This window comes from Rhizobium sp. BG4 (assembly GCF_016864575.1).
Lineage (GTDB): Bacteria > Pseudomonadota > Alphaproteobacteria > Rhizobiales > Rhizobiaceae > Rhizobium.
Map to the genome: position 1 here is coordinate 3,893,387 of NZ_CP044125.1, position 54,436 is coordinate 3,947,822.

Annotated in this window: 56 protein-coding genes, 1 tRNA gene and 3 pseudogenes (2 of these 60 cut by a window edge); 32 read left to right on the forward strand and 28 right to left on the reverse strand. The window is 62.4% G+C overall.

Translation table 11 applies throughout. From position 1 onward, the window contains the following. The 4 genes from F2982_RS19520 to lipB form a co-directional block, all read right to left on the reverse strand. Positions 1–1,493 carry the 5' portion of an acetyl/propionyl/methylcrotonyl-CoA carboxylase subunit alpha gene (locus F2982_RS19520; RefSeq protein ID WP_203428841.1) on the reverse strand. 517 nt of this gene lie to the left of the window's left edge, so the window shows 1,493 of its 2,010 coding nt (coding positions 1–1,493); it begins with the start codon at positions 1,491–1,493; its stop codon lies beyond the left edge, outside the window. Between the two features lie 102 nt (positions 1,494–1,595). Beyond that, positions 1,596–2,288: a hypothetical protein gene (locus F2982_RS19525; RefSeq protein WP_203428842.1), complete on the reverse strand. Its 693-nt coding sequence runs from the start codon at positions 2,286–2,288 to the stop codon at positions 1,596–1,598. Between the two features lie 98 nt (positions 2,289–2,386). Then, entirely contained in the window at positions 2,387–3,313 is a 927-nt protein-coding gene (locus F2982_RS19530; RefSeq protein ID WP_112716341.1) for a DMT family transporter, read from the reverse strand. Between the two features lie 59 nt (positions 3,314–3,372). After that, positions 3,373–4,086: a lipoyl(octanoyl) transferase LipB gene (gene lipB, locus F2982_RS19535; RefSeq protein ID WP_130278271.1), complete on the reverse strand. Its 714-nt coding sequence runs from the start codon at positions 4,084–4,086 to the stop codon at positions 3,373–3,375. A 170-nt stretch (positions 4,087–4,256) separates the two neighbouring features. Here lipB and F2982_RS19540 point away from each other — a divergent pair. Next, positions 4,257–4,341: transfer RNA gene (locus F2982_RS19540), tRNA-Leu, on the forward strand. 146 nt (positions 4,342–4,487) lie between these two features. Beyond that, complete coding sequence (locus F2982_RS19545) at positions 4,488–5,132, forward strand: metallophosphoesterase family protein (protein ID WP_203428843.1); 645 nt, start codon at positions 4,488–4,490, stop codon at positions 5,130–5,132. 53 nt (positions 5,133–5,185) lie between these two features. Here the strand turns inward: F2982_RS19545 and F2982_RS19550 are convergent, their stop codons facing one another. From F2982_RS19550 to F2982_RS19560, 3 genes are all read right to left on the reverse strand, one after another. After that, a complete protein-coding gene (locus F2982_RS19550) occupies positions 5,186–5,551 on the reverse strand; it encodes a hypothetical protein (protein ID WP_112716335.1) in 366 nt (121 codons plus the stop codon). 276 nt (positions 5,552–5,827) lie between these two features. Then, on the reverse strand, positions 5,828–6,325 hold the full coding sequence (locus F2982_RS19555) for a BON domain-containing protein (RefSeq protein WP_203428844.1): 498 nt from the start codon (positions 6,323–6,325) through the stop codon (positions 5,828–5,830). Between the two features lie 72 nt (positions 6,326–6,397). Then, positions 6,398–6,892 carry a peptide deformylase gene (locus F2982_RS19560; protein ID WP_203428845.1) on the reverse strand — a complete coding sequence of 165 codons (495 nt, stop codon included), beginning with the start codon at positions 6,890–6,892 and terminating at the stop codon, positions 6,398–6,400. A gap of 242 nt (positions 6,893–7,134) precedes the next feature. Between F2982_RS19560 and mgtE the strand changes: the two are divergent. Continuing rightward, a pseudogene (gene mgtE / locus F2982_RS19565) lies at positions 7,135–8,549 on the forward strand (magnesium transporter). Between the two features lie 70 nt (positions 8,550–8,619). Further along, entirely contained in the window at positions 8,620–9,012 is a 393-nt protein-coding gene (locus tag F2982_RS19570; RefSeq protein ID WP_162708679.1) for a MerR family DNA-binding transcriptional regulator, read from the forward strand. A 4-nt stretch (positions 9,013–9,016) separates the two neighbouring features. Here F2982_RS19570 and F2982_RS19575 read toward each other — a convergent pair whose 3' ends face one another. Together F2982_RS19575 and F2982_RS19580 are read right to left on the reverse strand one after the other, a co-directional pair. Then, complete coding sequence (locus tag F2982_RS19575; protein WP_203428846.1) at positions 9,017–10,018, reverse strand: heparan-alpha-glucosaminide N-acetyltransferase; 1,002 nt, start codon at positions 10,016–10,018, stop codon at positions 9,017–9,019. Then, the gene (locus F2982_RS19580; protein ID WP_112716327.1) at positions 10,019–10,786 is read right to left on the reverse strand and encodes a DUF599 domain-containing protein; all 768 of its coding nucleotides are present in this window, start codon (positions 10,784–10,786) and stop codon (positions 10,019–10,021) included. It abuts the gene before it with no gap. Positions 10,787–11,022: 236 nt separating this feature from the next. On the opposite strand from F2982_RS19580, the gene F2982_RS19585 reads away from it, so the two are divergent. Beyond that, on the forward strand, positions 11,023–12,429 hold the full coding sequence (locus F2982_RS19585) for an L-serine ammonia-lyase (RefSeq protein WP_130278277.1): 1,407 nt from the start codon (positions 11,023–11,025) through the stop codon (positions 12,427–12,429). A gap of 61 nt (positions 12,430–12,490) precedes the next feature. After that, on the forward strand, positions 12,491–12,928 hold the full coding sequence (locus F2982_RS19590) for a DUF1489 family protein (RefSeq protein WP_112716862.1): 438 nt from the start codon (positions 12,491–12,493) through the stop codon (positions 12,926–12,928). A gap of 4 nt (positions 12,929–12,932) precedes the next feature. On the opposite strand, the gene F2982_RS19595 is transcribed toward F2982_RS19590, so the two are convergent. From F2982_RS19595 to F2982_RS19625, 7 genes and pseudogenes are all read right to left on the reverse strand, one after another. After that, a complete protein-coding gene (locus tag F2982_RS19595; RefSeq protein ID WP_112716323.1) occupies positions 12,933–13,211 on the reverse strand; it encodes a hypothetical protein in 279 nt (92 codons plus the stop codon). Positions 13,212–13,323: 112 nt separating this feature from the next. Further along, complete coding sequence (locus F2982_RS19600; protein ID WP_203428847.1) at positions 13,324–14,835, reverse strand: D-alanyl-D-alanine carboxypeptidase; 1,512 nt, start codon at positions 14,833–14,835, stop codon at positions 13,324–13,326. Between the two features lie 121 nt (positions 14,836–14,956). Further along, a pseudogene (locus F2982_RS19605) lies at positions 14,957–15,735 on the reverse strand (hypothetical protein). Positions 15,736–15,957: 222 nt separating this feature from the next. Next, on the reverse strand, positions 15,958–16,557 hold the full coding sequence (locus F2982_RS19610) for a transglutaminase-like cysteine peptidase (RefSeq protein WP_112716317.1): 600 nt from the start codon (positions 16,555–16,557) through the stop codon (positions 15,958–15,960). Between the two features lie 381 nt (positions 16,558–16,938). Next, positions 16,939–17,898, reverse strand: coding sequence for a prolyl aminopeptidase (gene pip, locus F2982_RS19615; protein ID WP_203428849.1), 960 nt, complete (start codon positions 17,896–17,898; stop codon positions 16,939–16,941). A gap of 63 nt (positions 17,899–17,961) precedes the next feature. Then, entirely contained in the window at positions 17,962–18,570 is a 609-nt protein-coding gene (locus tag F2982_RS19620; protein ID WP_112716313.1) for a PilZ domain-containing protein, read from the reverse strand. Between the two features lie 123 nt (positions 18,571–18,693). Further along, complete coding sequence (locus F2982_RS19625; RefSeq protein WP_246777483.1) at positions 18,694–19,302, reverse strand: PAS domain-containing protein; 609 nt, start codon at positions 19,300–19,302, stop codon at positions 18,694–18,696. Positions 19,303–19,599: 297 nt separating this feature from the next. Between F2982_RS19625 and F2982_RS19630 the strand changes: the two genes are divergently transcribed. Next, a complete protein-coding gene (locus tag F2982_RS19630) occupies positions 19,600–20,367 on the forward strand; it encodes a rhomboid family intramembrane serine protease (RefSeq protein ID WP_203428851.1) in 768 nt (255 codons plus the stop codon). Positions 20,368–20,470: 103 nt separating this feature from the next. Continuing rightward, entirely contained in the window at positions 20,471–20,905 is a 435-nt protein-coding gene (locus F2982_RS19635; RefSeq protein ID WP_112716307.1) for a CBS domain-containing protein, read from the forward strand. 18 nt (positions 20,906–20,923) lie between these two features. Here the strand turns inward: F2982_RS19635 and F2982_RS19640 are convergent, their stop codons facing one another. The 3 genes from F2982_RS19640 to folE all read right to left on the reverse strand — a co-directional run bounded on the left by F2982_RS19640 (position 20,924) and on the right by folE (position 23,109). After that, a complete protein-coding gene (locus tag F2982_RS19640) occupies positions 20,924–21,898 on the reverse strand; it encodes a patatin-like phospholipase family protein (protein WP_112716305.1) in 975 nt (324 codons plus the stop codon). A gap of 117 nt (positions 21,899–22,015) precedes the next feature. Then, positions 22,016–22,468 carry a phosphoribosyl-AMP cyclohydrolase gene (gene hisI, locus F2982_RS19645; RefSeq protein ID WP_203428852.1) on the reverse strand — a complete coding sequence of 151 codons (453 nt, stop codon included), beginning with the start codon at positions 22,466–22,468 and terminating at the stop codon, positions 22,016–22,018. Between the two features lie 26 nt (positions 22,469–22,494). After that, entirely contained in the window at positions 22,495–23,109 is a 615-nt protein-coding gene (gene folE / locus F2982_RS19650; protein ID WP_203428853.1) for a GTP cyclohydrolase I FolE, read from the reverse strand. A 301-nt stretch (positions 23,110–23,410) separates the two neighbouring features. Between folE and F2982_RS19655 the strand changes: the two genes are divergently transcribed. From F2982_RS19655 to thrS, 4 genes are all read left to right on the forward strand, one after another. Further along, a complete protein-coding gene (locus F2982_RS19655) occupies positions 23,411–23,857 on the forward strand; it encodes an iron-sulfur cluster assembly scaffold protein (RefSeq protein ID WP_112716299.1) in 447 nt (148 codons plus the stop codon). A 4-nt stretch (positions 23,858–23,861) separates the two neighbouring features. Beyond that, positions 23,862–24,257 carry a membrane protein insertion efficiency factor YidD gene (yidD, locus tag F2982_RS19660; protein ID WP_203428854.1) on the forward strand — a complete coding sequence of 132 codons (396 nt, stop codon included), beginning with the start codon at positions 23,862–23,864 and terminating at the stop codon, positions 24,255–24,257. Beyond that, positions 24,254–24,778, forward strand: a complete 525-nt coding sequence (locus tag F2982_RS19665) for a DUF1697 domain-containing protein (protein ID WP_203428855.1) — start codon at positions 24,254–24,256, stop codon at positions 24,776–24,778. The genes yidD and F2982_RS19665 overlap by 4 nt, the downstream gene beginning before the upstream one ends. Before the next feature lie 128 nt (positions 24,779–24,906). Next, on the forward strand, positions 24,907–26,913 hold the full coding sequence (gene thrS, locus F2982_RS19670) for a threonine--tRNA ligase (RefSeq protein ID WP_199629615.1): 2,007 nt from the start codon (positions 24,907–24,909) through the stop codon (positions 26,911–26,913). 67 nt (positions 26,914–26,980) lie between these two features. Here thrS and F2982_RS19675 read toward each other — a convergent pair whose 3' ends face one another. Further along, on the reverse strand, positions 26,981–27,193 hold the full coding sequence (locus F2982_RS19675; protein ID WP_112716291.1) for a hypothetical protein: 213 nt from the start codon (positions 27,191–27,193) through the stop codon (positions 26,981–26,983). A 182-nt stretch (positions 27,194–27,375) separates the two neighbouring features. Continuing rightward, on the reverse strand, positions 27,376–28,476 hold the full coding sequence (locus F2982_RS19680) for a hypothetical protein (protein WP_112716289.1): 1,101 nt from the start codon (positions 28,474–28,476) through the stop codon (positions 27,376–27,378). Between the two features lie 113 nt (positions 28,477–28,589). Between F2982_RS19680 and F2982_RS19685 the strand changes: the two genes are divergently transcribed. The 3 genes from F2982_RS19685 to F2982_RS19695 all read left to right on the forward strand — a co-directional run bounded on the left by F2982_RS19685 (position 28,590) and on the right by F2982_RS19695 (position 31,032). Continuing rightward, positions 28,590–29,174, forward strand: a complete 585-nt coding sequence (locus tag F2982_RS19685) for a nitroreductase (protein WP_203428856.1) — start codon at positions 28,590–28,592, stop codon at positions 29,172–29,174. Beyond that, on the forward strand, positions 29,174–29,779 hold the full coding sequence (locus F2982_RS19690) for a flavin reductase family protein (protein WP_203428857.1): 606 nt from the start codon (positions 29,174–29,176) through the stop codon (positions 29,777–29,779). Before F2982_RS19685 ends, F2982_RS19690 begins: the two co-directional genes overlap by 1 nt. Before the next feature lie 113 nt (positions 29,780–29,892). Continuing rightward, positions 29,893–31,032, forward strand: a complete 1,140-nt coding sequence (locus F2982_RS19695; protein ID WP_203430127.1) for a DUF2336 domain-containing protein — start codon at positions 29,893–29,895, stop codon at positions 31,030–31,032. Here the strand turns inward: F2982_RS19695 and F2982_RS19700 are convergent. Then, positions 31,029–31,442: a hypothetical protein gene (locus F2982_RS19700; RefSeq protein ID WP_203428858.1), complete on the reverse strand. Its 414-nt coding sequence runs from the start codon at positions 31,440–31,442 to the stop codon at positions 31,029–31,031. The two genes, F2982_RS19695 and F2982_RS19700, sit on opposite strands and share 4 nt — an antisense overlap. Positions 31,443–31,556: 114 nt before the next feature. Here F2982_RS19700 and F2982_RS19705 point away from each other — a divergent pair, with 114 nt between their 5' ends. Continuing rightward, on the forward strand, positions 31,557–32,015 hold the full coding sequence (locus F2982_RS19705) for a GNAT family N-acetyltransferase (protein WP_203428859.1): 459 nt from the start codon (positions 31,557–31,559) through the stop codon (positions 32,013–32,015). On the opposite strand, the gene F2982_RS19710 is transcribed toward F2982_RS19705, so the two are convergent. Both F2982_RS19710 and parE read right to left on the reverse strand, forming a co-directional pair. Further along, positions 32,016–33,209 (reverse strand): AI-2E family transporter, encoded by a 1,194-nt coding sequence (locus F2982_RS19710; RefSeq protein ID WP_246777484.1) that lies wholly within the window; start codon positions 33,207–33,209, stop codon positions 32,016–32,018. A gap of 293 nt (positions 33,210–33,502) precedes the next feature. Next, positions 33,503–35,559, reverse strand: a pseudogene (parE, locus tag F2982_RS19715) (DNA topoisomerase IV subunit B). A 215-nt stretch (positions 35,560–35,774) separates the two neighbouring features. On the opposite strand from parE, the gene F2982_RS19720 reads away from it, so the two are divergent. The 8 genes from F2982_RS19720 to F2982_RS19755 all read left to right on the forward strand — a co-directional run bounded on the left by F2982_RS19720 (position 35,775) and on the right by F2982_RS19755 (position 43,146). Then, positions 35,775–36,659, forward strand: a complete 885-nt coding sequence (locus F2982_RS19720) for an alpha/beta hydrolase (RefSeq protein ID WP_203428861.1) — start codon at positions 35,775–35,777, stop codon at positions 36,657–36,659. A 135-nt stretch (positions 36,660–36,794) separates the two neighbouring features. Further along, positions 36,795–37,565 (forward strand): triose-phosphate isomerase, encoded by a 771-nt coding sequence (gene tpiA / locus F2982_RS19725; protein WP_112716271.1) that lies wholly within the window; start codon positions 36,795–36,797, stop codon positions 37,563–37,565. A 93-nt stretch (positions 37,566–37,658) separates the two neighbouring features. Next, the gene (gene secG / locus F2982_RS19730) at positions 37,659–38,204 is read left to right on the forward strand and encodes a preprotein translocase subunit SecG (protein WP_112716269.1); all 546 of its coding nucleotides are present in this window, start codon (positions 37,659–37,661) and stop codon (positions 38,202–38,204) included. Between the two features lie 141 nt (positions 38,205–38,345). Then, the gene (locus F2982_RS19735; protein WP_112716267.1) at positions 38,346–39,974 is read left to right on the forward strand and encodes a CTP synthase; all 1,629 of its coding nucleotides are present in this window, start codon (positions 38,346–38,348) and stop codon (positions 39,972–39,974) included. 63 nt (positions 39,975–40,037) lie between these two features. After that, positions 40,038–40,259 (forward strand): antitoxin MazE family protein, encoded by a 222-nt coding sequence (locus F2982_RS19740; protein ID WP_203428862.1) that lies wholly within the window; start codon positions 40,038–40,040, stop codon positions 40,257–40,259. Next, on the forward strand, positions 40,256–40,579 hold the full coding sequence (locus F2982_RS19745; RefSeq protein ID WP_203428863.1) for a type II toxin-antitoxin system PemK/MazF family toxin: 324 nt from the start codon (positions 40,256–40,258) through the stop codon (positions 40,577–40,579). Before F2982_RS19740 ends, F2982_RS19745 begins: the two co-directional genes overlap by 4 nt. Positions 40,580–40,615: 36 nt before the next feature. Continuing rightward, positions 40,616–41,086, forward strand: a complete 471-nt coding sequence (locus F2982_RS19750; protein ID WP_203428864.1) for an SRPBCC family protein — start codon at positions 40,616–40,618, stop codon at positions 41,084–41,086. A 221-nt stretch (positions 41,087–41,307) separates the two neighbouring features. Next, complete coding sequence (locus F2982_RS19755) at positions 41,308–43,146, forward strand: ABC transporter ATP-binding protein (RefSeq protein WP_203428865.1); 1,839 nt, start codon at positions 41,308–41,310, stop codon at positions 43,144–43,146. A 35-nt stretch (positions 43,147–43,181) separates the two neighbouring features. On the opposite strand, the gene F2982_RS19760 is transcribed toward F2982_RS19755, so the two are convergent. Beyond that, positions 43,182–44,270, reverse strand: coding sequence for a citrate synthase/methylcitrate synthase (locus tag F2982_RS19760; protein ID WP_203428866.1), 1,089 nt, complete (start codon positions 44,268–44,270; stop codon positions 43,182–43,184). An 84-nt stretch (positions 44,271–44,354) separates the two neighbouring features. Between F2982_RS19760 and F2982_RS19765 the strand changes: the two genes are divergently transcribed. From F2982_RS19765 to F2982_RS19785, 5 genes are all read left to right on the forward strand, one after another. Next, the gene (locus tag F2982_RS19765; RefSeq protein ID WP_203428867.1) at positions 44,355–45,491 is read left to right on the forward strand and encodes a citrate synthase; all 1,137 of its coding nucleotides are present in this window, start codon (positions 44,355–44,357) and stop codon (positions 45,489–45,491) included. Positions 45,492–45,626: 135 nt separating this feature from the next. Next, positions 45,627–46,148, forward strand: coding sequence for a FecR family protein (locus F2982_RS19770; protein WP_203428868.1), 522 nt, complete (start codon positions 45,627–45,629; stop codon positions 46,146–46,148). Positions 46,149–46,154: 6 nt separating this feature from the next. After that, positions 46,155–48,017 carry an adenylate/guanylate cyclase domain-containing protein gene (locus F2982_RS19775; protein WP_203428869.1) on the forward strand — a complete coding sequence of 621 codons (1,863 nt, stop codon included), beginning with the start codon at positions 46,155–46,157 and terminating at the stop codon, positions 48,015–48,017. Positions 48,018–48,127: 110 nt separating this feature from the next. Continuing rightward, positions 48,128–50,089, forward strand: coding sequence for a DEAD/DEAH box helicase (locus tag F2982_RS19780; RefSeq protein ID WP_130278306.1), 1,962 nt, complete (start codon positions 48,128–48,130; stop codon positions 50,087–50,089). Between the two features lie 39 nt (positions 50,090–50,128). Continuing rightward, positions 50,129–50,755 (forward strand): 50S ribosomal protein L11 methyltransferase, encoded by a 627-nt coding sequence (locus tag F2982_RS19785; protein ID WP_203428870.1) that lies wholly within the window; start codon positions 50,129–50,131, stop codon positions 50,753–50,755. Between the two features lie 42 nt (positions 50,756–50,797). Here F2982_RS19785 and F2982_RS19790 read toward each other — a convergent pair whose 3' ends face one another. Further along, positions 50,798–51,502 (reverse strand): SDR family oxidoreductase, encoded by a 705-nt coding sequence (locus tag F2982_RS19790; RefSeq protein WP_130278308.1) that lies wholly within the window; start codon positions 51,500–51,502, stop codon positions 50,798–50,800. Between the two features lie 107 nt (positions 51,503–51,609). Beyond that, positions 51,610–51,798, reverse strand: a complete 189-nt coding sequence (locus F2982_RS19795; RefSeq protein ID WP_112716245.1) for a hypothetical protein — start codon at positions 51,796–51,798, stop codon at positions 51,610–51,612. A 527-nt stretch (positions 51,799–52,325) separates the two neighbouring features. Here F2982_RS19795 and F2982_RS19800 point away from each other — a divergent pair. From F2982_RS19800 to F2982_RS31600, 3 genes are read left to right on the forward strand one after another with little or no spacing between them, the layout of a single operon-like run. Continuing rightward, positions 52,326–52,784 carry a MarR family transcriptional regulator gene (locus F2982_RS19800; protein ID WP_203428871.1) on the forward strand — a complete coding sequence of 153 codons (459 nt, stop codon included), beginning with the start codon at positions 52,326–52,328 and terminating at the stop codon, positions 52,782–52,784. After that, a complete protein-coding gene (locus tag F2982_RS31595; RefSeq protein ID WP_246777485.1) occupies positions 52,781–53,527 on the forward strand; it encodes an MFS transporter in 747 nt (248 codons plus the stop codon). Before F2982_RS19800 ends, F2982_RS31595 begins: the two co-directional genes overlap by 4 nt. Next, on the forward strand, positions 53,488–54,021 hold the full coding sequence (locus F2982_RS31600) for an MFS transporter (RefSeq protein WP_246777486.1): 534 nt from the start codon (positions 53,488–53,490) through the stop codon (positions 54,019–54,021). The genes F2982_RS31595 and F2982_RS31600 overlap by 40 nt, the downstream gene beginning before the upstream one ends. On the opposite strand, the gene glp is transcribed toward F2982_RS31600, so the two are convergent. Beyond that, positions 53,990–54,436 carry the 3' end of a gephyrin-like molybdotransferase Glp gene (glp, locus tag F2982_RS19810; RefSeq protein ID WP_203428872.1) on the reverse strand. The gene runs 780 nt beyond the window's last position, so 447 of the gene's 1,227 nt are visible here — the last part of the coding sequence; the start codon falls outside the window, past its right edge; its stop codon occupies positions 53,990–53,992. The genes F2982_RS31600 and glp overlap by 32 nt on opposite strands.

Sequence of the window (54,436 nt, forward strand, 5' to 3'; positions counted from 1 at the left end):
CTGCGCAGATCGCCCGTCGCTGCACGGAGGCGATCGCCATGGCGTTCGCGGCGGTTGGTCTCGATCAGCGAGGCCGAGAGGGCGATTGCCGCCAGCGCGGCCCTCTGCGATGCATCGGGCTCTACCGGTGCGAAACCATCGGGATATTCCTCGGCGATGAAACCCGTTGAAAGCCGGCCTTCGCGCCAACGGGGATGTTTCATCAAGGCCGAGAGGAACGGAACATTGTGTTCGATCCCGTCGACCACGAAGGCATCGAGCGCCTCGGCCATCGCATCTACTGCGGTCAGCCGGTCCGGCGCCCAGGTGCAGAGCTTGGCGATCATCGGATCGTAATACATCGAGATTTCGGCGCCTTCAAAAACGCCGGTGTCGTTGCGGACGATGATATCGCCATGCTTGCCTTCAGCGGGCGGGCGGTAGCGGGTGAGGCGGCCGATCGACGGCAGGAAATTGCGGTAGGGGTCCTCGGCATAGAGGCGGCTTTCGATTGCCCAGCCGTTCAGCTTGATGTCCTTTTGCGCGAAGGGCAGCTTCTCTCCGGCCGCAACGCGGATCATCTGCTCGACGAGATCGATGCCGGTGACGAGTTCGGTCACGGGATGCTCGACCTGCAGGCGGGTGTTCATTTCCAGGAAATAGAAATTGCGGTCGCGATCGACGATGAACTCGACTGTGCCTGCGCTTTGATAGTCGACGGCCTTGGCAAGCGCGATGGACTGCTCGCCCATCGCCTTGCGGGTCTTCTCGTCGAGAAAGGGCGAGGGCGCCTCTTCGGCAACCTTCTGGTTCCGGCGCTGGATCGAGCATTCGCGCTCGCCGAGATAGACCGCATTGCCATGCCCGTCAGCAAGCACCTGAATCTCGATATGACGGGGATCGACGACATATTTCTCGATGAAGACGCGGTCGTCGCCGAAGGAGCTCTTCGCCTCCGAACGGGCGCGATCGAAGCCGTCGCGCACTTCCGCCTCGTTCCAGGCGATACGCATGCCCTTGCCGCCACCGCCGGCCGAGGCCTTGATCATGACGGGATAGCCGATCTCGCCGGCGATCTTTTCCGCCTGCGCCACGTCCTCGATGACACCGAGATAGCCCGGCACGGTCGAGACCTTGGCGGCGTTGGCGAATTTCTTCGATTCGATCTTGTCGCCCATGGCAAGGATCGCCTTGGGCTTCGGTCCGATGAAGACGATACCTTCCTTCTCCAGCGCCTCGCAGAAGGAGGCGCGTTCGGAGAGGAAGCCGTAGCCGGGGTGGACGGCCTCGGCGCCGGTTTCCCTGCAGACTGCAATGATTTTCTCGGCGACGAGATAGCTTTCCGCAGCAGGCGCTGCGCCGATATGAACGGCCTCGTCGGCCATTTCGACATGCAGCGCGTCCCGATCCGCGTCGGAATAGACCGCGACGGTCAAAATACCCATGCGCCGCGCAGTCTTGATCACGCGGCAAGCGATTTCGCCGCGATTCGCGATCAGGATTTTCTTGAACATGAAGACTCCACCCGAGAAATGCGTCCTGAAGTTCTACGCAGAAACTTCAGGACGCACAATCGTACGAAAGCCTTGCAGCTATTCAGCTTTACGGCGCAGGGATCAGGCGACGGCCTGCTCGTCGTCGACGATCCTCAGCCAGCGGCTGGTGCGCGGCTGGTGATAATCGCGAAGCTCGAGCGCCCGCATGATTTCGGTCCAGCGGGGATGGTTTCCGGCGGGAAGCGTTTCCGTCTCGATGCGGCGAAGGACGCCGTGGGTGACCGGCGAAACGGGGATGACGCCGCCTTCACAGACATTCCGCAGCACGCGCATGACGTAATCGACGTCCTGGCGGGTGATTCCCTTGCGCTCGACGGCGCGCGTCAGCTTGTAGCCGCCGACATTGTCGGTGATCGCCAGGCGGAGCTGGTCGAGGGCGAAGGCGCGCAGCTCATCCGGTACATAGGACGAGATTTCCATGATGTGCAGCACCAGCTCCAGCTCGAGCGCCGAGTTCACGACGCCATCGGTCGCGAACATGCGCATGATCCAGGCGGCGTTGATCTCGTCGAGCGATCCCTGCGGATAGCTGTAATTGACGATGAAACCGGCGAGGCTTTCGACGAAGAAAGCGTTCCATTCCGGGCATTTTTCGGGGCAGGAATTGTTGAGTGCGAGCATGACGACCACGTCGTCGGCGGTCCGGACGCCGTCCGGGAAGCTATGCTTGCGCAGAAGGCCGATGTCGTCGGCGGCCAACCGGTGCTTTCCGGCGATGACGCATGCCGGGAAAGCGAGTCGGAATTCGCTCATTTTTTATCTCCAGAACCTCATCATGAGGCCGGAGACGCTTCTATCGCGCGCGGATTGAGGATCCCTCAACAACGACAGTTAACGAATTGCCCCTTCATTCAGGCCGAATTGACGGACTTCGACTGCAGCCGTTCGCGCCAGATGATGAAAAGCCCGGACGCGACGATGATGGCGATTCCTATCCACTTGGAAACAGTGGGGAAATCATTGAACAGCGCGTAGCCGAGAACCGTGGCCGAGATGATCTCGAAGTACTGAAATGGGGCAAGCAGCGAGAGCGGCGCCAGGCGAAAAGCCCGAACGACGAGCAAATGCGCATAGCCGGAGAGCGAGCCGAGAATCAGCAGCAGCACCAGACCGAGGAGAGACGAGGGCAGGGAGATCTCGAAATCCGCGATACCTGCGGCATTTCCGCCGAAGAGCGCAACGGCCATGAACAGCGTTCCGCCGATTCCGGCCATGGTCTGCATGGTCAGCGGCGAATCGGCCTCGCCGATCGCGCGATTGAGGAACAGGTAGAGCGAATAGAGGAAAGCGCAGAAGACCGGGAGCAGCGCCTTGAGGCCGAAGATTTCGTAGCTTGGCTGGATGACGATCATGGCGCCGCCGAAGCCGACGACGATCGCCGTCCAGCGCCGCCAGCCGACCTTGTCTCCGAGGAAGAGCGCCGACATCGCCGTCAGCATGAAGGGCTCGACGAAATAGATGGCGAAGACATCGGCGAGCGGCATGTATTTGACGGCGACGAAGAACAGCAGGCTTGCCGCGCCATGGAGGACACCGCGCAACAGGTTCATCCAGGGACGCTTGGCGTGCAGCGCCTTCCAGCGGAAGAGCACGAACAGCAGCGGCAGCGTGCAGACCAGCTGGAAGAAGAATCGGTAGAAGGTCACCTGGCCCGGCGACATCGATTCGAAGGTCGCCATATATTTGGCGATCGCATCCATGGCGGGAAGGACGATCATGGCACCGGCCATGATGGCCATGCCCTGGAGGGGATTCTGCTGGGATTGTGGCTGGGACATGCTCGGCTTCCGGAAACATGACCATCAACCACAGGACCGGCCCGCAGGCAAGGCGCGCCTCAAGCCTCGTTGACGGTCTCTCCGAAGACGGCTTCGAAGGATTCACGCAGGCGCATGTCGACATCCGCCATCATCACCGGCAGGCCGAGATCGACGAGGCTCGTAACGCCATAGGCAGAGATGCCGCAGGGAACGATGCCGCTGAAATGGTCGAGATCCGGCTCGACGTTCAGAGAGAGCCCATGGAAGGTGACCCACCGGCGCAGGCGGATGCCGAGAGCGGCGATCTTGTCTTCGCTGACTGAACCATCCGGCAGCAGCGGTTTTTCGGGACGGCGCACCCAGACGCCAACCCGGTCCTCGCGCCGTTCGCCGCGGACATTCATCGAATCGAGCGTGCGAATGACGACGTCTTCGAGGGCGGCAACGAAAGCGCGGACGTCCTGGCGGCGCCGCTTGAGGTCGAGCATCACATAGGCAACGCGCTGGCCGGGTCCGTGATAGGTGTACTCGCCGCCGCGGCCGGTGGCGAAGACAGGGAATCGGTCCGGCTGCACCAGATCCTTGGCATCGGCACTGGTGCCGGCCGTATAAAGCGGTGGATGTTCGACGAGCCAGACGAGTTCGTCGCCGCCATCGGCAATCGCCGCGACCTCGCGTTCCATTGTTTCCACAGCCTGCTCATAGGGCACCAGGCTATCGGCGATCCGCCAGCGGACGGGATTATTGCCCTCGCGAGGAAACATGGAGAATTGCAAATCGGTGCGCAGCATGGACTTTTCCCTTGCCGCACAGGGGAAGCGGCAGAGCGCTATATGGCCCCGTTTGATGCCCAATTCAAATGCTGTGATTTGTTTTGAAAAAAACTGTCATATCGCTCTTGTGCGCCCAAAATGCTTTTGCTACATGCTGCCTCGCCGACGCAAATCGGCCCTACCACGATGCGGTCGTGGCGGAATTGGTAGACGCGCAGCGTTGAGGTCGCTGTGGGGCAACCCGTGGAAGTTCGAGTCTTCTCGACCGCACCAAGAACCCGGCTTAGGCCGGGTTTTTTGTTTTTCTACAGTTCATTACGTTGTTTTCTTTATCTCGTATCTCAAGACCGTTCCGGCGGCCGGCTATCGATACGGCCGCTTCGTGCTCTAGCTTTCAAGGCAGATAAGGAGCCGCAGCATTGAGCCTGACCTTCGCAATCGGCGACATACATGGCTGCATCGATCCGATGATGCGGATGATCGAGCGGGTGGAAGCTTACGCGCCGGCAGGCAAGATCGTGTTTCTCGGAGACTATGTCGATCGCGGTCCGGATAGCCGCTCCGTGATCGAAAGGCTGATCGCCGGACCGAGTTCACCGGACTGGCAGTGGATCACGCTGAAGGGCAATCACGAGGACATGCTGACCGGCGCCCATGACGGCCGGCATGCCGAATCGTGGTGGCTGGAGAATGGCGGGATCGAGACCTTGGCGTCCTATGGCGGCGCTCTGCCGCCCGAACATCTGCGCTGGATGGAATCGCTGCCCTTCATTCATACCGATCAGCACCGCATTTTCGTTCACGCCGGCGTGCGGGAAGGGCGCTATCTCGAGGAGCAGACGCAGCATGATCTGATGTGGATCCGCTTTGCGGATGGCGTCTCTGGCGAATATTGGGGCAAGCATCTGGTGCATGGCCATACGCCGTCGGCCTCCAATCCGCGTATTTGGGGCAACCGGACCAATGTCGACGGCGCCTGTGTGTTCGGCGGCAGGCTTGCTTGCGCGGTGTTCGATGACGAAGTGCCAGGTGGGCCGGTCGAGTTTCTGACGGTAAGGCCTTAAACAAGAGAAGGGCCGCAAACGCGGCCCCGGCTCATTTTCAGATCAGCAAGTGGTCAGTGATCGCCCATGTCGCGGCAAGCGTCGGTGTGGGTTGCGCCACCGTCACCGGCCCTCGTCTGCGGACCCTTTAGCTCATCCGGCGTCTGGCAAGGCGGAAGATGCTCAGCCTGCAGTTTGGCTTCGAGCTTGTTATAGTTGATCTTGCTCGGTGCCGGCATCTTCGACTGGTACCAGCCATCGCTGTCATTGGTGTAGTCGTTTGAATAGGCGGGCGCTGCATGCTGCGTGTAGTGCACTGCCTTCGGCGGGCTGATCAGGACCGGCTTGACATAGCTGTCATCATACATCGGAGCGGCGAAGACGGACGACGCCATGCTGATGGCGAAGAGGGAGGCGGTTGCGGCGAGCTTGATGCTCATGGTTATATCTCCTCAATCAGTTGTTGCAATCAACAACGAAACGATAACCCTCGGCAACCACCAGTTCGCTCCCCAATTGAGGCGGAATTGTGGGAGATTGCAGGCGGATTGGGTTACGAATTGTCCATGTAATTCACGAAATCGTGGGCTTTTCTCACCAATCCGTGACGAACGTTAGTGCGCTATCAAAGGCATTTTGCCCGGCCTTTCGCAAAGCCGGGCGCCAGTATAAATACAACCATTGGAATTATTAATAAGCGCTACAATTTTAGCCACCTAATCTTCATTCGGGATATGGGAGTCGACGCCTGTCGTTTCCAGGCGATTGCGAATGTGGCGCACGCCATCGACCGAGAGGGCGCCGAGTTCGACCTTGCGCGCCATGCCGATCGTCTCGACCGAGCCTTCAAGCGTCACCGTGTGGCCGTCGACATGGATGTCGATGCTGTCGGGGTCGAGGCCTTCGATGTTCTCCAGGTTTTCGAAGACGCGCACCTCAAGGTCGTCGCTGTCGTCACGATTGATGCTGTCGGCCCGTAGCGTGTCCCTGAGCCGGTTCTCGTTGCCGTCCTCGTCGGTCCCGTCGATGCGGAAGCCGCTGTTGCGGTCGCGGTCGAAATTGGCTGCGGTCTCGCCGTAGGCGCCGTTTCCGGGCTTTCCATCCGATGCCCCTGAGGCGTCGGCATAGGGCCAGCCATCGTCGAGGTTACGTTCCTCGTAGTCGCGGTAATCGTCTTCGCGCGACAGCGTCTTCTTGTCGTCGGTCTTCGGCATGGTCTTCCTCCTTGAAGGCTCATGCTCGAACAACGCCTGCAGACCGGAATGGTTCGGCGCCGGATTATGAAATTACCGGCCGGCCTTGTCCCATTTGCGGATCAGCCGGTCGCGCTTCAGCTTCGACAGGCGCTGGAGCCAGAAGATGCCATCGAGCTGGTCGATCTCGTGCTGGATGCAGATTGCGAGGAAACCGTCCGCATCCTCTTCCTTCATCTCGCCAGACAAGGTCTGATAGCGGAGCCTGATGGAGGCCGGCCGCTCCACATCCTCGGTCGCGCCCGGCATCGAGACGCTTCCTTCCGTCTGGCGCACCAGCATGGGCGACGAGGAGATGATCTCGGGGTTGACGTAGTTTCTGACGCCATCAGCCTTGCTGAGCTCAAGAACAAACAGGCGCTTGAAGACGCCGATATGAGCCGCAGTGATGCCGACGCCGGGGGCTTCCCGCATCGTTTCAAGCAGGTCGCCGGCGAGCGTTTTCAGATCGTCGTCGAAGGCGGTCACGGGAGTGCAGACTGTCTTCAGGCCGGGATGCGGATAGCGGAGGATGGGGCGGATCGTCATGCGGGCTTAGGCTCCTGATCAATTGCCGGGAAACTATCCTCCGGCCCGCGCATTGTCATCTCCAGAGAGGGTTTTTGACGCTAGACGGGAGAGGGCGTTTCAGTTAGCAGGGGCTTGAGTTCCTGCCGCTGCCCGGGCGGGCGGGATTCGTTTATCCGCTTGTTGACAATACCTTTTCCGCCGCCATTCTCGAACGCGGCAGGAAAGCCGTAACTGTTATGAAATTGGATGCGAGGGCGCAGATGACGGCAAGCGAAGAAGACGAACGCATCCGCAAGCGTCCAGACGACGAAGACGCCGATATCTATGACGAGGATGGCAACGTCCGCAGCGATTTCCTGACGCTCGTCGGCGCCGCGATCGCCGATCGTGATACGATATTCCTGCGCCAGAACGTGGCGCGCCTGCACGAATCGGAAATCGGCGACCTCTTGGAGGCGATCCAGCCGGAACAGCGCCTGGCGCTGGTGCGGTTGCTCGGCGACGACTTCGACATGACGGCGCTGACGGAGGTCGACGAGGCGATCCGCCGCGAGATCGTCGATCAGATGCCGAACGAGCAGATTGCCGCGGCGATCGGCGACCTCGATTCGGACGATGCCGTCTACATTCTGGAAGACCTCGACCAGGAAGACCGCGAAGAGATCCTGGCGCAGCTGCCGTTTACCGAGCGGGTTCGCCTGCGACGGGCGCTCGACTATCCCGAAAGCTCGGCCGGCCGCCGCATGCAGACGGAATTCGTCGCCGTGCCGCCGTTCTGGACAGTCGGGCAGACGATCGACTACATGCGCGAGGAGGAGGATCTGCCTTACTCCTTCACGCAGATCTTCGTCATCGATCCGACCTTCAAGCTCTTGGGTGCCGTCGATCTCGACAAGATCCTGCGCACCAAGCGGCAGACGAAGATCGAACAGATCATGCGGGAGATGAACCATCCGATCCCCGCGGAGATGGACCAGGAAGAGGCGGCGCAGCTTTTCGAGCAGTACGACCTTCTCTCGGCCGCGGTCGTCGACGAGAACGAACGTCTGGTCGGCGTGCTGACCATCGATGACGTCGTCGACGTCATTCACGAAGAAGCCGATGAGGACATCAAGCGCCTCGGCGGTGTCGGTGACGAAGAACTGTCGGACAATGTCATCTCGACTGTGCGTTCGCGCTTTTTGTGGCTGCTGATCAATCTCGGCACGGCGATGCTGTCGGCGAGCGTCATCGGGCTGTTTGACGGATCGATCGAGAAGATGATCGCGCTTGCGGTGCTGATGCCAATCGTCGCCTCTATGGCGGCAATGCCGGGACCCAGACGATGACGGTCACAGTGCGGGCGCTCGCGACCCGCGATCTCGATATCTACAATGCCGGGCGCATCATCCGCAGGGAGGCGAGCGTCGGCATCATGAACGGCGTCATCTTCGCCATGATCATGGGGGCGATTGCCGGGACCTGGTTCCACGACTACCAGCTCGGCATGGTGATCGGCGCGGCGATGATCATCAACCTGATCGCGGCAGCGCTTGCCGGCATCCTGCTGCCACTACTCCTGGACAAGGTCGGGGCCGATCCGGCGATCGCATCGTCGGTATTCGTGACGACCGTAACTGACTGTACGGGCTTCTTCGCGTTTCTGGGGATTGCCACCTGGTGGTTCGGGATTTAACCACGCCAACCCGCTCAAATTGACTATTACGTAAAAGTCAATATTATTGCCGGGAGAGAGTGGGAATCCGATGCCTGTGAACAAATACTATAGCATAACGGAGCTGACGCGCGAATTTGGTGTTTCGACGCGAACGCTTCGCTTCTACGAAGACGAAGGTTTGATCCATCCAGAACGCCGTGGCCGCACGCGGCTGTTCCGCCCGGCAGACCGCAGGCTCATCCAGGAAATCCTGCGCGGCAGGCGTATCGGTTTCACGATCGCCGAGATCCGCGAAATCATTACCGTCTACAAGGAGCCGCCGGGCGAGCTCGGGCAGCTGAAGCTGTTGATGAAGCGTGTCGACGAGAAGCGCGAAGACCTGCGACAGAAGCGCAAGGATATCGACGACACCCTGACGGAACTCGACAATATCGAGGAAGCCTGCCTCGGCCGTCTGGCCGAAATCGGCGTCGGCACCTGAGGGATCACTGCTGCTCGGGCGGAAGCGCCTTGATGCTGCACTGATTGGCGATCGCCTGCACGCTGTCGTCATCAGCCTTGACGATACCCGTGTGGAACGGTTCCAGCAGCTTCTGGTCCTGCATTTCGGTCAGCGTGCATTCGCAATAGATCTGGCATGACTTGGGGTCCATGCCCTGGCACCAGCCGGGATTGCACTGACGCATGTGGATCTCGGCGAGATCGGGCTTGGCCGGCGGCATGACGAAGGTCATTCCGTAAGCGATGGCGATCAGCACCGGCTGATGGATCAGATAGAAGGCAAGGCTGTGCTTGCCGGCGCGGGCAAGCAGCGAGCTGCCGGTGCCGGTCGCGGCAAGCTTCTGCGGCAGGCCGGTGCGCAGTGCGATCAGAGACAGTGACAGGCCGGACATGTAGGCGGTGGCCCAGGGGAATAGCGGCACATAGTCGTTTGAGCGCGGCGGCATGTCGGTCAGGCCGATCCACCAGAGTAGCGGATGATTGAAGGTCGCGGACCTGAGGATGCCTGGCGCGACGAAAGTGTCGGCGATCCAGGCGCCGACCAGTGCGACCGTGACAACGAGTGTCACCGGAAGCGGCAGGCGGACGAAGGCGACGCCGATCAGCGTCATCGCCGCCATGCAGTGGAGAATGCCGAAAAAGATCCATTCGCCGGGCATGGCGATGCGTGTTGCGACCGAGATCAGCAGCGCAGCACCAGCGATCATCGCGAAGCGCTTCCAGAACGGACGCCAGCGAATGCCGCCCTGGCTCGACAGCGCCATGCTGATGCCGGCGATGAACAAGAAGGTTGTGGCGATGGCGCGGGCGTAGAGCTTCAGCCAGCCGGTTTCCGCCGTGCCGGGCGTCAGATAGCCCATGAACTCCAGGTCCCAACTGAAATGGTAGGTGGCCATGGCAATGAGCGCGGCGCCACGCACCGTGTCCAGCAGGCCAATACGCGGAACACGCGCGACCACGCCGCTATCAGTCGCCAAAACAGTCATTCACAGTCCCCCGGACAAATCACCATCGCCATCAGGCTTGGGATCGCGGGGAATAGGAGAAAGGTGGAGATTTGATGGCGGGCCGCCATCAAGGATCGCCAAGCGTGCCTCGGAGAAGAACTGTCGACGGGTGAGGACGAAGACGACGGTCGCCGTCGTTGCCATGAACACGTAAGGGTTCACGAACCAGCCGAGATAGCCAATCGACAGGAAGATTGCCCTCAGGCCTTCGTTGAAGTGGCTGCCGGCGATGATGTTCATGCGGATGACGCGTTCGGCGGCGCGCTCCGCGGCATAGATGTCGGCCTCGGTATCGCGCATCATCGGGATCGAGCCGAACAGGATGGTGCAGTAATTGAAGAGCCGGTAGGACCAGCCGAACTTGAAGAAAGAATAGGCAAAGAGCGCGGCGAGGCCACCGACCTTGATCTCGAAGCTCGCATGGCTGCCGCCGAAGACATAGGGCAGATCGGCGAAGATGGCGCTGACCTTGTCCGTCGCTCCGAGAAGCGCGAAGCAGCTACCGATCGCGAAGATAGAGGTAGAGGCGAAGAAGGCGGTGCCGTTCTGCAGGCCGGCCATGATCTGTGTGTCGATCATCTTGAGGTCACGACGGAGCGAATTGTAGATCCACTCGCGGCGGCGCTCACCCATCGCATGGGTCAGGCTGGTGCGGCCGAAGAAGGTGCGGCCGCGCAGCAGCCAGGAATAGCCGAGCCAGGAGACAGCGAAGAAGGCGAGCGAGATGTAGTCCGCGGTGGTGAGCATCGGTGATTCAGTCCCTGATCTGCGGCGCCACTCTACAGATGCTTCAGGGTGCTGCAATCGCCACTAGGGCTGCTTGGCGGCGATTTCCGCATGGACGGGCTTTCGCAAGCGGGCCACAGGCATTAAATCCATGTGATCGGTGGTGTCGCGCCGGTCAAACGCGATGTCGGTCCGCCGCATGCGGCAGATCGTGACCGGGGTTAGTCTCGGCAGAATTTCATTATTGGGAAGCAGGCATGTTCCTTTCGGTATTCGATGTATTCAAGATCGGCGTCGGGCCTTCGAGCTCGCACACGATGGGGCCGATGTCGGCGGCCAACCGCTTCCTCGACCTCATCCTGTCGAACGAATGGCCGCGGCCTTCGTCGGGCGCGCAGGTTGCTTCGATCAAGGCCAGCCTGCACGGCTCGCTCGCCTATACCGGTATCGGACATGGAACGGGCAGGGCGGTTATCCTCGGCCTGATGGGCGAAGCGCCCGATAGCGTCGATCCCGACAAGATGGATGGCATCATCGACCAGGTGGAGCGCTCCGGCCGGATCACGCCGCCCGGCCATCCCGCCTATTTCTTCCTGCCGAAGAACGACCTGATCTTCGACAAGAAGCAGACGCTGCCCGGTCATGCCAACGGCATGATCTTCTCAGCTTTCGACAAGGACGAGCGCCTGCTGCTGAAGCGGATCTACTATTCGGTCGGCGGCGGCTTCGTCGTCACCGATACCGAGCTCGAGCAGATGCGCGCGAAGAAGAAGGCGGTCGCCGGTGCCACCAAGGTTCCCTATCCCTTCGCGACGGCAGCGCAGATGCTCGAGATGGCGGATCGCTCCGGTCTCACCATCGCGCAGATGAAGCGTGCCAACGAGGAAAGCCAGCGCAGCCGCGAAGAGCTCGACGCCGGTCTGGATCGGATCTGGGATGCGATGCGCTCCTGTATCGAGCGCGGGCTGAAGGTCGACGGTATCATGCCGGGTGGCCTGAAGGTTCGCCGCCGTGCGCGGCAAATCCATGACAAGCTGCAGGAGGAATGGCGCAGTAACCGGATCAATCCGCTGCTCGCCAACGACTGGCTGAGCGTCTATGCGATGGCCGTCAACGAAGAGAATGCCGCCGGTGGCCGCGTCGTGACCGCGCCGACCAATGGTGCGGCCGGCGTCATTCCGGCGACGATCCGCTACTACGAGCATTTCCATGACGACTGGGACCAGAACGGCATCCGCGACTATCTGCTGACGGCTGCCGCCGTCGGCGGCATCATCAAGCACAATGCCTCGATCTCCGGCGCCGAAGTCGGCTGTCAGGGCGAGGTGGGTTCGGCGGCTGCGATGGCGGCTGCGGGGCTTGCCGCGGTCATGGGGGCGACGCCCGCCCAGATCGAGAATGCTGCTGAAATCGCGCTCGAACACCATCTCGGCATGACCTGCGATCCGGTCGCCGGTCTCGTGCAGGTTCCCTGCATCGAGCGCAACGCGCTTGGTGCCGTCAAGGCGGTCACGGCGGCGTCGCTGGCGATCAAGGGTGACGGCCAGCATTTCGTGCCGCTCGATGCCTGCATCGAGACGATGCGCCAGACCGGATACGACATGAGCGAGAAGTACAAGGAAACCTCCACCGGAGGTTTGGCCGTCAACGTCGTGGAATGCTGAGTTTGTGGACTTGCGGCCGGTAGCGCTTGACGCTGCCGGTCAAAAGGATTTCAACACCAGCATGGCATTGCATCTCATCAAATTATGCGTCGGCGCAGACTCGATCGAGGATCTGCGCGAATGGGTCGCCGAGCGTTCGCTCCGGGCGATCGCCGCGGGCCTGGAACCGCATTCCGTCCACACCACCCGCATGGTCCCGAAGCGCGTCGATGAACTGCTCGACGGCGGTTCGCTCTATTGGGTGATCAAGGGTCAGGTTCAGGCGCGGCAGAAGCTGCTGGGGATCGAGACATTCACGGATGGCGAGGGAATTGGCCGCTGCCATCTCGTTCTCGGCCCGGAGGTGATCGAAACCGCCGTTCAGCCGAAGCGGGCCTTTCAGGGATGGCGCTACTACCCGGAAGAAGATATCCCGCGCGACATGATGAGCCTTGGCGCCGGTGTCGCAGAAATGCCCGCGGACTTGCGCCGCGAGCTTTCGGAGCTTGGACTGCTTTAAGCGGTCAGCGCAAGCGCAGCATCACGGGCGACTTGCCGCCCGGGCATGTCACATGCAGATGGATGCGGGCTTCCGGCTGCGAATAGCGCCAGGCGCGCGCGCCATGGCAGAGCAGCAGATTGATCAGATCCTTGGTCTTGGCAGACTTGGCGCGCGGCTTCTGCAGGCCGATTTCGGCGAGGCGCAGAGCCGCCTCATGAAGCGGATGCAGGCCGATGCGGGCAGGCTTTCCTGCTGCGCGTGCTTCGGGCGGAAAGCCCGGTACATTTCCATTGATCGCCATAATATTCCCCGTACGCACTAACAATCGAGGTCACGAATTTCGGCGGGAGCCGCATACACCGGCCCTGCCGTGAACGGTGCCGTCAGAAACAGAACTGCCGGCACCGGAGAGATCATTGGGCAGCTGCCCAGCACTTGACGCCTGCGCGCTTCAGCGCCTTGCAGGCATTGACCGCATCGCGCTGGTCGTCGAAACCACCGAAGCGAGCGCGGTAAATCTGTTCACCGTCATTGGCATAGGCGACGGCGAAGGGCTTGGCCGAGCGCAGAGCCTTGCCGCCCTTGGTCTTGGCATTTTCCAGAAGGTCCATAGCGGCATCCTTGCTGGAGGAAACGCCGATCTGGACAACCCAGCCAGCCGGACCCTTCTCGGTGACGGCAGCAGGCGTTGCAGCGGCCTTGGCAGCGGGAACCGAAGCGGTCGTCAGCTGATCAACGGAATTCTCTTCAGGCTGTTCCGGCATATAGGCGGGAGCAGGCGTGGGAACCGCGACATTGCCCTTGATCGCGACGGTCTTGACCTTGGTCGGCTGCGGCATCTGTGCCGGCTGTGCTGCAACCAGCGGGTTCTCGGACTTGACGGCAGGCGTATCGGTGTAGGCGGTCTGCGCGGCGGCGACTTCGTAACGGGCGGCCGGTGCCGGAGCGGTATGCGGCAGATCGATTTCGGAAGCTGCTGCGACCGGGATCTCAGGAGCGCGGGTCGGAGCTGGCTCGGCGATCAGCTTGGAACCGCCACGGGTGGAAGCCTTCGGCAGGTAGGCTGCGATCAGCTTGCGCATCTGATTGTCGCGGGCAGGGGTCGAAGCACCACCCATGACAACGCCGACGATCGAGCGGCCTTCGTCCTGCACCGAGCTGACGAGATTGAAGCCTGCAGCGCGGGTATAGCCGGTCTTGATGCCATCGACGCCGCGGACAGAGCCGACGAGGCGGTTGTGGCTGCGGATGGTGCGGGTGCCGAACTTGAAGCTCTGCGTGGCGAAATATCCGTAATATTGCGGGAAGTGCTGGCGGAGCGCTATGCCGAGGCGAGCCTGGTCGCGGGCCGTCGTCATCTGCGCGGTATTCGGCAGGCCGTTGGCGTTGCGATAGGTGGTGCGCGTCATGCCGAGCGCATGAGCCTTTGCCGTCATCATCTGCGCGAAGCGGTCTTCGCTGCCGCCGCCGAGAAGCTCGCCGAGCGCGGTTGCCGCATCATTGGCAGAGAGCGTCACGAGGCCGAGAATGCCCTGTTCGACGGTGATCGAACCGCCAGCGCGAACGCCGAGCTTGGTCGGCGCCTGGGCCGATGCATGCGGGGAGAAGGGAACGCGGGTATCGAGCGCGATGCGGCCCTGTTCAAGCGCCTCGAAGGTCATGTACAGCGTCATCATCTTCGTCAGCGATGCCGGATACTGAAGGCGATCGGCGTTCTCGCTGTAGAGGACATTGCCGGTCTTGGCGTCGACGACGATACCGGCATATTTCGGATTGGCAGCCTCGGCTTCGGCAGTGACCGACTCGGCCAGGAAGGCCGCAGTGGCGATTGCGAGCGCCGTAATCATCTTCACCAGAAAATGGCCGGACCGGGACGGAACAACGGAGGAGGCTGACCTTGACACTATTTCACTCTTCGCTTGCATTTCTGACAGTTTTGAACCGGATCGCGCGCCCCTCCGCGCCGACCGTTGTCTTCGGAAGTTACCGGGGCTGAGTTACCAATCCGTTTATGATTAATCGTTTCTTTCGCCACCAAGCTGCATTTTAGCGGCTTGTTGCAGAACGGGTCGCAAGGCGCGCCTCCACAAAGGTGCGAATAGCGGCATCAATATGGTCCCAATCGTTCAAATGACGGCTGGAGAATCGGTAGAGCACGCTCAGATCCTTGCCGACCTTGATATCGCGCTGGCAGTCGCCGCTGGTGGCGGCCTCGGGTGAGTCGGGCAGGACGCAGCGCACCGCGTAATCGGGGGCGTTCTCGCGCGCTGCCGTCAGCAGCACCTCGCCGCTATAGCCGGCGTCGGCGCGCAGGCGGTGCAAAGTCAGGCCATCGGCATAGGGAGCGGCCGCGCCATCCATCAGATGCGTGTAGATCGGCTCGATGCGCCCCGACATGTCGCGCGACATGGTGCTCTGGGTGATCTGCAGGAAGATCAGGCCAGAGGATTGCGCGACGTCATCGAAGCGGGCGCGCTGTTCCTTGGTATAGCCCTGCATTTCCGGCCAGGTGAGATAGAGATCGGCGCGCTCGGCGACGCCGCCGTGACGCTGGCTCGGGAATCGCAGAGTGTTTTCGGAAAGGTTCAGGGTGTCGCGGCCGATGGTGATGCTGACAGCTGCGGTGCTGTCGCTATTGCCGGCAAGCGTGATGTGGCGGCCGAACCAGCGTCCGCCAAAGCTGATCGCCACCGTCAGCAGCGCCAGGACGGCGACGACGGCGGTAAGCTTGATCAGGAAACCATTGGAGAGAAGCGGCGTCTCTTCCGCGGCAACATTGGAAGCGGGATGGCTCATGGCGGATCTTCAGTCGTTGACCGCCGCAAGAGAAACGTGAGCCGCCGGTGTCAGGGATGAATCTACCGGTATGATCGGGCGAGGGTGGTTAATATCGCATTAACCAAAGGACGGCTCTGCCCTACAAAAGAGGCGAGCCGCTCCCGGGACAGCGGGAGCGGCTCTGGGGCGCCGGTCGGGGACGGGGATGCGGGGGACTGACCGGAGCCTAGCCTTGGCCCGCCGGACTGGCTGGCGGGGTATTTCAGGTGTTAGCGAACGCTACCGACGGCGACCGCACGGCCATCCTGAAGCTTCATCCAGCGATTCGGATCATCCGAAGACTGACGCTTGAGGTAGGTGTATTCGGTATCGGCCCAGAGCATGACCTTGTTGCGCATGTTGTCGAGAATGAAGTCGCCATGGTCGGTGCGGACGGTGAGCACGGCGTGGCCTTCGCCATTCGGCTGAAGCACAACGGTCATCAGCAGGTCGGAAGGCGATACGCCGGCATCGATCAGCAGCTTGCGCTTCAGCAGCGCATAGTCCTCACAGTCGCCGACAGTGCGCGGATAGGCCCAGCGCTCTTCGACGCCGTAGATTTCCATGTCGGTCATCGGCTGGATCGAGGAATTGACCTGGTAGTTGATCTTGAGGACCTGCTTCCAGCGATCTTCGGTCAGAAGCAGCGGACCGGCGTCGCCGGCGGGATTGCTGCAGTCTGCCGGGTTTTCCTTGCAGAACTGGTAGGCGCCGATCGGCGGGCTGGCATTGCCTGCGAGTGTCATGCTGCCGGGCGCCGCCTGTCCTGGGCCCGTCATCGTGATCATCATTACAGTGGCGATAAAGGCGCCCTTGATTGCGTTGAACATTGTCTTTGTAGTCTCCCCGTTTGTTGGGAGGACAATGACACGCACGATTTTATCTCATGCAAAATTACGCAGTAAAATTAAGTTCTTAGTTGATTCAAAAGCGCGGAAAACTTGAAGAATATTTGACTCGAATGCGCATAAAAGACGCAGAAAATTCGAGGCGAATTTGAGTAAAATTGTTCCATTCCGAGATAGGTCTTCTGTGCCGAAATGGCGCTATTCCGGCGAAAGTCTTAACGCGACGCAGGCCGGATTTACGATTTCGTTACGAATTGGGTGATTTCGGGAGGTGCCTGCTGAGGTGTCCGAAGATGCGGAATCGTTCAGATAGAGCGGTGAAAACGGCTGAAAACAGCGATTTCAGACGTTGCAGCGCCAAAATTATTTTTTGAGAAAATGCAGAATTTTTGCGGTGGCCGCGACGATTTCGGCGGAAATGCCAGCGTTGTCAGTCGAATGGGCGGCATTTTCGACGATGACAAGCTCGCTGCCTGGCCAGGATTGGTGCAATTCCCAAGCCGTAACCAGTGGTGCCTCGAGATCGAAGCGCCCCTGGATCAGGATTCCCGGTATGCCGGCAAGCGCTGCGGCACCCTGCAGCAGCTGCCGGTCGGAAAGCCATGCATCGTGGTGGAAATAATGTGTGACGATCCGCGCACGGGTCAGTAGGTAGCGGGCATCCGCCCAGCGGCGCGGCAAGCCGTTCGGGTCGGCAAGCAGGATCGAGGCCGCCTCCCAACGATGCCACGCGACGGCGGCAGCCCGCCGTTCGGCCGGATCGGTGCTATTGAGCAGGCCGTGGTAATAGGCGAGAGGGGCGAGATCGTCCGGGATCGACTGCGTGAAATCGGCGTATTCGTGTGGGAAGAACCGCGCCATTCCGGTGCAGAGCCAGTCGATCTCGGAGCGGCGGGTGGTTGTGATACCGGCAAGCACCATGGCGGCGACATGACCGGGATGCGACTCTGCATAGGCGAGCGCGAGCGTCGTGCCCCAGGAATTTCCGAACAGCACGAATCGGTCGACGCTGAGATAGGCACGCAGCCGCTCGATGTCGGCGACCAGATGCCAGGTCGTGTTGCCGGAGAGGTCGCAATCCTGATCAGCCGCATTCGGGAGGCTGCGGCCGCAGTTGCGCTGATCGAAGAGAATGATGCGGTAGACCGATGGATCGAAATAGCGGCGCGCTCCCGTCGAGCACCCGGATCCGGGTACGCCGTGAAGAACCAGAGCGGAAATGCCGTCCGGATTGCCGGAGCATTCCCAATAGAGCCGGTTGCCGTCGCCGGTATCCAGCATGCCGTGGTCATAGGGCTCGATGTCGGGAAATAGCTCAGCCATCAAAAAAGCCGCCTTTTGCGAGGCGGCTGTATTCGTCGATGACGGTGACAGGACGATGACGTCTCAGAGAAATTCGCGCAGCGTCTCTCGGGACTGGAGCGACAGGAACTCCAGCGCCACGCCTTCGGAGAAGTGGCGAACCACGCGGCCGCGCATATTGCCGAGGCGGACGGCAGAGCCGAGCGGCGGACGGGCTTCGACATCGACGGCAGCGCCGGACAGCGAAAGGTCCATTATGCGGCAGACATAACGCGTGCCGTCTTCGAGCGTCAGTTCGCTCTTCGTCTCGCGCGGCGTCAGACGGTCGTGGCGGCGATCTTCGGGAAGGCCGAGCTCGTGCTTGTTGGCAAGCCAGGTCAGCTGCGCGGCAAGCTTTTCGCGCTTACGCTCGGTCGCATTGATCGACATCGTGAAGCCGCGGGCATCGACGGTCTGGACATGACCTTCGACACGGCCGAGATGATCGATATAGGCGACAACGCGTTCATTGGAGCGAGGGCGGCCGATGCAGGTGACGTACATATCGCCCGGCGACATGTCGATAACCATGCATTCGTACTCTTCGTAATTCGCAAGCATCAGGCGGCCCTGCATATTGATGGGCACGCGCTGAAAAACACCCTGTTCAGGGCGCGGCGCTCTCTGCGTCTGGGCTTGCTGGAACGAGTGCATGAAAGCGCTTCTTTATAAAATGATATGCTGGGATCATTACCCGCAACACATTAACAGAAGGTTGTCTGACTGCCCCTGATTACAGCTTCCGGAATGGGTTCCGGTTGTATCGTTCCGGGACAGTCAGCGGGCGCCTGAACCAGGACGGAACGAAGAGACGACGCGGCCGAGAATTCCGGCCAAACCCTGCTGGCGCGGCGTGCGCGGAGCGGCGGGCCAGACGCCGTCGGGTGCCCCCTGGAAGCTGCGCAACGCCCGGCAGCGATCGAGAACCAGGAAGTCGAGCGGCACGACTTCGAGCCAGGTTGCAACGGTCATCGCGGCAATGACGCCAAGCATCCGCTCGCAGTTACCATCTTCCGAGCGCAGCGGCATGAGCGCGATCTCGAAAGCGGCGCGATGGCCGGCGGTGCTATAACCGGTGGCATTGATCAGGGCAGGCATCGTGTGGCGCATGGCGCCGGCAATGGTGGCTTCGATCGTCGCGCTATATCCATCGCCGAAGAGATCCGAGAAGCTTTCGTCGCGCAGATCGCGGCCGAACAGGTCCGAAATCTTGGCTCCCGCGAGGCGGAAAGTGATGATGTCGTCGCCGCTCTTTTCGAGGATGAAAAGGCTTGGCAGGAAGTGACCCAAACTGGACGGCTCGATCTGCGACTTCAACGGCGCTTCGCCGGCGCCGCGCAAGCGGTTCCAGTAGTCGTAAACATCGATGACGGTCTGATGACGCACGGGACACCCAATCTGTTTCATTACAGTCCAGAAACGGGCCTTCATGGCCCATCTGAGGTTTACCCTGCGGGTTTCATGCCAGTTCGGAGCCGTTAAGGTTAAAGAAGGGTTTCGATTGTGCTGGTGCAGGCTTCATGGGACTGTCGCTCATCACTTCGGCAACGAAGTTCAGCACACAAACTCATCGGGCACGGGGTCATCCCCGGGGGACGCTCGGCCGCCGTCCGGTTCTTCCGGACGGCTTTTTTTTTGCCCGGCGCTCCTGTAAGGCTTTGGCCTTCAAAGGCGAGGGCAAAGATGGACGATCAATCGGCGGGACGGCAGGTCAACGAGGAAGAACGGATTCCAAAGCGAGAGCCGATCTTCAATCTGCCGGGCATTCTCGTCGCGACGCTCGCGCTGCTCGCCATCATCTATGCCGTCCAGACGCTGGTTCTTTCCGATCAGGCTGTCGAGTGGCTGCTCGTCACCTTCGGCTTCATCCCCGCCCGCTATGTCATGCCGCTTACGGAGCAGGGGCTTGAGTGGCTCTGGAGCCCTGTGACCTATTCGCTGCTCCACGGCAGCATCGAACATATCCTCTTCAACGGCCTGTGGCTGATGGCCTTCGGTGCGCCGGTGATCCGGCGAATCGGTGTCGCCCGCTATCTGGCTTTCTGGGTTCTGTCGTCGATCGCCTCGGCTGCACTTCATGCCGCGCTGAACTGGGGCGATCCGACCTTGCTGATCGGCGCTTCGGGGGTGATTTCCGGCCTGATGGGCGCGGCCTGCCGCTTTGCCTTCCCGGCTCAGGCGCGCGCCGGCGTGCCGGCGCATCTCAATCCGCGGCTGTCGATCGCCGAGACCTTCCGGAGCCGCACCGTCATCGTCTTCACGCTGTTCTGGCTGTTCGGCAATGCGCTGATCGCCGTCGGCGTGCCGCTGATCGGTGACGGCAGCCAGGCGATCGCCTGGGATGCGCATATCGGCGGCTTCGTCTTCGGATTCTTCCTGTTTCCGCTTTTCGACCGGGCTCTACCGCCTTCGGACGAGGAGCCCGAGGAACCGGCCGTATTGCAATCTTGAGCGTTGAAGTGCACCATTCCAACTGATCCGCGCTGGGAGGAGAGACCGCCGCGGATGCCTGTGAACAGTATAGTGTTTCCACTTACGACATAGGAGGTTGTGAATGTCCAATACCGTAAAGGCCATCCTCGATCTGAAGGGCCGCGACGTCGTCACGGCCGGTCCGAACACGACCGTCGCGGAGGCTGCAAAGGTGCTCAGCCAGAAGAAAATCGGCGCGATCGTCGTAGTCGGGGTGCAGGGAAAGATTTCCGGCATCTTCACCGAACGTGACGTCGTCAATGCGATTGCCAAGTCCGGCAAGGACTGTCTCGATCAGCCGGTGGCTTCGCTGATGACATCGAAGGTTTTCCGCTGCCATGAAGAATCGACGGTCAACGAACTGATGGAGCTGATGACCAGCAAGCGCTTCCGCCATGTTCCCGTCGAAACCAACGGCAAGCTTGCCGGGATCATTTCGATCGGTGACGTGGTGAAGACCCGCATCGCGGAAGTCGAGCGCGAGGCCGAAGAGATCAAAGCCTATATTGCAGGGTAAAGGGGTTGCCGGCCGCCATCAGCCGTGGCCGGCGAACACTTCCTGCATTCTCTTGAGTTCGGGAAGCCTGATAGAGGCTTCCTCGTAGCCGCGCTCGATTGCTTCACCGGCGCGATGGAACTCGGACAGCCCGATATCGCTGAGCCGCGGATGCAGCGAAATGTCCGGCGGATCGCCGGCGAGGCGGGCGCGTGAAATCCTGTCCTGGATGATGTTGAATGCCTGGACCATGACGCCGGTCATGCCGAGGCGCGTATAGGGCGTTTCCTCGCGCTTCTGCACTTCCTGTGCCGTCAGCCCGGCATTGTGCTTGACGACGGCCGAGCGGCCGAAGAGGTCGTAATTCAGGTTCACGGCGCAGACCAGCGGCTGCTCGTAGCTGCGGCAGACGGAGACCGGGACGGGATTGACAAGCGCGCCGTCGACCAGCGTACGGTTGTTGCTGCGGATCGGCTCGAAGATGCCGGGCAGGGCGTAGGAAGCGCGTAGCGCCGTGATCAGCGAACCGTTGGAGATCCAGACCTCGTGGCCGGTATTGACCTCTGCCGCGACGGCGACGAAGGGTCGGTCGAGATCCTCGATATTCAGCCCTTCCAGATGCTCGGCCATGCGCTTCGTCAGCCGCATGCCGCCGAACAGGCCGCTGCCGCCGATCGTCAGATCGAGCAGGCTGGCGATGCGGCGCATGGTGAGCGAGCGGGCGAATTCCTCGAGCTCGTCGAGCTTTCCGGCGAGATAGCAGCCGCCGACAAGGGCGCCGATCGAGGTGCCCGCGATCATGCCGATTTCGATCCCGGCTTCATCGAGCGCGCGCAGCACGCCGATATGGGCCCAGCCGCGCGCAGCACCGCCGCCGAGCGCGAGAGCGATCTTGGCTTTCTTCTGGGGCAGGGGCGAGATAGGCGGAACGGTCATGTCGGGCAATGTGGAAGATGCACCGGAATCGGATGTGCCAGCCTCAGAGCCTTGACGGTGCAAACTCCAGTTCAGCATGGCGTGCCTCCTCCCGGCAGAACACTGTGGTCTTCTAACTGTGTCCCTCTTCCCTTTCCAAATCGTATATAGCGGGCGAAACTGACCCAATAAGAGGCAAAATGCCCCAGTTTTGCGCTATTTCTTGTAGACGTCAGCCGGGTCGAAATGGCGCTCGTCATCGACGATGTCGAGCATCGGCTTTCCATCCTGCAGCGATACGGTGCGGTAAAAACAGGAACGGCGGCCAGTATGGCATGTCGCGTCGTGACCGGCGACCTCTACTTTCAGCCAGATGGCATCCTGATCGCAATCGGTACGGATTTCCCTGACCGTCTGGACATTGCCGGACGTTTCGCCCTTCAGCCAGAGCTTGCCGCGCGAGCGGCTGAAATAGTGGGCCTTGCCGGTCTGGATGGTCAGCGCCAGCGCCTGGGCGTTCATATGCGCCACCATCAGCAGCTCGCCGTCGTTGATGTCCGTGACGATGGCGGTGATCAGGCCGCGATCGTCGAAGCGCGGGGTGAAGTCCCCCGCGTCCTCGAGCTCGGATTTGTCGTCTGAAGGCGTGTTGAAGGCGAAGGGCGTCATCGATCGGCTCTCTCTATGGAGCCGGATCAGCGGCCCCGTACCATGGACATGAATCGCGCCTGTTCGGCGGGCTCGGACTTGAAGGTCCCAGTAAAGGTTGTCGTCAATGTGGTCGAACCCTGCTTCTGCACACCGCGCATCGCCATGCACATATGTTCGGCTTCGATCATGACCGCGACACCGCGCGGACGGAGCGTTTCGTCGATCGCTTTCGATATCTGCGCCGTCATGGTTTCCTGGGTCTGTAGGCGGCGGCCGAAGATCTCGACGGTGCGGGCGATCTTCGAGAGACCGAGCACCTTGCCGTCGGGCAGGTAGGCCACATGCGCCTTGCCGATGATCGGCACCATGTGATGTTCGCAATGCGAGAAGAACGGAATGTCCTTCACCAGCACCATGTCGTCATAGCCGGCAACCTCCTCGAAGGTGCGGCCGAGGACGTCTTCGGCGTCCATGTCATAGCCGGCGAAGAGTTCACGATAGGCCTTGGCGACACGCGCGGGGGTGTCGAGCAGACCTTCGCGCGCCGGATCGTCGCCCGCCCAGCGGAGCAGGGTGCGGACGGCCTCTTCGGCTTCCTTTTGGGTGGGGCGGTTGGAATCGCGGCTGTTGTTCGGAAAATTCTTTACGATGGCGTCCATACTGTTCAAGTCTCCTGATCCGCTGTCATGCGGACCCGTCTTCGGACTCGCCACTGGTATTCCCTTCAGGAATTTTTGCACCTTTGGCAGGCTCCGGGGCTTTCGGGGCGATGGCCCTTCCGGCACGGTTTCCCAATCAAACTTACCGGGGGCCATTGCATTTTCATGGCCCTCGAACGACATACATATAGGAAGACAGCGTCTTCATGTAAGTATCCTAACACGACACGGTGTGTTTTTTGTTTAAGATACAATGGCCACCAAGCGAGCCGGTCCGCAGAACTCTGGAGCGGAATTGATCATGGACGAGATCTACAACAGCAAAATCCTCGAATTTGCGGGCAATATTCCGCGTATCGGCAGTCTCGATGATGCCGATGCCAGCGCCCAGGCACATTCGAAGCTCTGTGGTTCCAAGGTGAAGATCTGGCTGAAGATGGACGGCGATACCGTCAGCGACTTCGCCCATGACGTCAAAGCCTGCGCCCTCGGCCAGGCATCCTCATCGGTGATGGCGCGCCATGTTGTCGGCGCCACTGCCGCCGAGTTGCGCAAGGCGCGCGAGGACATGCTCGCCATGCTGAAGGCTGACGGCGAGGGGCCAGAGGGCCGTTTCGAGGAGATGCGCTACCTGCGCCCGGTCAAGGACTACAAGGCCCGCCACGCCTCCACCATGCTCACCTTCGATGCCGTCGTCGATGCGATCGGCCAGATCGAAGCGAAGCGCGCCGAGATGGCGGACGCCTGAGCCAATGTGCGAATTCTGCGCCCTTCAGCATGATGATGAAGACGAAGGCGGTGCCGCGGCGCGGCCGCCGAAGGCCAAGCGCTTTTCGCGAAATTACTCCGGCAGCTTTTCGAAGACGCCCGGCCGGCTGTTCGGCATGGGCTTCATCCGGCTCTACCAGCTGACGCTTTCAGGCTTCATCGGCAATTCCTGCCGGCATATTCCGACCTGCTCCGAATATGGCTACGAGGCTGTCGCGCGGCATGGGCTGTGGGCCGGCGGATGGATGACGCTGTTTCGCGTCGGGCGTTGCGGCCCGGGCGGCACGAGCGGGCTCGACCCGGTGCCCGAGGCGCTTGAGACGCGGTTCCATTGGTGGACGCCGTGGCGCTACCTGGTGTTTGGCCGGAAGGCCGCATGACGACTTATGTCGCGCTGCTGCACAGCATTGTCATCGCGCCCGGCAGGCGGGTGGTGATGGCGAATTTGCGCGACATGGCATCCTCGCTCGGCTACCGCAATCCACGCACGCTGGTTTCGACCGGCAATATCATCTTCGAAACGCCGGAGTCACCGATCGGTGAGATTGAAACCAAGCTCGAGGCCGCATTTCGCGAAAGGTACGGCAAACCGGTCGATATCATAGCGCGGACCGGCACAAGCTGGCAGCGGCTGGCGCGATCGAACCCGTTTCCTGACGGCGAGGGCAGCCAGGTGATCATCCGGGTGATGCGCACAGCGCTTGAGCGGCCGGCATTCGAAAAGCTGAAGCCCTATGCCGATCCGAGCCAGCGGCTGGCGCTTATCCATGGCGATCTGTGGATCGATTTTGCCGGCAAGCCGAGTGAATGGAAGCTGTTGTCGGCGCTGACGACCAAGCGGATGGGCGTCGGGACGCTGCGCAACTGGAATACCGTCCGCGGTCTCGCCGAGATGCTCTGAAGAGCCGGCTTATCCTTTACTAAAAGACCAAATCCGACTATCACGCGGCAGCGCTTGCGTACGGACGCTTTCGCTTCATTTGCAACCACCCGCATTCGTTGGCGGGACTGGACAAGGAGAATATCGATATGTCCCAATCCGTTTCCCTGACTTTCCCCGATGGCAATGTGCGCGAGTTCGCGGCCGGTACGACCGGTAAGGACGTTGCCGAATCCATTTCCAAGTCGCTGGCCAAGAAGTCTGTCGCGATCGCGATCGACGGCGTTGTGCGCGACCTGTCCGATCCCGTCGTCGACGGCAAGATCGAGATCATCACACGCAGCGATGAGCGCGCGCTGGAGCTGATCCGCCACGATGCCGCCCACGTCATGGCCGAAGCCGTGCAGGAGCTCTGGCCCGGCACGCAGGTCACCATAGGTCCGGTGATCGAGAACGGCTTCTATTACGACTTCGCCAAGAACGAGCCCTTCACGCCTGATGATCTGCCGAAGATCGAAAAGAAGATGAAGGAGATCATCGCTCGCAACGCGCCCTTCACAAAGCAGGTCTGGTCGCGTGAAAAGGCCAAGGAAGTATTTGCCGCCAAGGGCGAGCAGTACAAGGTCGAGCTCGTCGATGCGATCCCCGAAGGCCAGGATCTGAAGATCTATTATCAGGGCGACTGGTTCGACCTCTGCCGCGGCCCGCATATGGCGTCGACCGGTCAGATCGGCACGGCCTTCAAGTTGATGAAGGTTGCCGGTGCCTACTGGCGCGGTGACAGCAACAACGCCATGTTGTCGCGCATCTACGGCACGGCTTTCGCCGAGCAGTCGGAACTCGACAACTACCTGCATATCCTCGCCGAAGCCGAGAAGCGCGACCACCGCAAGCTCGGCCGCGAAATGGACCTGTTCCATTTCCAGGAAGAGGGTCCAGGCGTGGTTTTCTGGCATGGCAAGGGCTGGCGGATGTTCCAGTCGCTGACCGCCTATATGCGCCGCCGCCTGGCCGGCACCTATGAAGAGGTCAACGCGCCGCAGGTTCTCGATGCCTCGCTCTGGGAGACTTCCGGTCACTGGGGCTGGTACCAGGAGAACATGTTTGCGGTGAAGTCGGCCTATGCCTTCACGCATCCCGAGGACAAGGAAGCGGATAACCGCATCTTCGCGCTGAAGCCGATGAACTGCCCGGGTCACGTGCAGATCTTCAAGCACGGCCTGAAGTCCTACCGCGAGCTGCCGATCCGCCTTGCCGAGTTCGGCAACGTGCACCGTTACGAGGCCTCGGGCGCTCTGCATGGCCTGATGCGCGTGCGCGGCTTCACGCAGGACGACGCGCATGTGTTCTGCACCGACGAGCAGATGGCGGCGGAATGCCTGCGCATCAACGACCTGATCCTCTCGGTCTACGAGGACTTCGGCTTCAAGGAGATCGTCGTCAAGCTCTCCACCCGTCCGGAAAAGCGCGTCGGCACCGATGCCCTCTGGGATCGCGCCGAAAGCGTGATGATGGACGTGCTGAAGACGATCGAGGCGCAGTCCGAGGGCCGCATCAAAACCGGCATCCTGCCGGGCGAGGGCGCCTTCTACGGTCCGAAGTTCGAATATACCCTGAAGGACGCCATCGGCCGTGAATGGCAGTGCGGCACGACGCAGGTCGACTTCAACCTGCCGGAACGCTTCGGTGCCTTCTACATCGACAGCAATTCGGAGAAGACGCAGCCGGTCATGATCCATCGCGCCATCTGCGGCTCGATGGAGCGCTTCCTCGGCATCCTGATCGAGAACTTCGCCGGTCATATGCCGCTCTGGATCGCGCCGCAGCAGATCGTCGTGGCGACCATCACCTCGGAAGCCGATGGCTACGGCCAGGAAGTTGCCGATGCGCTGCGTGACGCTGGTCTGAACGTATCGACCGACTTCCGTAACGAGAAGATCAACTACAAGGTCCGCGAACATTCCGTTACGAAGGTTCCTGTGATCATCGTCTGCGGCAAGAAGGAAGCGGAAGAGCGCACCGTCAACATCCGCCGTCTCGGCAGCCAGGAACAGACCTCGATGACGCTCGATGCGGCGATCGAAAGCCTGACCTGGGAAGCGACGCCGCCGGATGTGCGCCGCAAGATCGAAGCGAAGAAGGCCAAGGCTGCCTGATCGCTTCCGGTTGAAGCAAACAGATGAAAAAGGGGCGGCGCTCGCGAGAGGGCCGCCCCTTTGATTTTCATATTCCGAGAATGGTGACGCTTGGCGGCGTGAAATCCTTGATCCCCAACTTCGGCCAATCGCATTTGCGGTCAAACTTGGCCTTCGATACCGTCCGCATGCATTTCGGGTCGGTCTTGAAGGCATATCCGGGCAAACTGACGTACTTGACACTCGGCGCACAGAGCGCGAGCGCGATACACATCGTCAATGCCGCGCAGATGGTCCGCATGGGACACCTCCTTCGTTCGGCATGACTTCTCGATACGGAACCCCTCCGTACGCGCAACCATCGCATGTCCGGATACAGGCTTCTATTCGCCTAATCGGATGCGGCGACGCGGGGCGCGGGCTATGCGCTGATCATCGGGATGGGCGAGGGGAATGCTCCGTTCAGACGAGGCAAACGGCAGGTCAGTCGGCGTCTGCGCCGTCCGATCCGCTGCTCGGAACGAGCTGGTCGTAGGACGGGAGCGGTGCCTGGGCGGAGTTCTGTGGCGGTTCGCCCGCAGCCGCCGGCTGCGGCTCGGGCTGGACGGTGGTCGCAGCGCTATCCGGCTCCTGCGGCTGAACGTCCTTCATGAGAACTTCGACATCGGTATTCTTGCCGGCTGCGACCTTGAAGTCGCGCTGGTAGATCTTGTCCTTGTTGCGGGCGACGGCGGAATATTCGCCTTCAGCTAGAACCATCGTTGGGAAGGCGCTGACGCTTTCGCCGACGCTGTCGCCGGCCGCCGTCAGGATCGACCAGGCGGTATCGGCGATCGCTTCGCCACCGGCTTCGGAGACGAGCTTGAAGGTGATCTGCGCCGCGCGGTGCTGGATCGTCGCTTCGGTCAGCTTGCCGGCTTCGACCTGGATGTCGGCGCGGATGACGGCATTGACGTCACCATATTCGGAGACGACGTGATAGGTGCCGGCATTGAGGCGCACGACGGTGTTCGGCGAGACGTCGGCCATGACGAGGCCGCGCTCGCCGTCGTCGCGCACTTCCGAGGAATAGATCGAGAAGCTCAATTGCTCCGGCCGGATACGGACATCGGAACCGGAGACGGCGTTGAGCAGCAGGCCACCGGCATCGAGCACCATGACCTGCTTGTCGACGGCGCCGCTATCGGGAACGTTGACCTTCTTGGTGACACCGGCGCGGCCGAAGGAGACGTTGACGAAATAGTCGCCGGGCGCGAGCTGGAAGGCGGCCGAGCCGCCCTTGGCGCTGGCGATCAGCGGCAGCTTGCCATCAGCGCCGGCAATCGGGCTGAAGACATACCAGGAAAGACCGTCCTCGACCGGCTGGCCGTCGGCTGTCAGCTTGGCCTCCATCGGCACTTCATGCAGCAGGGCGCCCGGAGGCGTCGTGCCCGGCGCGATGAAGGCGTTGAGCTTCGGCATCTTGGACGTCGTGTCGAGCTGCTTGAAGTCCTTGAACGCTTCCTGCGCGCCTGCCGAAAACGGCGAGGCGATCACCAGTGCGAGCGCAAGGGCGAGCCGCGCGAAGGGCAAAATGCCGGTCATGTGTTTCCTGGACAGATTGACTTTAGAAATCACAGGGGCCACTTCAAGACCAACCCGATGGCAAATTCAAGACCCATCCCCCTCGCTGTCCCGAAATTGAAAGTTTCTCCCGCATGAAATCCGATATCAAGCTGATCGATTACCTCAACGTGCGCCGCTCCATCCCCGCGTTCCAGATGTGCGAGCCGGGTCCCGAGAAGGCCGAGATCGAGGAAATCCTCCGCCTGTCGTCGCGCGTTCCCGATCACGGCAAGCTCGCCCCCTGGCGCTTCATCGTCTATCGCGGCGAAGAGCGGGTGCGGATCGGCGAGGAGCTTCTGAAGCTCGCGCTGGAAGCCAAGCCTGATCTCTCCGACGAAATGATCCAGGTCGAGCGGACGCGCTTCACGCGCGCTCCTGTTGTCGTCGCGATCGTCAGCAAGGCAGGCCCGCATTTCAAGATCCCTGAATGGGAACAGGTGATGTCGGCGGGCGCACTTTGCCTCAACGTGATCTTCGCCGCCAATGCGCATGGCTGGGTGGCGAACTGGCTGACGGAATGGTTTGCCTTCGACGAGCGCGCCTATCCGCTGCTCGGCGTCCAGCCGGGCGAGAAGATCGCCGGCTTCATTCATATGGGCTCGTCCGAGTTTCCGCCGGTCGAGCGGCCGCGTCCGGAACTGACCGAGACCGTCACCTGGGTCGGCGGAGACGCGTGATGTTCTACCCCACCGACACCAACAAGCATGGGCTGGCGCACGATCCCTTCAAGGCGATCGTGGCGCCGCGGCCGATCGGCTGGATCGGCACCAAGGGCACCGATGGTTCGCTGAACCTCGGCCCGTATTCCTTCTTCAACGCGATTTCGGATCGCCCGAAGCTGGTGATGTTTTCATCGAGCGGCCGCAAGCACAGCCAGCAGAACGCGCGCGAGACCGGCGTCTTCACCTGCAGCTTCGTCAGCCGCAATCTCGTCGACCAGATGAACCTGTCGTCCGCGACCGTACCTTATGGTGTCAACGAGTTCGAATTCTCCGGGCTGACGGCCAAGCAGGGGGAGATCGTCGACGCGCCCTATGTCGCCGAGGCATTTGCCGTCCTGGAGTGCAAGGTGACCGAGATCATCGAGCCGAGGGGCCTGTCCGGTGAGCCCTCCGAGAATGTCATGGTGATCGGCGAAGTCGTCGGCATCCACATCGATGAGACGATCATCCGCGAGGGCCGTCTCGACATGGCGATCGCCCGGCCGGTAGCCCGCATGGGCTATATGGACTACGCAGAAGGCAGCGACGTCTTCGAACTCATCCGCCCCAAGACGCCCTGACGCGGCCTGCGCAAGGGTTAATGAATATGGTGAACCAATCATAAACCATTTGCCGGTAGCGTTCTCAGAACAAGAGGAACGTGAAGGAATCACGTTCCGCAGACTGGGGCGTAATGGTGATTGTAGAGGCATTCCTTCGCTGGGTCGAAACCGCCAAGTCCGGAGACCGGGCACGAGCGGCCAGCGCCCTTGGCCGGGCCTATCTCCAGTCCGAGATGCAGCCTGAAGAGCGTAAGGCCGCCGAGATGGCGATGACCTTCCTGCTCGACGATCCCTCGCCGAAAGTTCGCCTTGCCCTTGCCGAAGCCATCGCATGGTCCGGCGACGCGCCGCGGTCACTGATCCTGGCACTTGCCGAAGACCAGCCTGAAATTGCCTGCCATGCCGTTACCTGCTCGCCGCTGCTGACAGATGCCGATCTTGTCGATCTGGCCGGTCGTGGCAGCGACGTGACGCGCATGCTGATCGCTGCACGCAGCGCGGTGTCGCGGGCCGTCTGCGCCGCCCTTGCCGAAGTCGGCGGGGAGGAGGACGTTCTCTGCCTTCTGGAAAACGAGGGCGCTGCAATTGCGCCGCTTTCGCTGAAGCGTATTGCCGAACGGCTCGGCGACTGCTGCGATATCCGCAATCTGCTGCTCGATCGCGACAGCCTGCCGGCCGACGCCCGCCAGCTTTTGACGCAGCATGTCAGCGATGCGCTTGTGGCGCTGCCGCTCGCGCAGGCCGCCATCGGCATCAACCGCCTGCAGCGTATCAGCCGCGAGGCGACGCAGTCTGCCGTCGTGTCGATCGCCGGAGAGATCCAGCCGCGTGAAATTGACGACCTTGTGGAGCATCTGCGCGTCCACGGCCATCTGACGCCGTCCTTCCTGATGCATGCGCTATGCTCTGGGAAGGTCGATTTCTTCGCGGGCGCCGTCGTCAACCTGACGGGCTGCAGTGAAAAGCGGGTCCGCTCGATCCTGGCGACCGGCCGTATGCATGCGGTCCGGGCTCTCTACGAGACCGCGGGGCTAACCCGCGAGATCAGCACCATTTTCGTCGAGGCGACGCTGCTCTGGCGCGAGGCGTCGCGCAAGGCTTCGGGTACGATGCTTTCTACGATCTGCGTACGGCTGCTCGAGCGCTTCCGCCATCACGGCGCCCATGACGCCGTCAAGGAGCTACTCGACATGGTCGAGAAGCTGCACATCGCCGAGCAGCGTCAGTCGGCGCGCGCCTATGCCTCTCAGGCAGCGCTTGTCGCCGCCTAGTCGGTCAGCCGTTGGGCGACCCAGGAATATCCATTCGAAACGAAATGAACGGGCTTGGCGAGTGTCGCCTTGATGCCTTCTCCTGTCGGCAGGCCAGCGCGGACGCGCTCGGCAACCCTTATAGCGTAGGCGCGAAGGCCGGTTGGCTGCGGCTGTTCGGCCGCTGGAGCCGCGGCCGTTGCCTGTGCTTCAAGCTTTGCCGTCTCGGGAGCGATTACGGGCTTGGGTTCCTCGCAGACGGCGATAACCGTCGGATACTTGGCGTTGGTGAAGCCCTTCAGCTGCTTTTCCGATTCGGCATCGCACATCGCCACAGTCTGCCAGTGCTTGTCGACGGTCGCCACGTAATTGCACTGGGTGACGGAATCGTTGCACCCGAAGATGGTCATGGCGATGAGGACGGCTTGCATATCCGGGATCCCTGGCTATTGAAACTGATGATCTTAGACGTTCCAATTCCAACGGAATAAAGGCGGCTGCATTACCATTTCGTCATGCAAGCCAGCCGGGAAAGCAGGAGCCGCATGACCGTTACCATCGCCCTCGAATCGCCGCGCCAGCCTGAGGTCGTGCGCCTGCTCGACCTGTCGGATGCCTATGCGGCCTCGCTTTATCCGGCAGAGAGCAACCATCTCGTCGATCTCTCGACGCTGGAGAAGCCTTCGGTGAGCTTCTTCGTGGCGCGCCATGACGGCGCTGTCGTCGGCTGCGTGGCGCTCGTCGAGGCGGGTGACGGCACCGCCGAGATCAAGCGGATGTTTGTCGATCCGCAAGCGCGCGGGCTGCGAGTGGCGAGCAGGCTGATGGATGAACTCGAGACACAGGCGAGCAGGCGCGGTCTCGGCGCAATCCGGCTCGAGACCGGGATCCGCCAGCCCGAGGCGATCGGTCTTTATCGCAAGTATGGCTATGTCGAGATTGAACCGTTCGGGTCCTACCAGCCGGACCCGCTCAGCCTGTTCATGGAAAAGCGGCTCGACTGATCAGCCGTCGGCCGCGCGCTGCGAAGGCGGCGCCTGTTCGTCGATGATGATTTCGGGGCCGCTGCCGCTCTGATCCGAGGTGCGGACCTCGTGCATCCATTCACGCCAGATCGCGACGAGCAGCGCCATCAGCACCGGGCCGATGAAGAGCCCGAGGAAGCCCATAGTTTTCACGCCACCGACGAGACCGAAGAAGGTCGGCAGGAACGGCAGCTTGATCGGGCCGCCGACGAGCTTGGGGCGGAGCGTCTTGTCGACGATGAAGAGCTCGACGCTGCCCCAGATGAAGAGGCCGGCGCCGGCAAAATGCGAGCCGCTGGCGACGAGATAGACCGAGACCAGCGTGAAGGAGAGCGGCGCGCCGCCCGGGATCAGCGCCATGATGCCGGTGAGAACGCCGAGCGTGACGGGCGAGGGGACGCCGGCGATCCAATAGGCGATGCCAAGCACGATGCCTTCGCCGATGGCGATGAGCGTCATGCCCATGACGGTCGAGCTGATCGTCGCCGGCACGACGCGGGAAATCCGCTCCCAGCGGTTCGGCAGAATGCGCTCGCCGAGCATGTCGATCTGTTTCGAGAAGGACGCGCCATCGCGATAGACGAAAAACAACGCGATCAGCATGAAGAGCAGCGTCAGCAGCAAGTGGAACGAGGCGCCGCCGGCGGCAAGGACCGCGCGGTAGATATTGCCGATATTGGCGCCGCTGACGGCCTGGATGACTTCACCCATCGAGCCGGGGCTGCCGATATATTTCGTCCAGAGCTCGTCGATGTAGGGACCGGCGAAGGGCAGGGCGAGGATCCATTGCGGGGTCGGGGCGCCCATGCGGTTGGCGCGGATCGCCCAAGCGACCCAATCGCGCACCTCGCCCGTCGTATAGGTGACGGCAAAGACGATCGGGATGACCAGGAACGTGACGATCAGGATGATCGCCACCGTCGCCGCAACGGTGGTATTGCCGCCAACGCGGGCGAGAAGTTTGCGATAGAGCGGCCAGCTCGCAAAGCCGATGACGAGAGCGGCGAGAACCGGGACGACGAAGCCGTAGAAGAAATAGACGCCGGCCGCGACGATCAGAATCAGAAGCCAGCGGGCAGCCGAAATCGAGGGAATGAGAGGCGTGCGGGCAGGCGCGGACGGACCAAGCCACCGCGGCTCGCCTGGCAGTTTGTTTTTATTCGAGAGGCTCACGTCGTTCCCTGCTTTTCTTCTCAACCACGGATATGGGCCATCGTGCCACCGGACGCAAGCATTTCGGCCAGGAAATACCCGTTGGTCCGGTCGCGCCAAGGACCGTGCCGCGGTTGGCATAGCGCTTCGTGCTGAAGGCAGTGTGACGGCAATTTCCTGCCAGAGTGTTGATCGCCGGACAAAAGATCATGCAGGCTATGCAACGAGAAATCGCAACGGCATGGAAACGCCAAACGAAAACAGCGCGACGGACAGAACCGTCGCGCTGTTTCGAGAGCCCTGAAGGCTGTGTCTCAGATGTCGAGATTATCGGCGAAGGCGGCGCGATCCTGGATGAAGCGGAAGCGAGCTTCCGGCTTCGTGCCCATGAGATCGTCGACGGCCGTGCGTGTACCCTCGAAATCGACTTCGTCGATCAGCACGCGCAGCATCGTGCGCTTGCTCGGATCCATCGTCGTTTCCTTGAGCTGAGCCGGCAGCATTTCGCCGAGACCTTTGAAGCGGCTGATCTCGACCTTCTTGCCCTTGAACTCTGTGGCGATCAGTTCGGCGCGATGGGCGTCGTCGCGGGCATAGGCCGACTTGGCGCCCTGGCTGATCTTGTAGAGCGGCGGAACGGCGAGGAACAGGTGCCCGCCACGCACGAGCTCGGGCATTTCCTGGTAGAAGAAGGTGATCAGCAGCGAAGCGATATGCGCGCCGTCGACGTCGGCATCGGTCATGACGATGACGCGCTCGTAGCGGAGATCTTCCTCGCGATATTTCGAGCGCGTGCCGCAGCCGAGCGCCTGGACGAGATCGGAGAGCTGCTGGTTGGCACCAAGCTTTTCGCGGCCGGCGCTGGCGACATTGAGGATCTTGCCGCGCAGCGGGAGGATCGCCTGATTGGCGCGGTTGCGCGCCTGCTTGGCGGAGCCACCTGCCGAGTCACCCTCGACGATGAAGAGCTCGGCGCCCTGGGCGGTGTTCTGCGAGCAGTCGGCAAGCTTGCCGGGCAGGCGCAACTTACGCACGGCGGTCTTGCGGTTGACTTCCTTTTCCTTGCGGCGGCGAAGGCGCTCTTCGGCGCGCTCGATGACCCAATCGAGCAGCTTGGCCGCCTCGTTCGGGTTATCGGCGAGATAGTGGTCGAAGGGGTCGCGCAGCGCATTTTCGACGATGCGCTGGGCCTCGACGGTCGCCAGCTTGTCCTTTGTCTGGCCGACGAATTCCGGCTCGCGGATGAAGACCGAGAGCATGCCGACGGCCGAGATCATCACGTCATCGGTGGTGATCTGCGCGGCGCGCTTGTTCTGCGTCAGGTCGGCATAGGCCTTGAGGCCCTTGGTGAGCGCGATACGAAGACCCGCCTCATGCGTGCCGCCTTCGGGGGTCGGGATGGTGTTACAGTAGGAATGGACCTGCGGGTCGCCGCCGTACCAGGTGATCGCCCATTCGAGCGAACCATGGCCGCTTGCCTTCTCCGACTTGCCGGCGAAGATTTCGCGGGTGACGGTGAATTCCTTGCCCATCGTTGCCTGGAGATAGTCCTTCAGGCCGCCGGGGAAATGGAAAACCGCCTTGTTCGGAACATCCGAGCCTTCAGGCAGGACGCCTTCGTCGCAGCTCCAGCGGATTTCAACGCCGCCGAAAAGATAGGCCTTCGAGCGTGCCATGCGGAAGACGCGGGCGCCATCGAATTTGGCATGATCGCCGAAGATCTGCGGATCGGGATGGAAGCGCACGCGGGTGCCGCGGCGGTTGTGAACATCGCCGAGATCCTCGAGCCCGCCCTGCGGCAGGCCGCGCGAGAAGCGCTGGCGGTAGAGTTTGCGATTGCGGGCAACCTCGACTTCCAGATCATCAGACAGCGCGTTGACGACCGAAACGCCGACGCCGTGCAGACCGCCCGAGGTCTCATAGGCCTTGCCGTCGAACTTACCGCCGGCATGGAGCTTGGTCATGATGACTTCGAGCGTCGACTTGCCGGGAACCTGCGGATGGTTCTCGACCGGGATGCCGCGGCCGTTATCGGTGACGGTCAGGTAGCCCTGGAGATCGAGATGAACCTCAATGAAATTGGCGTGACCGGCAACCGCTTCGTCCATCGCGTTATCGATGACTTCGGCGAAGAGGTGGTGCAGCGCCTTCTCGTCGGTGCCGCCGATATACATGCCGGGGCGCATGCGCACCGGTTCCAGGCCCTCGAGGACGCGGATCGACGAGGCGCCGTAATCGTCGCCATTCGATGTTGCCGGGGCAGGGCGTGCCGTTGCCGCGGGGGCGCGGCTGGGGCGGGAGCCGGCTTGGGTGCCTCTTCCTGCTTGGGCGCGAGAGGCATTCCGGAGAAGAGGTCGTTGCTGTCTTCCATGGAGTCGTTCAGATCTTCAATCCTGTTCGGGCGGCACGTCCGCCGGGGCGTGACCCAAAATCACCGCATTTGATGTCACGTTTGCGAATCAGGCAAATTTTGCCAGAAAGCGCCTCGCTACGCGACGCCGCCCGATTTGGCGGAATTCTCTAGAATTGGTTTGCGTTGCCGGGCGCGGAATGGCAAGCGGACTTATCTCTGAGGAAACCGCTCGCATGAAAATGTCCACAAGTCATTGCATGATTATCACCGCAATTGCGGCCTTTTTGCTGTCCGGCACCATAAGCAGTGCTTCGGCGGACGCGCTGCCGCCCTACAAGGACGAGCTGTTTTCGGCGCAGACTGTGATGCAGACGTCCGATAACGGCGCCTTCGAAACCATCAATTACGACGAAATGCGCGATATCAACGGCCGCGACCAGATCCCGGAGCAGCGGGTCCAGCAGAAATATGTGTCGCTCGGCATCCGCAAGCTGCAGCAGGACGAAACCCTTTCACTGGACGGGCACCGGATCGATGTCACCAGGGTGGGACCGACTGACAATGCGGCCTTCACCGTGATCTTCATTCACGGCCGCGACGGCACGCGCAGGCTCGGCGCCAACGACTTCACCTTCGGCGGCAACTTCAACCGGGTGAAGAACCTCGTCGCCGGAAATGGCGGCACCTATTATTCGCCGACGGTCAGGACTTTCGACAGCGACGGCGTTGCCAACATCGTCGAACTGATCCGCTATGCCAGCGAAAGGTCGGGCGGGCGGCCCGTCATCCTGTCCTGCGCCTCGATGGGCAGCCAGATCTGCTGGGGCGTCACCCGCGATCCGGCAAGCGTCAAGCGCCTCAAGGGCATGCTGATCGTGAGCGGCGTCACCGATCCCGATTTCACCAAGAGTGCCTTCTACAAGGCCAAGCTGCCGATGTATTTCGCCCATGGCAGCCGCGACCCGGTCTATGCAGCTACCGACCAGCAGGGCCTGTTCGAAGCGCTCTACAAGTCCAAGTATCCGACGCGCTTCACGCTGTTCGATACCGGCAACCACGGAACGCCGATCCGGATGATCGACTGGCGCAAGGTGCTGAACTGGATTCTCGCTTCTTAGGCAAATCGGCGAGCCGATTTTAAGCATTCTGCACGCGAAACCGTCTTTTTCCCTTACGTAAGGGGCGGAAAGCTTTTCATTCGCTGCTGCTTTTGCTAAGGCCGCAGCATACCGGAAAAATGTGGAAGGCTTGGCATGACACCTGACGTGCGTCCGCTCGTGGCGGGGAACTGGAAAATGAACGGTACCCGCGACTCCCTCGATCAGATCAAGGCGATCGCAGAAGGTGTCAAAGGCCCGCTCTCGTCGAAGGTCGAAGCGCTGATCTGCCCGCCGGCGACGCTGCTCTACGTGGCGACGGCGCTCTGCACCGACAGCCCGCTGGCGATCGGCGCGCAGGATTGCCACCAGAAGCCGTCAGGCGCCCATACGGGTGATATTTCCGCCGAGATGATTGCCGATTGCTTCGGCACCTATGTCATCGTCGGCCATTCCGAGCGCCGCACCGATCATGCCGAGACCGACCATCTGGTGCGCGCCAAGGCGGAAGCCGCTTTTGCGGCCGAACTGACGGCGATCATCTGCATCGGCGAGACCGCCGACGAACGCAAGGCCGGCCAGACGCTCGATATCATCAAGCGCCAGCTTTCGGCCTCGGTTCCTGAAGCGGCGAACGCCGAGAATACCGTGATTGCCTATGAACCCGTATGGGCGATCGGCACCGGCCTGACGCCGACTGTCGAGGACGTAGAGAAGGCGCATGCCTTCATGCGCGCCGAGCTGACGGCCCGTTTCGGCGCCGAAGGCAAGAAGGTGCGCATTCTCTATGGCGGCTCTGTCAAGCCTTCGAACGCGAAGGAGCTGATGGGCGTTGCCAATGTCGACGGCGCATTGATCGGCGGCGCGAGCTTGAAAGCGGCCGACTTCCTCGCCATCTACGGCGCATACAAGGAACTCACTGCCTAAATCTGAGCTAAGGGCTTGGAATAGGCGAACGCCTCATGTAAAGAGCGCCAGATTTTTATTCGATGCCCGCCGTTTGCGGGCAGGACTGGACCCATGCAGACCGTATTGATTGTCATCCACCTCATGATCGTGCTGGCGCTTGTCGGCGTGGTGCTCATCCAGCGTTCGGAAGGCGGCGGCCTCGGCATCGGCGGCGGTTCCGGCTTCATGTCGGCGCGCGGCACGGCCAATGCCCTGACCCGCACGACGGCGATCCTGGCGACCCTGTTCTTCCTGACGTCGCTCGGCCTCGGCATTCTGACGCGCTACCAGGGCAACCCGACCGACATTCTGAACCGAATTCCGGCGACGAGCGGTCAGGGCAACGGCATTCTCGATTCGCTGGGCGGCGGCGCAAAGCCTCCGGCAAATCAGCCGGCCAATAACGGCGTTCCGAACAGCGGCGCAGCTGCTCCGGCTCCTGCAGCACCTGCACCGGCCGCTCAGGCACCGGCTGCATCGGCTCCGGCCGCTCCCGCTGCCCAGGCACCGGCTGCTACGGCTCCTGCCGCAGACGCTCCGGCCGCAACGCCGGCCCCGGCAACGCCCGCTACTCCTGCCGCTCCGGCCCAGCCGGGTGGCGTACCGACCGGACAATAAACCGGTCAGCGAAATAAACCGCCGGCAGGCCCAAGGGTCTGCCGGTTTTCTTTTGTTCAGATTTCACGCTGGCACCAAAAGTTCTGGAAAAGAATTTTTGGGCTGGTGGAATCGTTTTTGAGAAGGTATCCGGTGACTCCCATGGCGCGATACGTATTCATCACTGGCGGCGTGGTTTCCTCTCTCGGTAAAGGAATTGCGGCCGCGGCTCTCGGAGCGTTGCTGCAGGCCCGTGGTTATCGGGTGCGGCTTCGCAAGCTCGACCCCTATCTGAACGTGGACCCGGGCACTATGAGCCCGACCCAGCACGGCGAAGTCTTCGTCACTGACGACGGCGCGGAAACCGATCTCGATCTCGGCCACTACGAGCGCTTCACCGGGCGTTCGGCGACCAAGACCGACAACATCACCACCGGCCGCATCTACAAGAATATCATCGACAAGGAACGCCGCGGCGACTATCTCGGCGCCACCGTCCAGGTCATTCCGCACGTCACGAACGAGATCAAGGATTTCGTCATCGAGGGCAATGACGACTACGACTTCGTCATTTGCGAAATCGGCGGCACGGTCGGCGACATCGAAGCGATGCCGTTCATGGAAGCGATCCGCCAGCTAGGCAACGACCTGCCGCGCGGCACGGCGATCTACCTGCACCTGACGCTGATGCCGTATATTCCGGCAGCGGGCGAACTGAAGACCAAGCCGACGCAGCATTCCGTAAAGGAACTGCAAGCGCTCGGCATTCACCCCGATATCCTGCTTGTTCGCGCCGACCGGGAAATCCCGGAAGCGGAACGCCGCAAGCTCTCGCTGTTCTGCAACGTCCGCCCGTCGGCCGTTATCCAGGCGCTCGACGTCGCCAATATCTACGACGTGCCGATGGCCTACCACAAGGAAGGCCTCGACAACGAAGTGCTCGCCGCCTTCGGCATCGAACCGGCTCCGAAGCCGCGTCTCGACCAGTGGGAAGAAGTCTGCAACCGTATCCGCACGCCTGAGGGCGAGGTGACGATCGCGATCGTCGGCAAGTACACGGGTCTCAAGGACGCCTACAAGTCGCTGATCGAGGCACTGCATCACGGCGGCATCGCCAACCGCGTCAAGGTCAAGCTCGAGTGGATCGAATCCGAAGTCTTCGAAAAGGAAGATCCGGCGCCGTATCTCGAGAAGGTCCACGGCATTCTCGTTCCCGGCGGCTTCGGCGAACGCGGCTCCGAGGGCAAGATCCTGGCGGCGCGTTTCGCCCGCGAGCGCAAAGTGCCGTATTTCGGCATCTGCTTCGGCATGCAGATGGCCGTCATCGAAGCGGCCCGCAGCCTTGCCGGCGTCGAAGATGCGTCCTCGACCGAATTCGGCCCTGCCAAGGAACCGGTCGTCGGCCTGATGACCGAATGGGTCAAGGGCAACGAGCTGCAGAAGCGCAACGCTTCGGGCGATCTCGGCGGCACGATGCGTCTCGGCGCCTACAAGGCGGCCCTGAAGAAGGGCACCAAGATCGCCGACATCTATGGCTCGACCGATATTTCCGAGCGTCACCGCCACCGCTACGAAGTCAATATCGACTACAAGGACCGGCTGGAGAACTGCGGCCTCGTCTTCTCCGGCATGTCGCCTGATGGCGTGCTGCCCGAGACGATCGAATATCCTGACCATCCCTGGTTCATCGGCGTTCAGTACCACCCGGAACTGAAGTCCCGCCCGCTCGACCCGCATCCGCTCTTCGCCAGCTTCATCGAAGCGGCAACCGAGCAGAGCCGCCTGGTCTGATCGACCACCCAATTTGACAATATCAATTGCCGCCCCCATGTTACATGTAACAAGGAGGCGGCAATGTCGTCTAATGTCAGCGCTCGCGTGAAAAAGAGACGGGACAACCTCAGGGCTGCTGGTCTAAGGCCGGTGCAGATCTGGGTTCCCGATACCCGCCGCCCGGGATTTCTCGACGAATGCCGCCGCCAATCGGCGGTCGTTGCCAAGGCTGATGCCGATGACGCCGGCCTCCATGGGTTCATGGAAGAGGCGCTGGCGGACCTGGATCCCGCCGAAGAATGAGACGTGGCGATCTGGTGACCGTCGCACTCTCGGGCGACTTCGGCAAACCGCGCCCGGCGCTTATCATCCAATCCGACAATTTCGATGCGACCGATACCGTGACGCTGCTGCTGATTTCGGGAACGCTTGTTGACGCACCGCTCCTGAGGCTGACGATCGATCCGGATGCGGAAAATGGCCTGCGGAAGCCGTCACAGATCATGATCGACAAAGCGATGACTGTCAGACGCGATCGCATCGGCCAGCATGTCGGCCGGGTGAGCGACGAGGCGATGATATCGGTCACCCGTTCACTTGCGCTGTTTCTCGGCATTGCATGACTGGCTGCCTGGTCCTGTCGCGCTAGTTTGCCTCGCATGAAATCTCCCCGCACCACGACCGTCTCCCGCGTCATCCATGCGCCTCCCGCCGCTATTTACGCGGCGTTTCTCGACGCTGATGCCGTCGCGACCTGGTTGCCTCCCGGTGACATGCGTGGCGTCGTCCATGCCTTCGAGGGACGGGAAGGCGGGGCGTTCAGCATGTCGCTGATCTATGCCGACGATGAGAGCGAGATGACCGGCAAGACGTCGGAGAAAACGGACCGCTTCTCCGGGCGGTTCGCCAGGCTTGTTCCGGATACGCTCGTCGTGTGGGCGACGACCTTCGACAGTGCCGATGCCGATTTCGCCGGTGAGATGATCGTCAGCACACATTTGCTTGTAGCCGACCACGGCACGGAAGTGACGATGGTGACGGAGAACATTCCGCCGGGTATCCGTCTCGAAGACAACGAGATGGGCTGCCGGGAGGCGCTGCAGCAGCTCGCCGACTATCTGGGCGGCTGACGGGAGGATTTCGGCCTGCGGACGTGGAGGGGTTCACAGACGCAGCCGGAGATGGTAGAAACTTGAGTATCCGCCGGGCCTTCCCGGCTCGAAGCGACCCATGGGGAGATCGTTTGATGAAAACCAACGGCACCGGAAACAACCGCTGAACAGCGTTGCCGTTTGGGCTGCCTGTTCGGTCCATCATCAAATGACATCATCCTGCCCCATGGAGGGCCTTCATGTTTCGTCGCTTCGAAGAGCTGACCGATCCTTTCCAATCCCATGCCGATGATACGCCGCCCTATCGCGTCTGGCCGTTCATCTTCTCCACGCTGAATCCGCTCCGCGGCACCGTTGCCGCAAGCCTGGCGCTGACCGCAATTGGCGCCGTCCTCGAAGTATGGCTGATCGGCTATTCCGGCCGTCTGGTCGATACATTGGCGGCCATCCGCCCAGACGAACTCTGGGAGCGCCACGGCAGCGAACTGACGTTCGCCGCCTTCCTGCTGCTCGTTGTCCGCCCGGGCACGGCAGTGCTCAACGAGGGGCTCGACGATATCGTCTTCCGGCCGAACGCGGTGGCGATGATCCGCTGGCGGGCGCTGCGCCATGTCAAACGGCAGTCCGTCGGATGGTTCCAGAACGATTTCTCCGGGCGCATCGCCTGGCGCGTTCAGGAACTTGGGAATAGCGCCACCGGTGTGGCGTATTCCGTCATTCACACGATCACCTATGTCGCGATCTATATCGCCGGTTCTTTCCTGCTGACGGCGTCGGTCGATCTCAGGCTGGTCATTCCGATGCTCATCTGGGTCGCGCTCTATTTCGCGCTGATGGCCTATATCATCCCACGCGTCAGGGAGGCGTCGCAGCGTTTCCAGGAGGCCGATTCGGCGCTGTCGGGCATGCTGGTCGACACATTCTCGAATATCGACACGATCAAGCTCTTTTCGCGGGATCAGGACGAGGATCGGGACAGCAGGCGCCATCTCGACATCACCCGGCGTACCTTCATCCGGTCGCAGGTGCTTGAGGTCACCGTCAACAGCAGCATGGTGTTTCTGAGCAGCCTGCTGATGGTCAGCCTCATCGGCTATTCGATCCTGCTGTGGCAGGCGGGAAGCGCGCCGCTCGGGATGGTCGCCGCCGCTATTGCTCTCGGCTTCCGCATCACCGCCATGGCCGAATGGCTGCTGGATGCGGTGGCGTCGCTGTTCAACCATATGGGTGCGGCGCGCGACCAGCTCAGCACAATCGCTCAACCTGTCGACATTCCCGATGCACCTGATGCCAAGGAGTTGCGGCTCGATGGCGGGACGCTGCGCTTCGAAAACGTCAGCCATCACTATGGCAAGGGGCAGGGCGGTCTCGACCGTGTCAGCCTGCATGTCGCCGCCGGGGAGAGGGTTGGGCTTGTCGGCCGCTCGGGTGCGGGAAAATCGACGCTCGTCAATCTGGCACTGCGCTTCTTCGAGGCGGAGAGCGGGCTGATCACCGTCGATGGCCAGGATATCCGATCGGTGACACAGGAGAGCCTGCGCGGGTGCTTCAGCATGGTGGCGCAGAATGCGGCGCTGCTGCACCGTTCGGTGCGCGACAACATCGCCTACGGACGCGAGGACCTGCCGCAGGCGATGATCGAGGCGGCGGCAGCAAAGGCGCATGCCGACGGTTTCATTCCCGGCCTGCGCGATCAGCAGAGCCGCAGCGGCTATGATGCCCATGTCGGCGAGCGTGGGGTGAAACTTTCGGGCGGCCAACGCCAGCGCATCGCGCTCGCCCGCGCCATCCTGAAGAATGCTCCCATCCTTATACTGGACGAAGCGACTTCGGCGCTCGATTCCGAAGTCGAGGCGGCAATCCAGGACACGCTCTACGATTTCATGGACGGCAAGACGGTGATCGCCATCGCGCACCGGTTGTCGACGATCGCCCGCATGGACCGGATCGTCGTCCTAGATAGGGGCCGGATTGCCGAGGAAGGCCGTCATCAGGACCTGCTGGCGCGAGGCGGCATCTATCACCGGCTCTGGTCGCGCCAGTCCGGCGGCTTTCTCGGGGTCGATTCCGGAGATTGAGAAAAGGCCCGGCGCCGGAGCGCCGGGCTTTTGCGTCAGGCGGCTTTCGGCAGCGGGCCGACATAGACCGAGCGCGGGCGGATCAGCCGGCCGCGCAGCGCCTGTTCACGGGCGTGGGCGATCCAGCCGACGGTGCGGCCGATGGCGAAAACGCCGGTGAAGGCTTCGCGCGGGAAGCCCAGCGTTTCCAGCAGCAGCGCCGTGTAGAACTCGACATTCACATCGAGCGGCCGGTCGGGCTTGCGCTCTCTCAGGATCGAGATCGCCGCGGCCTCGACGGCCTCGGCAAGCGCCACACGGTCGGCATCCACCTGACCTGTCGCCGTCAGCGGCTTCAGGGCGCCCTTCAAGGCGTCGGCGCGCGGATCGCGGACGCGGTAGATGCGGTGGCCGAAGCCCATCAGCCGCTCGCCGCGATCGAGCGCGTCGCCAAGCCATGTCTCAGCCTTGGCGGGCGTTCCGATCGCATCCAGCATGTCGAGAACCGGGCCGGGCGCACCGCCATGCAACGGGCCCTTGAGGGCGCTGACTGCGGCCAGCACCGATGACGTCAGTCCGGCCTGGGTGGAGGCGATGACGCGGGCCGCGAAGGTGGAGGCGTTCAGGCCATGATCGGAAATCGTCACGAGATAGGCGTCGAGTGCCGCGGTCTGCTCGCGGCTCGGCTGGCGTCCCGTCAGCATCTTCAGAATGTCTGCCGACTGCGACAGGGTGGCGTCAGGCTCGATCGGACGATTTCCCTGCTGGAGCCGCAATACGGCAGGCAGGAAGACGGCGGGGGCGGACATCAGGCGGATGGCGGTATCGACGCCATCGCCATCCTGCAGGCGGGCGAGGAGGGCTCTCACGGCATCGACGGGCGGCAGTGCGAGGATCTGATTGTCGGCGGCGGCGACATGCGCGAAGACCTCTTTACGGGCCAGACCAAGGCGCTGCCGAAGCTCTTCTTCGGTGAGTGCCTCCGGCATCATGCCATCGAGCAACAGCGTCGCCGTGCTCTCATAGGTGCTGTTCGCCACGAGGTCATCCAGCGATACGCCGCGGATGATCAGCCGGCCGGCTTCGCCATCGACATCCGACAGCTGGGTTTCGGCGGCAATGACGTCTTCAAGACCATTCTTCATCGGTGTTTCTCCTTTACCGGAGTAAAGATCGAGCCTAGATTAGTTGACGTCAATCTTGACGTAATTGATCAATGTGAGGCCTCCATGTCCTGGCTCTCCGCCGATGAGGCGCTGGCGCGTCTCGGCACCAAGCCGCAGACGCTTTACGCCAATGTCAGCCGTGGCCGTATTCGCGCCAAGCCGGATCCCGCCGATCCGCGCCGCAGCCTCTATCATACCGCCGATGTTGCCCGGCTCGCCGAGCGGCATGCCGGCCGGCGCAAGAGCGAGGCGGTGGCAGCCGAGGCGATCCAGTGGGGAGACCCGGTTCTGCCCTCGGCGCTCTCGACGATTGCCGACGGCAGGCTCTACTATCGCGGCCGCGATGCCGCAGCACTTTCGGCGTCGGCGACACTGGAAACGGCCGCGGCACTTCTCTGGGACATGCCGGGCGTGACGCTCCCGGCGGCGGCCGCCATGGAGAGGATACCCTCGATCGGTGATGCATTCGGCGCGCTTGCCGCACGGGTGACGCATGATCTGCCGAGCCTTGGCCGCTCGCGGGCTGTATTGCGCAATGAGGCTATCTCGGTCTTTGCAACAGTCAGCGCCGCGCTGGCGCCCGGTAGGGGCAATTTCACGCACGAAAAGCTCGCCGATGCCTGGGGAGTCCCGGAGGCCGCAGACTGCCTGCGGCGCGCCATGGTGCTGCTTGCCGATCACGAATTGAACGCGTCCACCTTTGCCGCCCGTGTCGCAGCCTCATCGGGTGCGGCGCTTTCCGCGGCAGTTCTCTCCGGTCTTTCGGCACTGACGGGTCCGCTGCATGGCGGCGCCTGGCAGGGTGTTGCCGGGCTCGCGGCGCTGGCGACACCAATTGGTGCCGAGGCGGCCGTGCGCCGAACCTTGTCTCAGGGGCATGCGCTTCCCGCCTTCGGGCATCCGCTGTACCCGGATGGTGACATTCGCGCTTCCGAGCTCTTTGCGCATTTCGAACTGCCGCCGGTGTTCCGCGAATTGCGCCAGGCCGGTGAGGCGATGACCGGCGAGCAGGCCAATGTCGACTTCGCGCTGACGGCAATGGCGGCGAGCTTCGGCCTGCCGCAGGATGCGCCGATGGTGATGTTTGCGCTGGCGCGCACCTGCGGCTGGCTTGCGCATGCGATGGAGCAGGTCGAGGGAGGCCATCTCATCCGCCCCCGGGCGCGTTATTGCGGCCCGCCGCTTGCCGTCATCGGCTGACGCTTGCCAGGGCAGCCGCTTTTCTGCATACGGGATCAAGCTTTTGTTTTATGATGGCGAACCGGGAAACGGACCAGTCGCACGGCACCTGTGTATGGCGCGGTGCGGCGGGTCCCAGTAATGTGGGGACGGATCATGGGCGTGGTTTCAGCAATCCTTCGCGGTTCCGCCGCGGCGTGCATCCTGCTTGCTCTGCCCGGCGCGGTGATGGCGCAGACCAGTGGCTGTGCGCTGCAGAATGGTGATGGCGGCCGCCGCATCCTGCGCTGCCCGGGCGGCGTTACTGTGACGGCAGAAGCCGGTGCCAGCTTCACGCTCCACGACCGCAATGGTGACGGCAGCCCCGACAGCGCATCACTCCGCCGCAAGGCCATTCTCGTCGATGTCGACAGCAGCCGGCATAGCGGTGGTTTCCAGGTGGTGACACCGCAGGCGATCGCCGCCGTGCGCGGCACGCAATGGGCGGTCGATGTCGGCGGTGGGCAGACTTCGGTGCTCGTCGTTCGCGGCGCTGTCGGTGTGCGCCGCCCGCAGGGCGATCCCGTGGTACTGCGGCCGGGCGAGGGCGTCGATGTCCACAGCGGCGCGGCGCCGCTCGAGGTGCGCCGCTGGCCGGGTCCTCGCGCTGCCGCACTCCTTGCCCGCCTCGGTCAGTAGCAACCGATGCCGCGCCAGTCTGTTCTCGTCACGGCCGCATTGCTTGCCGCGGCACTCTGGGGAGCGTTCCTCGGGTCGCTACAGCTTTCCGGCGGCGCCTCGTTTCTCGATCGCCCCGAAGCGATCCTCACCGATCTGAAGAGCACGCTGATCGGGGCTCGAAGGCCGCCACCGGTCGCAACGATCGCGGCAATCGACGACCGGACCGCCGCCGAGCACGGCTATCCGCTTGACCGGGCGACGCTGGCGCAGGCCGTGACCGAGATCGCGGCGCTGAAGCCGAAGGTCATCGCGCTCGATCTGCTGTTCGTCGATCCCGGCAGCGAGGCGGGCGACAGCGCGCTGACCACGGCGCTGCGTCTCGTACCCTCGGTCATTGCCGGCGCCGCGGTCTTTCCGCAGAGTGCCCAGACCGTCGTCAGCGAGGCCAATGATCCGTTGGCGGCGATCCCGGTGGCCCAAAGCCTGCTTCTGCCGCAGAAGCGCTTTGCGGATGTGGCGGCGACAGGGATCGTCAACGTCGCGACCGACCAGACCGGCGTACCACGTTTCATTCCGCTGCTGTCGCGCGGCGAGGGGCGAGTCGATGCGTCCTTCCCCCTCAGGACTGCATCCCTGGCCGTCGGGCACGACCCGGCTTTCCAGCCGGGTGCCATTTCCTTCACCGAGACCCGGATCCCGACCGATACAGGCCAGCGCCTGCCGCTGACCTTCTACGGCCCGCGCAGCACGATCCCGACGGTCAGCATCGCCGATGCGCTGGACGGCAAGCTCAGCGGGCAGGAGATTACCGACAAGGTGGTGGTGATCGGCGCGACGGTCACCGGCGGCGGCGATGTCTTCCCGACGCCGTTCGATCCGGTTCTGCCGGGTGTCGAGGTGATGTCCACGGCGATCACGCATCTTGTGGCCGGCGACAGCATCATCCGCGATCACAATATCCGGCGGCTCGATGCAACCATCGCCGTGCTGCTGCCGCTGGCGGTCATCGGTTTGCTTGCCTGGCGCCGCAGTCTGATCGGCTTCGTGCTGATTGCGCTCTTGTTTGTCACCTGGGCGATGATCAATGTCGCAGCCTTCCGGCAGGGATACTGGCTGAGCGCAGCGCTGCCGATTGCTGCGGCGCTGCCTCCGGCGCTGATCTTCGGTGCGGTACAGCTTTTCGCCGATCGTAGCCGTGCCCGGCATTTTGCGGCGCAGAGCGAGCTGTTGCAGCGGATCGAAGCGCCCGGTCTTGGCGAATGGCTGGCGCGCGATCCCTCGTTCCTCTCTCAACCCGTCCGGCAGAACGCGGCCGTGATCTTCATCGACCTCTCGGGCTTTACCGGCATGAGCGAAGCCGTTGGCGCGGTTGCCGTGCGCGAAATCCTGAGCGGCTTCTTCGAGCTCGTCGATGAGGAAGCACGGGCGCATGGCGGGGCGATCACCAGCTTCATGGGCGATGGCGCGATGATCCTGTTCGGATTGCCGGAGCCGCAGGCGGATGACGCGACGCGGGCGGCCGCCTGCGCGCTGGCGCTTGCCGAGCGCACGCGGACATGGCTCGCTGCCAATCCCGCCATTCCCGATGGCCGCAAGATCGGCTTCAAGATCGGGGTGCATTGCGGGCCGGTCGTTGCCTCACGTCTCGGCACCGGCAGTCGCCAGCAGATCACGGCGACGGGCGATACCGTCAATGTCGCGAGCAGACTGATGGAGGTGGCCGCGAGCCGCGGCTCGGAGATCGCTTTCAGTGCCGCGTTGGTTCACGCAGCTTCTGCCGGTGGAACGCCACCGGCCGGCGGTGTGCTGGAGGGACCGTTCGAGACGCGGATCCGCGGCCGGGCCGGTGGTATCGAGGTCTGGTTGCGGCGCCAGCAGGCGGCATGATCTCGCACTTTGACTTTTTGCGCGCGAAGAGATAGGAACGCGCAACCGTCCGGCCGGGCTGATCCCGGCCAAGGCGCAGGTGCGCCTGAAAATTCCGAAAGACAGATCACATGACAGAGATTAACGGCGTCGTTCCGGCGATCGCCAAGGCGTTGTCGAAGCGCGGCTATACGACGTTGACCCCGGTTCAGCAGGCGATGCTCGACCCGGCGCTGGCCGCTTCCGACGCGCTCGTTTCCGCCCAGACGGGCTCCGGCAAGACCGTTGCCTTCGGCCTGGCGCTCGCTCCGACGCTGCTTGAAGACAATGACCGCTTCGAGCCGGCCGCCGAGCCGCTGGCGCTTGTTATCGCGCCGACCCGCGAACTTGCCCTGCAGGTGAAGCGCGAGCTGGAATGGCTTTATGAAATGACCGGTGCGCTGATCGTCAGCTGCGTCGGCGGCATGGATATCCGCAGCGAGCGCCGGGCGCTGGAGCGCGGCGCCCATATCGTCGTCGGCACACCTGGCCGTCTCTGCGACCATATCCGCCGCAAGGCGCTCGACATGTCGGCGCTGAAGGCCGTGGTGCTCGATGAAGCCGACGAGATGCTCGATCTCGGCTTCCGCGAAGATCTCGAATTCATTCTCGAAGCAGCACCGGATGACCGCCGCACGCTGATGTTCTCTGCAACGGTACCGGCGGCGATCGCCAAGCTTGCCAAGAGCTACCAGCGCGATGCCGTGCGCATTTCGACGCAGTCGGAAGAAAAGCAGCATGTCGATATCGAATATCGCGCGCTGGCCGTGGCGCCTTCGGACCGCGAAAACGCCATCATCAACGTGCTGCGCTATTACGATGCGAAGAACGCCATTGTGTTCTGCTCGACGCGCGCGGCCGTCAATCACCTGACGGCGCGGTTCAACAACCGCAATTTCTCCGTCGTCGCGCTCTCCGGCGAGCTCACCCAGAATGAACGTACGCATGCGCTGCAGGCGATGCGCGACGGCCGGGCGCGGGTCTGCATCGCGACCGACGTCGCCGCCCGCGGCATCGACCTTCCGGGCCTCGACCTCGTCATCCATGCCGACCTGCCGACCAACCCGGAAACCCTGCTTCATCGCAGCGGCCGTACCGGCCGTGCAGGACGCAAGGGGGTCAGCGCGCTGATCGTGCCGCTCAATGCCCGCCGCAAGGCCGAGCGTATTCTCGACGGCGCCGGCATTTCGCCGACCTGGGCACGCCCGCCGTCTGCCGAGGAGGTCATGCGCCGCGACGACGAGCGGCTGCTGGCCGATCCGATCCTTAGCGATGCAGACGTGCAGGACGACGAAATCCTCGTCAACCAGCTGATCGCCAACTATGGCCCCGAGAAGCTCGCAGCAGCCTTCGTGCGGCTCTACCGCTCCAACCAGTCGGCACCCGAGGACATTACCGAAGTGTCGCTCGATGGCGGTGCGCGCAAGCGCCGCGACAATGCCGATGGTCCGCGCGAACCGAGCCAGAAGGGTCCGCGCGACGATTTCGGCCCGAGCGTCTGGTTCTCGCTCTCGGTCGGCCGCAAGCAGAATGCCGAGCCGCGCTGGCTGATCCCGATGATCTGCCGCAACGGCAATCTGACGAAGCGCGAAATCGGCGCGATCAAGATGCAGCCGGAAGAGACTTTCGTGGAGATCGCGGCCGACAATGCCGAAGCCTTCCTGAAGGCGCTCGGCCCGAACAAGACGATGGAACGCGGCATCCGCGTCAATCGCCTGAACGGCATGCCCGATTTCAGCAAGCCGGCCGCCGGCAAGCCGCAGGGCAAGAAGGCCTATGAGGCACGCCGCGACGACGATTTCCGCGAGGACCGGCCGAAGGCCAAGTTCAAGAAGGATTTCCAGGCAGAAGGTGCGCCCGAGCGCAGCGACAAGCCCTGGAGCAAGAAGCCCGGCAAGGGCAAGTTCGAGGGCCAGGCGAAATTCGGCGACAAGCCCAAGTTCGGCGATAAGCCGAAGTTTGAAGGCAAGCCGAAATTCGAGGGCAAGGGCAAGCCGGAAGGCAAGGGCGGCTTTGCGCCGAAGGGCAAGTTCGCCAAGAAGAAGCAGGGCTGACAATAGTGGTAGCCGGCACATTGCCAGTGTGAGGCGCTGATGCCGGTCACCCCTGAAGACGCCGAAGCCTTCATCACCAGAAATCTCGAGCTTCGTCCGGCACCATCGGTGCCGGAGATCAGGCTTTATGCGGCGCACTCCGCAAGCCGGCTTGGCCGTCTCCCCGGTGGAGGCGGCGAGCCGCCTTACTGGGCCTATCACTGGGCCGGCGGCAGCGCACTGGCGCGCCATCTACTTTCTCATCCCGAATGCGTGCGTGGCCGCGACGTCATCGATCTCGGCTGCGGTTCCGGCATCGTCGCAATGGCTGCGGCCATGGGTGGGGCGCGTGTTACGGCGATCGACACGGATGCCTATGCGATCGCGGCGACGCGTCTCAACGCGGCCGCCAATGGCGTGACGCTGGCGGTTCTGCAATCCGATCTGCTGGATGGTCCGCCGCCTGCGGCCGATGTCATTCTTGCCGGCGATCTCTTCTATAACCGGGCGCTCGCCAGGCGCAGCCTCGCATTCCTTCGGCGCTGCCGGCATTCCGGCATCGAGGTGCTGATCGGCGATCCCGGGCGCAAGCCGCTGCCGCGCGCCAAGCTGAAGCTTCTGGCGAGTTACGCCGTCGCAGATTTCGGGGAAGGGGAAACGGAAAGCGGCGTCTATACGCTCGCTTGAGGTGACGCCCGCCGCAAGCTGCGAACGGGCGCCAGCAGTTTATCAGACGGAGCGGGTCAGGCCGCCATCGACGCGCAGGTTCTGGCCGGTGATGTAACCGGCGCCATCGGACGCCAAGAAGGCGATGGTGGCGGCGATTTCCTCGCTGGTGCCGTAGCGCTTCATAGGCACGCTGTCGCGGCGTTCTTCGGTTGCCGGAAGGCTGTCGATCCAGCCGGGCAGAACGTTGTTCATACGGATATTGTCGCCCGCATAGGTCTCGGCGAAGACCTTGGTGAAGGACGCCAGACCGGCGCGGAAGACCGCCGAGGTCGGGAACATCGCGCTCGGCTCGAAGGCCCAGGCGGTGGAGATGTTGATGATCACGCCCGATTTCTGCTTCTGCATCTGCGGCGTCACAAGCCGCGTCGGGCGGATGACGTTCATCAGGTAGACGTCCATGCCGCGATGCCAGTCTTCGTCGGTGATCTCGAGGATCGGTGCGCGCGGGCCATGACCGGCGCTATTGACGAGCACGTCGATGCGGCCCCATTCGGACAGGGCACGATCGGTGAGCTTGCGCAAATCGTCGTTCGACTGGTTGGAGCCGGTGACGCCGAAGCCGCCGAGTTCCTTGGCGAGCTCTTCGCCCTTGCCCGAGGAGGACAGGATCGCGACCTTGTAGCCGTCGGCTGCCAGGCGTTTCGCCGCCGCAGCACCCATGCCGCTGCCGCCTGCCGTGACCAATGCTACCTTTTCAACCGCCATACTCGCCTCCATTGCCTATGCGCGCCGGAACCCGGCGCCGCGTCCAAATAACGGGTGCCGTGATATCATTCCGGTGCCGGGAAGGCGAGAGCGGGAAACGCGGCCGGCTACATGGCGAGGCGAAGGCGCATATCCTCCGGCTCGCGGTTCCGCTCGAAGCGAACGATGAGTTCGTCGAGCGCCACGCCGATATCGGCATCGCTCCATCCCTGGCTCTTCAGCCGCAGGAAGATCTCCTGCATGCGAAGCTTCAGGAACACGGCAAGATCGGGGTCTGAATCTTTGATCGAACGCATGGCTTTACTCTGAAATCCCTTGAGACAACGGATGACGAAAGAAAAAATGGGCTCGCCACGCGAAACACAGGCGAGCCCTATTGCCCTCGCAGGTCCGCCGACTTGCATCAGGCCGCCCGCCGAAGTGCAACGGGCATTGAATTGGAGGTTCGGAGGCGGGTCGGACGCCTCACGATCAGGTAACCATAAGACGCCGTTGGTGTCGCGTGACGTCGCCGTGACACGACCTTTGCGCGAATCAGCGTGTTTTACTTGCCTGCGACTGATCCGAAACATTCCACTCTGCGTAGTTCGTGCCGCAAACACGGGAATGTTTCATGCGCCTACTGATTATCGGATTGGGAATACTGGCGATCCTCGCCTGGGCAGCGGTCTTCTATGTCACGTCGGGAGCCTTTTAGAGCGGCAGCATTTCACGCAAGCGGCGGCGCATTTCTCCATCGCAGGACGAGAATATTTCATGTCGGTGCGTTCTTGCGCCAATTTAGATGATATGTCATCTATCGCGATATCAACGGATATGTCTCATGCCTCCCGAGCACGATAGAATTCTCGCCACCTTCGGCACGCTTGTCGGTCAGGCCGGGCGCCTTTGGCGCCGCGCCGCCGATCAGAAGCTGCAGCCGTTTGGTCTCACCGAAGCCACCTGGCTGCCCTTGCTGCGCATCTCCCGGTCGGCGACACCGATGCACCAGAAGGCGCTGGCGGCATCGCTGTCGCTCGATAATTCCTCGGTCGTGCGGCTGATCGACAATCTGGAGGCAGCGGGACTCGTCGAACGGCAGGAAGGGGAGGACCGGCGCGCCAAGGCGATCGTGCTCACCGAAGCAGGGCGTCGCACCGTCATTGACGTTGAGCGTGTGGCGCAGAGCGTGCGCGAAGAGGCGCTCGCCGGATTGCCGCGCGAAGATGTCGAGACGGCCTTCCGCGTGCTCGAACATATCTCAGCCGTCTTTTCCCGCCCCAGCGAGGAGCAAGTATCGTGAATTCCCATCCTGGCCGGCTGGCCGATGCCGCGCCGTTGATATCGCCGAAGAGCGTTCCCGTCTGGCTGCTGGCGCTCGTGACCTTCAGCGGCACGCTTGCCATGCACATCTTCGTGCCGGCTCTGCCGTCGGCCGCAACCGATCTCGGCGCCAGCATCGGCGAGATGCAGATGACGGTCAGCCTCTATATTTTCGGCCTTGCCGTCGGGCAGCTGGTCTATGGCCCACTCTCGGACCGCTACGGCCGCCGTCCGGTGCTGATGAACGGGCTGGTGCTCTATACGCTTGCGGGGCTCGCGGCACTCGTTTCGCCGAGCGTCCATGCGCTGATCGCCGCGCGGCTTTTTCAGGCGCTCGGCGGCTGCGCTGGCCTCGTCATCGCAAGAGCCATTGTCCGCGACACCTCGACGGCTGACGATACAGCCAAGCGGCTTGCGGTCATGAACCTGATGGTGACGGTCGGCCCCGGTCTTGCGCCGATTGCAGGTGGAGCGCTTGCGGCAACGCTTGGCTGGCGCTCGATCTTCGTGGCGCTCTGTGCGCTCGGCATTCTCAACATGCTGATGACCTGGAAGCTGGTGCCGGAGACCGGACGGCGCAATGCCGAGACCTCGGTCAAATCGCTGAGCCGCGACTATCTCGGCCTGCTGCGCTCACCGGCTTTCGTTGGCTACGCGATCGGCGGGGGTGCGCGACGACGTCGATGTATGCCTTTACGGCCTCTGCACCCTTCATCGTCATGAACGAGCTGCACCGGCCGGCAACCGAGGTGGGCATCTGCCTTGCTTTGCTGATCTTCGGTTACTGGATCGGCAGCATGATCGCGACACGGCTGATCGGGCGCTTTGCGATGAAGCGGCTGATGGTCATCTCCAACCTCGTCAGCATCGGTGCGGCACTCGCGTTCCTGGCGCTGGCGGCGAGCGGCGAACTCCAGCTGCTGCCGATGATGGCGGCGATCATGGTCTATACGATCGGTGCGGGCGTGGCTTCGCCGAATGCGCTGACGCTTGCCGTCAGCGTCAATCCGAAGGTCACCGGCTCGGCCTCGGGGCTCTACGGCGCAACGCAGATGGCTGTTGGAGCCGTCTGCACGGCGCTGGCAGGCATCGGCGGCGATCCGGGCCTGGCGGCGGCCAGCGTTCTCGTCGGCGCCAGCATTCTGGCGCAGAGCTGCTTCTGGATCGGCGTGAAGGCGAGCGACGCTACGGCAGCAGGCCGGGGCGCAGCAGCATGACAGGGCAGGGCGCACCGGCGGAAAGTGCGGGCGCATGCGGCGGACGGATGATCAGGCAATCGGCGGCCGCGAAGATCTTCATCATCGATGAATCCTGCTTGCCGAAGGGCTTTGCCTGCCAAGCACCGGATGGCGATTTCACGAGTGTGGCACGGACATAATCCTGGCGCTGGTCGTTGGCTGCGAGCTCGACGGCCGCTTCCGCGACGATCTCACGCTTGACCGGCGGCAGCGAGGCGAGCTCGCGGACCAGCGGCTCTAGGAAGAGCAGCCCACATACCAGCGTCGAGACAGGGTTTCCCGGCAGGCCGAGAACGTGGATCTTGCCGAGGCTGCCGACCATCAGCGGCTTTCCGGGCCGCATGGCGATGCGCCAGAAATCGAGCTGCATGCCGGCGGCAACCAGTGTCGACTG

Bases quoted from the DNA above. Each gene is read 5' to 3' on its own strand.
- F2982_RS19790 (WP_130278308.1), bottom strand. From the start codon at position 51,502: ATGGCGGTTGAAAAGGTAGCATTGGTCACGGCAGGCGGCAGCGGCATG.
- F2982_RS19800 (WP_203428871.1), top strand. From the start codon at position 52,326: ATGCCTCCCGAGCACGATAGAATTCTCGCCACCTTCGGCACGCTTGTC.
- F2982_RS19720 (WP_203428861.1), top strand. From the start codon at position 35,775: ATGAAAATGTCCACAAGTCATTGCATGATTATCACCGCAATTGCGGCC.
- F2982_RS19560 (WP_203428845.1), bottom strand. From the start codon at position 6,892: ATGACGATCCGCCCCATCCTCCGCTATCCGCATCCCGGCCTGAAGACA.
- F2982_RS19595 (WP_112716323.1), bottom strand. From the start codon at position 13,211: ATGGCGATCAATGGAAATGTACCGGGCTTTCCGCCCGAAGCACGCGCA.
- F2982_RS19655 (WP_112716299.1), top strand. From the start codon at position 23,411: ATGGACGAGATCTACAACAGCAAAATCCTCGAATTTGCGGGCAATATT.
- F2982_RS19765 (WP_203428867.1), top strand. From the start codon at position 44,355: ATGTCCTGGCTCTCCGCCGATGAGGCGCTGGCGCGTCTCGGCACCAAG.
- F2982_RS19630 (WP_203428851.1), top strand. From the start codon at position 19,600: ATGGACGATCAATCGGCGGGACGGCAGGTCAACGAGGAAGAACGGATT.
- yidD (WP_203428854.1), top strand. From the start codon at position 23,862: ATGTGCGAATTCTGCGCCCTTCAGCATGATGATGAAGACGAAGGCGGT.
- thrS (WP_199629615.1), top strand. From the start codon at position 24,907: ATGTCCCAATCCGTTTCCCTGACTTTCCCCGATGGCAATGTGCGCGAG.
- F2982_RS19530 (WP_112716341.1), bottom strand. From the start codon at position 3,313: ATGTCCCAGCCACAATCCCAGCAGAATCCCCTCCAGGGCATGGCCATC.
- F2982_RS19555 (WP_203428844.1), bottom strand. From the start codon at position 6,325: ATGCCGAAGACCGACGACAAGAAGACGCTGTCGCGCGAAGACGATTAC.
- secG (WP_112716269.1), top strand. From the start codon at position 37,659: ATGCAGACCGTATTGATTGTCATCCACCTCATGATCGTGCTGGCGCTT.
- F2982_RS19690 (WP_203428857.1), top strand. From the start codon at position 29,174: ATGTTCTACCCCACCGACACCAACAAGCATGGGCTGGCGCACGATCCC.
- F2982_RS19700 (WP_203428858.1), bottom strand. From the start codon at position 31,442: ATGCAAGCCGTCCTCATCGCCATGACCATCTTCGGGTGCAACGATTCC.
- F2982_RS19785 (WP_203428870.1), top strand. From the start codon at position 50,129: ATGCCGGTCACCCCTGAAGACGCCGAAGCCTTCATCACCAGAAATCTC.
- F2982_RS19550 (WP_112716335.1), bottom strand. From the start codon at position 5,551: ATGAGCATCAAGCTCGCCGCAACCGCCTCCCTCTTCGCCATCAGCATG.
- F2982_RS19745 (WP_203428863.1), top strand. From the start codon at position 40,256: ATGAGACGTGGCGATCTGGTGACCGTCGCACTCTCGGGCGACTTCGGC.
- F2982_RS19580 (WP_112716327.1), bottom strand. From the start codon at position 10,786: ATGCTCACCACCGCGGACTACATCTCGCTCGCCTTCTTCGCTGTCTCC.
- F2982_RS19705 (WP_203428859.1), top strand. From the start codon at position 31,557: ATGACCGTTACCATCGCCCTCGAATCGCCGCGCCAGCCTGAGGTCGTG.
- lipB (WP_130278271.1), bottom strand. From the start codon at position 4,086: ATGCTGCGCACCGATTTGCAATTCTCCATGTTTCCTCGCGAGGGCAAT.
- F2982_RS19680 (WP_112716289.1), bottom strand. From the start codon at position 28,476: ATGACCGGCATTTTGCCCTTCGCGCGGCTCGCCCTTGCGCTCGCACTG.
- F2982_RS19590 (WP_112716862.1), top strand. From the start codon at position 12,491: ATGGCATTGCATCTCATCAAATTATGCGTCGGCGCAGACTCGATCGAG.
- F2982_RS19770 (WP_203428868.1), top strand. From the start codon at position 45,627: ATGGGCGTGGTTTCAGCAATCCTTCGCGGTTCCGCCGCGGCGTGCATC.
- F2982_RS19635 (WP_112716307.1), top strand. From the start codon at position 20,471: ATGTCCAATACCGTAAAGGCCATCCTCGATCTGAAGGGCCGCGACGTC.
- F2982_RS31600 (WP_246777486.1), top strand. From the start codon at position 53,488: ATGTATGCCTTTACGGCCTCTGCACCCTTCATCGTCATGAACGAGCTG.
- F2982_RS19585 (WP_130278277.1), top strand. From the start codon at position 11,023: ATGTTCCTTTCGGTATTCGATGTATTCAAGATCGGCGTCGGGCCTTCG.
- F2982_RS19755 (WP_203428865.1), top strand. From the start codon at position 41,308: ATGTTTCGTCGCTTCGAAGAGCTGACCGATCCTTTCCAATCCCATGCC.
- F2982_RS19740 (WP_203428862.1), top strand. From the start codon at position 40,038: ATGTCGTCTAATGTCAGCGCTCGCGTGAAAAAGAGACGGGACAACCTC.
- F2982_RS19780 (WP_130278306.1), top strand. From the start codon at position 48,128: ATGACAGAGATTAACGGCGTCGTTCCGGCGATCGCCAAGGCGTTGTCG.
- F2982_RS19525 (WP_203428842.1), bottom strand. From the start codon at position 2,288: ATGAGCGAATTCCGACTCGCTTTCCCGGCATGCGTCATCGCCGGAAAG.
- folE (WP_203428853.1), bottom strand. From the start codon at position 23,109: ATGGACGCCATCGTAAAGAATTTTCCGAACAACAGCCGCGATTCCAAC.
- F2982_RS19760 (WP_203428866.1), bottom strand. From the start codon at position 44,270: ATGAAGAATGGTCTTGAAGACGTCATTGCCGCCGAAACCCAGCTGTCG.
- F2982_RS19570 (WP_162708679.1), top strand. From the start codon at position 8,620: ATGCCTGTGAACAAATACTATAGCATAACGGAGCTGACGCGCGAATTT.
- F2982_RS19795 (WP_112716245.1), bottom strand. From the start codon at position 51,798: ATGCGTTCGATCAAAGATTCAGACCCCGATCTTGCCGTGTTCCTGAAG.
- F2982_RS19600 (WP_203428847.1), bottom strand. From the start codon at position 14,835: ATGCAAGCGAAGAGTGAAATAGTGTCAAGGTCAGCCTCCTCCGTTGTT.
- F2982_RS19575 (WP_203428846.1), bottom strand. From the start codon at position 10,018: ATGACTGTTTTGGCGACTGATAGCGGCGTGGTCGCGCGTGTTCCGCGT.
- hisI (WP_203428852.1), bottom strand. From the start codon at position 22,468: ATGACGCCCTTCGCCTTCAACACGCCTTCAGACGACAAATCCGAGCTC.
- F2982_RS19620 (WP_112716313.1), bottom strand. From the start codon at position 18,570: ATGCACTCGTTCCAGCAAGCCCAGACGCAGAGAGCGCCGCGCCCTGAA.
- F2982_RS19640 (WP_112716305.1), bottom strand. From the start codon at position 21,898: ATGCTGAACTGGAGTTTGCACCGTCAAGGCTCTGAGGCTGGCACATCC.
- pip (WP_203428849.1), bottom strand. From the start codon at position 17,898: ATGGCTGAGCTATTTCCCGACATCGAGCCCTATGACCACGGCATGCTG.
- F2982_RS19685 (WP_203428856.1), top strand. From the start codon at position 28,590: ATGAAATCCGATATCAAGCTGATCGATTACCTCAACGTGCGCCGCTCC.
- F2982_RS19735 (WP_112716267.1), top strand. From the start codon at position 38,346: ATGGCGCGATACGTATTCATCACTGGCGGCGTGGTTTCCTCTCTCGGT.
- F2982_RS19750 (WP_203428864.1), top strand. From the start codon at position 40,616: ATGAAATCTCCCCGCACCACGACCGTCTCCCGCGTCATCCATGCGCCT.
- F2982_RS19775 (WP_203428869.1), top strand. From the start codon at position 46,155: ATGCCGCGCCAGTCTGTTCTCGTCACGGCCGCATTGCTTGCCGCGGCA.
- F2982_RS19675 (WP_112716291.1), bottom strand. From the start codon at position 27,193: ATGCGGACCATCTGCGCGGCATTGACGATGTGTATCGCGCTCGCGCTC.
- F2982_RS19695 (WP_203430127.1), top strand. From the start codon at position 29,893: ATGGTGATTGTAGAGGCATTCCTTCGCTGGGTCGAAACCGCCAAGTCC.
- tpiA (WP_112716271.1), top strand. From the start codon at position 36,795: ATGACACCTGACGTGCGTCCGCTCGTGGCGGGGAACTGGAAAATGAAC.
- F2982_RS19665 (WP_203428855.1), top strand. From the start codon at position 24,254: ATGACGACTTATGTCGCGCTGCTGCACAGCATTGTCATCGCGCCCGGC.
- F2982_RS19610 (WP_112716317.1), bottom strand. From the start codon at position 16,557: ATGTTCAACGCAATCAAGGGCGCCTTTATCGCCACTGTAATGATGATC.